At 41.8% G+C, this 57,516-nt stretch carries 37 protein-coding genes, 1 tRNA gene and 2 pseudogenes; 21 read left to right on the forward strand and 19 right to left on the reverse strand.

The genetic code is table 11. The features are described from left to right. The first annotated feature begins 215 nt into the window (after positions 1-215). From AAHJ11_RS21895 to AAHJ11_RS21935, 9 genes and pseudogenes are all read left to right on the forward strand, one after another. The gene (locus AAHJ11_RS21895; RefSeq protein WP_074557503.1) at positions 216-536 is read left to right on the forward strand and encodes a DMT family transporter; all 321 of its coding nucleotides are present in this window, start codon (positions 216-218) and stop codon (positions 534-536) included. 181 nt (positions 537-717) lie between these two features. Beyond that, positions 718-2,267 (forward strand): annotated as a pseudogene (locus AAHJ11_RS21900) (histidine kinase dimerization/phospho-acceptor domain-containing protein). Between the two features lie 166 nt (positions 2,268-2,433). Further along, positions 2,434-3,033, forward strand: coding sequence for an RNA polymerase sigma-70 factor (locus tag AAHJ11_RS21905; RefSeq protein WP_258978445.1), 600 nt, complete (start codon positions 2,434-2,436; stop codon positions 3,031-3,033). Between the two features lie 35 nt (positions 3,034-3,068). After that, complete coding sequence (locus AAHJ11_RS21910; RefSeq protein ID WP_258978444.1) at positions 3,069-4,085, forward strand: FecR family protein; 1,017 nt, start codon at positions 3,069-3,071, stop codon at positions 4,083-4,085. A gap of 230 nt (positions 4,086-4,315) precedes the next feature. Beyond that, on the forward strand, positions 4,316-7,828 hold the full coding sequence (locus AAHJ11_RS21915) for a TonB-dependent receptor (protein WP_320983297.1): 3,513 nt from the start codon (positions 4,316-4,318) through the stop codon (positions 7,826-7,828). 17 nt (positions 7,829-7,845) lie between these two features. After that, positions 7,846-9,642: a RagB/SusD family nutrient uptake outer membrane protein gene (locus tag AAHJ11_RS21920; protein WP_320974315.1), complete on the forward strand. Its 1,797-nt coding sequence runs from the start codon at positions 7,846-7,848 to the stop codon at positions 9,640-9,642. An 18-nt stretch (positions 9,643-9,660) separates the two neighbouring features. Further along, positions 9,661-10,578 carry an endonuclease/exonuclease/phosphatase family protein gene (locus AAHJ11_RS21925; RefSeq protein ID WP_032853503.1) on the forward strand — a complete coding sequence of 306 codons (918 nt, stop codon included), beginning with the start codon at positions 9,661-9,663 and terminating at the stop codon, positions 10,576-10,578. A 31-nt stretch (positions 10,579-10,609) separates the two neighbouring features. Then, entirely contained in the window at positions 10,610-12,463 is a 1,854-nt protein-coding gene (locus tag AAHJ11_RS21930) for a PQQ-binding-like beta-propeller repeat protein (RefSeq protein WP_320974316.1), read from the forward strand. Between the two features lie 122 nt (positions 12,464-12,585). Further along, complete coding sequence (locus AAHJ11_RS21935) at positions 12,586-14,643, forward strand: glycoside hydrolase family 65 protein (RefSeq protein ID WP_298047424.1); 2,058 nt, start codon at positions 12,586-12,588, stop codon at positions 14,641-14,643. 276 nt (positions 14,644-14,919) lie between these two features. On the opposite strand, the gene AAHJ11_RS21940 is transcribed toward AAHJ11_RS21935, so the two are convergent. Both AAHJ11_RS21940 and AAHJ11_RS21945 read right to left on the reverse strand, forming a co-directional pair. Further along, complete coding sequence (locus AAHJ11_RS21940; RefSeq protein WP_320974317.1) at positions 14,920-15,708, reverse strand: DNA-binding protein; 789 nt, start codon at positions 15,706-15,708, stop codon at positions 14,920-14,922. A gap of 70 nt (positions 15,709-15,778) precedes the next feature. After that, complete coding sequence (locus AAHJ11_RS21945; protein WP_258978435.1) at positions 15,779-15,949, reverse strand: hypothetical protein; 171 nt, start codon at positions 15,947-15,949, stop codon at positions 15,779-15,781. Between the two features lie 491 nt (positions 15,950-16,440). Here AAHJ11_RS21945 and AAHJ11_RS21950 point away from each other — a divergent pair, with 491 nt between their 5' ends. Further along, the gene (locus AAHJ11_RS21950; RefSeq protein ID WP_148365382.1) at positions 16,441-17,523 is read left to right on the forward strand and encodes a linear amide C-N hydrolase; all 1,083 of its coding nucleotides are present in this window, start codon (positions 16,441-16,443) and stop codon (positions 17,521-17,523) included. A gap of 212 nt (positions 17,524-17,735) precedes the next feature. Here the strand turns inward: AAHJ11_RS21950 and AAHJ11_RS21955 are convergent, their stop codons facing one another. After that, positions 17,736-18,386 carry an HU family DNA-binding protein gene (locus AAHJ11_RS21955; protein ID WP_148365380.1) on the reverse strand — a complete coding sequence of 217 codons (651 nt, stop codon included), beginning with the start codon at positions 18,384-18,386 and terminating at the stop codon, positions 17,736-17,738. A gap of 347 nt (positions 18,387-18,733) precedes the next feature. On the opposite strand from AAHJ11_RS21955, the gene AAHJ11_RS21960 reads away from it, so the two are divergent. The 3 genes from AAHJ11_RS21960 (at position 18,734) to AAHJ11_RS21970 (ending at position 22,604) form a co-directional block, all read left to right on the forward strand. Then, positions 18,734-20,827 carry a BT4734/BF3469 family protein gene (locus AAHJ11_RS21960; protein ID WP_148365379.1) on the forward strand — a complete coding sequence of 698 codons (2,094 nt, stop codon included), beginning with the start codon at positions 18,734-18,736 and terminating at the stop codon, positions 20,825-20,827. A gap of 383 nt (positions 20,828-21,210) precedes the next feature. Continuing rightward, the gene (locus AAHJ11_RS21965) at positions 21,211-21,756 is read left to right on the forward strand and encodes a methylated-DNA--[protein]-cysteine S-methyltransferase (protein ID WP_148365377.1); all 546 of its coding nucleotides are present in this window, start codon (positions 21,211-21,213) and stop codon (positions 21,754-21,756) included. After that, complete coding sequence (locus tag AAHJ11_RS21970; protein ID WP_115485012.1) at positions 21,753-22,604, forward strand: methylated-DNA--[protein]-cysteine S-methyltransferase; 852 nt, start codon at positions 21,753-21,755, stop codon at positions 22,602-22,604. Before AAHJ11_RS21965 ends, AAHJ11_RS21970 begins: the two co-directional genes overlap by 4 nt. A 115-nt stretch (positions 22,605-22,719) precedes the next feature. Here the strand turns inward: AAHJ11_RS21970 and AAHJ11_RS21975 are convergent, their stop codons facing one another. The 4 genes from AAHJ11_RS21975 to AAHJ11_RS21990 all read right to left on the reverse strand — a co-directional run bounded on the left by AAHJ11_RS21975 (position 22,720) and on the right by AAHJ11_RS21990 (position 33,721). Further along, on the reverse strand, positions 22,720-23,463 hold the full coding sequence (locus tag AAHJ11_RS21975; RefSeq protein ID WP_148365375.1) for a hypothetical protein: 744 nt from the start codon (positions 23,461-23,463) through the stop codon (positions 22,720-22,722). 38 nt (positions 23,464-23,501) lie between these two features. Continuing rightward, positions 23,502-28,400, reverse strand: a complete 4,899-nt coding sequence (locus AAHJ11_RS21980) for a tetratricopeptide repeat protein (protein ID WP_262912931.1) — start codon at positions 28,398-28,400, stop codon at positions 23,502-23,504. Between the two features lie 380 nt (positions 28,401-28,780). Then, positions 28,781-30,619 carry a RagB/SusD family nutrient uptake outer membrane protein gene (locus AAHJ11_RS21985; protein ID WP_217721298.1) on the reverse strand — a complete coding sequence of 613 codons (1,839 nt, stop codon included), beginning with the start codon at positions 30,617-30,619 and terminating at the stop codon, positions 28,781-28,783. A 15-nt stretch (positions 30,620-30,634) separates the two neighbouring features. Further along, entirely contained in the window at positions 30,635-33,721 is a 3,087-nt protein-coding gene (locus AAHJ11_RS21990; protein WP_320974319.1) for a TonB-dependent receptor, read from the reverse strand. A gap of 540 nt (positions 33,722-34,261) precedes the next feature. Here AAHJ11_RS21990 and AAHJ11_RS21995 point away from each other — a divergent pair. After that, on the forward strand, positions 34,262-34,681 hold the full coding sequence (locus tag AAHJ11_RS21995; protein WP_148365369.1) for a helix-turn-helix domain-containing protein: 420 nt from the start codon (positions 34,262-34,264) through the stop codon (positions 34,679-34,681). 15 nt (positions 34,682-34,696) lie between these two features. After that, positions 34,697-35,101, forward strand: a complete 405-nt coding sequence (locus AAHJ11_RS22000; RefSeq protein ID WP_004299170.1) for a helix-turn-helix domain-containing protein — start codon at positions 34,697-34,699, stop codon at positions 35,099-35,101. Positions 35,102-35,589: 488 nt separating this feature from the next. On the opposite strand, the gene AAHJ11_RS22005 is transcribed toward AAHJ11_RS22000, so the two are convergent. Continuing rightward, positions 35,590-36,915, reverse strand: coding sequence for an ATP-binding protein (locus AAHJ11_RS22005; RefSeq protein WP_320974320.1), 1,326 nt, complete (start codon positions 36,913-36,915; stop codon positions 35,590-35,592). 214 nt (positions 36,916-37,129) lie between these two features. Here AAHJ11_RS22005 and AAHJ11_RS22010 point away from each other — a divergent pair. Then, a pseudogene (locus tag AAHJ11_RS22010) lies at positions 37,130-37,321 on the forward strand (transposase); the annotation flags it as partial. A gap of 117 nt (positions 37,322-37,438) precedes the next feature. Here AAHJ11_RS22010 and AAHJ11_RS22015 read toward each other — a convergent pair. From AAHJ11_RS22015 to AAHJ11_RS22025, 3 genes are all read right to left on the reverse strand, one after another. Further along, positions 37,439-37,511, reverse strand: a tRNA-Lys gene (locus AAHJ11_RS22015). A gap of 94 nt (positions 37,512-37,605) precedes the next feature. Next, positions 37,606-38,739 carry an AI-2E family transporter gene (locus AAHJ11_RS22020; protein WP_148365300.1) on the reverse strand — a complete coding sequence of 378 codons (1,134 nt, stop codon included), beginning with the start codon at positions 38,737-38,739 and terminating at the stop codon, positions 37,606-37,608. A gap of 20 nt (positions 38,740-38,759) precedes the next feature. After that, positions 38,760-39,359: a thymidine kinase gene (locus AAHJ11_RS22025; RefSeq protein ID WP_234133628.1), complete on the reverse strand. Its 600-nt coding sequence runs from the start codon at positions 39,357-39,359 to the stop codon at positions 38,760-38,762. Between the two features lie 140 nt (positions 39,360-39,499). Here AAHJ11_RS22025 and AAHJ11_RS22030 point away from each other — a divergent pair, with 140 nt between their 5' ends. The 5 genes from AAHJ11_RS22030 (at position 39,500) to AAHJ11_RS22050 (ending at position 43,241) form a co-directional block, all read left to right on the forward strand. After that, positions 39,500-40,162: a hypothetical protein gene (locus AAHJ11_RS22030; RefSeq protein WP_320978658.1), complete on the forward strand. Its 663-nt coding sequence runs from the start codon at positions 39,500-39,502 to the stop codon at positions 40,160-40,162. Positions 40,163-40,174: 12 nt separating this feature from the next. After that, on the forward strand, positions 40,175-40,849 hold the full coding sequence (gene rsmI, locus AAHJ11_RS22035) for a 16S rRNA (cytidine(1402)-2'-O)-methyltransferase (RefSeq protein WP_004299177.1): 675 nt from the start codon (positions 40,175-40,177) through the stop codon (positions 40,847-40,849). Positions 40,850-40,882: 33 nt separating this feature from the next. Next, positions 40,883-41,740 (forward strand): hypothetical protein, encoded by an 858-nt coding sequence (locus tag AAHJ11_RS22040; RefSeq protein WP_074638712.1) that lies wholly within the window; start codon positions 40,883-40,885, stop codon positions 41,738-41,740. A 96-nt stretch (positions 41,741-41,836) separates the two neighbouring features. Beyond that, complete coding sequence (locus tag AAHJ11_RS22045) at positions 41,837-42,529, forward strand: YjjG family noncanonical pyrimidine nucleotidase (RefSeq protein ID WP_217721293.1); 693 nt, start codon at positions 41,837-41,839, stop codon at positions 42,527-42,529. Positions 42,530-42,590: 61 nt separating this feature from the next. Next, the gene (locus AAHJ11_RS22050; RefSeq protein WP_074638710.1) at positions 42,591-43,241 is read left to right on the forward strand and encodes a MarC family protein; all 651 of its coding nucleotides are present in this window, start codon (positions 42,591-42,593) and stop codon (positions 43,239-43,241) included. A gap of 134 nt (positions 43,242-43,375) precedes the next feature. Here AAHJ11_RS22050 and AAHJ11_RS22055 read toward each other — a convergent pair whose 3' ends face one another. The 8 genes from AAHJ11_RS22055 to AAHJ11_RS22090 form a co-directional block, all read right to left on the reverse strand. Next, positions 43,376-44,953 carry an arylsulfatase gene (locus tag AAHJ11_RS22055; RefSeq protein WP_074638709.1) on the reverse strand — a complete coding sequence of 526 codons (1,578 nt, stop codon included), beginning with the start codon at positions 44,951-44,953 and terminating at the stop codon, positions 43,376-43,378. Between the two features lie 71 nt (positions 44,954-45,024). Continuing rightward, positions 45,025-45,699 carry a DUF3823 domain-containing protein gene (locus tag AAHJ11_RS22060; RefSeq protein WP_320974323.1) on the reverse strand — a complete coding sequence of 225 codons (675 nt, stop codon included), beginning with the start codon at positions 45,697-45,699 and terminating at the stop codon, positions 45,025-45,027. Positions 45,700-45,718: 19 nt separating this feature from the next. Continuing rightward, entirely contained in the window at positions 45,719-47,560 is a 1,842-nt protein-coding gene (locus tag AAHJ11_RS22065; RefSeq protein WP_234133630.1) for a RagB/SusD family nutrient uptake outer membrane protein, read from the reverse strand. 5 nt (positions 47,561-47,565) lie between these two features. Then, a complete protein-coding gene (locus AAHJ11_RS22070; RefSeq protein ID WP_320974324.1) occupies positions 47,566-50,937 on the reverse strand; it encodes a TonB-dependent receptor in 3,372 nt (1,123 codons plus the stop codon). Between the two features lie 237 nt (positions 50,938-51,174). Next, complete coding sequence (locus AAHJ11_RS22075; protein WP_195649176.1) at positions 51,175-52,182, reverse strand: FecR family protein; 1,008 nt, start codon at positions 52,180-52,182, stop codon at positions 51,175-51,177. 74 nt (positions 52,183-52,256) lie between these two features. Further along, the gene (locus tag AAHJ11_RS22080) at positions 52,257-52,844 is read right to left on the reverse strand and encodes an RNA polymerase sigma-70 factor (protein WP_074638704.1); all 588 of its coding nucleotides are present in this window, start codon (positions 52,842-52,844) and stop codon (positions 52,257-52,259) included. A 356-nt stretch (positions 52,845-53,200) separates the two neighbouring features. Then, entirely contained in the window at positions 53,201-54,613 is a 1,413-nt protein-coding gene (locus AAHJ11_RS22085) for a RagB/SusD family nutrient uptake outer membrane protein (protein ID WP_074638703.1), read from the reverse strand. Between the two features lie 20 nt (positions 54,614-54,633). After that, positions 54,634-57,516 (reverse strand): SusC/RagA family TonB-linked outer membrane protein (locus AAHJ11_RS22090; RefSeq protein WP_413580099.1); only part of this gene is annotated, 2,883 nt, incomplete at its 5' end.

The following is a 57,516-nucleotide window of genomic DNA, read 5'->3' on the forward strand; positions in this document are numbered from 1 at the left end:
TCTTTAGGCTACTGTTGACGGAACAACAGGTTCAGACATTATGCTGAACAATTACTTGTACGACTTCTTGTCGCACCATTTTCTGCAAAAATACAAAAAGTTAGATTAGGAAAGAGGAATTGTTCATACTCTTATGCAGTCATTTCTTATCAAATGTAAAGTGAAAGCTCCTGCTGTCTGCCTAATTTTGCAGTCTGATTTTAAAATAGAAAGATATGAATTGGATAATATTGATTATTGCCGGACTCTTTGAAGTCGGCTTCACTTTTTGTCTGGGTAAGATAAAAGGAGCAACGGGTGCTGACTTTTATTTATGGGGAGCGGGGTTTGTAATCTCTGTAACCTTAAGTATGTACCTGTTGGCAAAGGCTGCGCAAACATTACCCATCGGCACTGCATATCCTGTTTGGACGGGAATAGGGGCAGTGGGAACCGTATTGGTCGGTATTCTGTTTTTCCATGAACCGGTCACTTTGGGGCGTTTGTTTTTTATGACGACTTTGATTCTTTCAATCATAGGATTGAAACTGATGTAATTTGAAATGGACCGGTACGAAAGATATTACCACAACTCTACAAATACTAATCCTTTGGAGGAAAGTGCGTTTTAGTAGGAATTATTTTGGTTGATAGAATAAATTCATATATTGGCAGAATATATGGGCGTATCTCGCCGATAACTAAATTATTATTCTATTCACCATTATCGATTAAAAAATGAAATCTACAGATTCCGAACCCCAAGGAGTCGGTATGGAACTGGAACAGTATCGTACCCGGCTCGAGCAAATGATTGAAGAGAAGTCTAAAGACCTGATTGTCATTCAGGAAAATCTGGAAGTAACCAACCGACGGCAGGCATTGTTCATCAAGGTACTGTAAATTCTGCAACTGGAACCGGACATACCTACAGCTATGAATATGGCACTTGCCGAAATTGGACGTTATACTGGTGTCGACCGTTTGGCAACGTGGGAGAATCATCTCGACGGAGTAACGTATGGCTGCACCTACGAATGGTGTAACGAGGGTATCGAGTTTGCTATAGATTATCTGCGGAGTATGACCATTGAAGCGGGAAAATCCTGGTTCGATATGCTTGAAGAAAACCATATCATCTGTACGTCTGATATTTATTCACTTGATCCTTTTATAACTTAAATGCTCAAAGTGCAAGGCGTGAAGGCCATCGCTGTCTTTCCTTTGTCACAGTTGGGGGTGCATTTCAGTTTTCTTTCATTTAACTTCTGCTGGAAGAAACAATGGGATGAAAAAGATGTGGAATTGATGGGGCAGATTTTGCAGATTGTGTCTACCGCTACAAAGCGCTGGCAGGTCGAAACATCCCTGTAACAATCGCAGCGTACGATGCAAAAGGTATTGGACCATATCAATGCTAATATTTTTGTTAGCGATTATGAATCTCTGGAGGTGCTTTTTGCAAATAAACCTTTCAGGGAAGAAGCCGGGCAGGTTCCGGAAAGGGTGACATGCTGGAAAATGCTGAATGCGGGACTGGATGGGGCATGCACACATTGTCCGAAAATTGCCGACCGCAAACTCACAGGTGTTATCTCCATTCGCAAGCACGTGGGACTGGAACTGATTGAAGCGAAAGAGAAAGCCGAAGAATCCGACAGGCTCAAATCGGCATTTTTTGCCAATATGAGTCACGAAATACGTACTCCTCTCAATGCTATCGTAGGCTTCGCGGGTCTGCTTGCTGAAACTGATGAGATAGAACTGCTTTAAGCATATATGTCGCTGGTGCAGGAGAATAACGAGCTGCTGCTCAATCCTATTTCCGACATTCTGGATATTTCCAAGATTGAGGCCGGCACGATAGAACTTACTACCTGGTGGGTGGATGTACCTCAACTTTGTCGGGAAGTGATTACTACTTTCTCACATAAGAAACATGATGGAGCAGTAGAACTGCGTTTTGACGAAAGTTTGTCGCAGATCGTGATTGATGCCGACAAGAACCGGATCATGCAGGTACTCTATAATTTCATGGCCAATGCTCTGAAATTTACCACCAAAGGATCGATCATCCTTTCTTATACGTTGAATGATGACGGCCAGGTGCGTTTTTGTGTAACGGATACGGGTAAGGGTATTCCAGCTGAACAGTGTCATGTTTGGTGAGGGCGCACAACGGCAGTGAGGTCATAGAGCTTTTTAACGCCGAAACTCCCGATCTCATCTTTATGGATATGAAAATGTCGGGTACAAACGGAATAGATACAACTATTCTGTTGAGATGAATCGGAGAGAATTTAAATATGAATATTAGCTTTAAGATGATATTAAAAGAATGAGATACTCCTGTGAAAGAGTGATTTCATTCTTTTTTCATTTTTATTTTTTCCTCTGATTAATTTGCATCTTTCAATATATTATCCGAATATTGCAGAGCAGAAAAAACAGATTATGATTCCAATCGATGAAAAATACATTATAAAAAAGTTGAAGGCTGGGGATAATGAAGCATATAAGTATATATATGATTATCATTATGTTGCTCTCTGTAAACTTAGTTATTATTTTCTGAAAGATAAGGTACAGGCTGAAAGTATAGTGAATGATGCCATTTTTCATCTGTGGGAAATCAGGGATAAATTAGAACTTGTACCTCCCTTACGGAATTACCTGATTGTAGCGGTGCGTAATAAATGCCTGAATTATTTAGCTCTTAAACAACAGGAGATGGAAGTACATTTCTCTACCATTGAACGGGCAGGCATTCAATTACAAAATATCATATCCGACACTCAACAACCTTTAGGTAACCTGTTAAAAGAAGAATTGGAGTCTAAAATTAAAGAATCTGTCAATAAACTACCACCGGTTTGCAGGCAAGTATTCATCATGAGCCGCTTTCAGGAGATGACTTACGAAGAAATATCACAGAAGCTGGGAATTTCCATCAATACCGTCAAGTATCACATTAAGAGTGCGTTAGTAGTACTGAAAAAAGAACTGGGAACTTTTTTATGTATTATTTTTGCTTTTTATCCTACCCTCCTATAATAAAAAACTGTAGTATATATAAAGGCACTATTTTTATGAATGAACAATCGCTACATACGGATACAGTCAATGATTGGATTATCGGCTATCTCACAAATAGTCTGACCCAGGAAGAAATGCAGTTGTTGCAGGATTGGCTGAATATTTCGGAAGAAAACCGAAAGTATTTTTCCGATATGCAAGAAGTCTGGATAGCCGCTTCAGACGAAGCCGATGAGTTGAACTTCAATAAAGAACAAGCTTATCAATTATTTTTAGAACATACCGGGTCCTCTGTAAAACGGCCGGAAAAACGGAAAGCATTTCACATACGCCCGTGGATGTATGCTGCTGCCATGGTTATTATTGTTTTTGTGTGTGCAACAATCGCTTTTCAGAGTGGAAAGAGAGTACTCCAAAACCAGTTGACACGTATTACTGTTGAGGCTCCTTATGGTTCAAAGACTAAGTTGTATCTTCCCGATGGGACGTTAGTTTGGCTGAATGCAGGTTCTAAGATGAGTTATGCACAAGATTTTGGCATCAATGAGCGTGCTTTGGATTTATCGGGAGAAGCCTATTTTGAAGTTACTAAAAATAAAGAAACACCTTTTAAAGTACACACAGAAGAGCTGGATGTAAAGGTATTAGGTACTAAATTTAACTTTCGGAACTATAAAGACGATCTGGAAGCTAAAGTATGCCTTCTGGAAGGAAAAGTAGCCTTGAACACTCTGCAAAAAGAAACGGTACTTCATCCGAACCAACAGGCATTATTGGATAAGAAGACCGGAAAACTATCTGTTTCTGCTACAAAAGCTATCCATAGTGTTGAATGGACAAATGACCGTCTTTATTTTGACGAAGTACTGCTTTCGGATATCATTAAAGAATTGGAAAGAAGTTATGATGTGAAAATAACCGTTGCAGATGACACTTTGAATACAATTCGTTTTTATGGAAACTTCCGTAAAAGAGAGCAAAGCATTCAGGAAATTATGAATGTATTGTCATCTACAGATAAAATGACTTATACCATTAATGGAAAAAATATTGTGATCACACTTCCCTAATGAACAAATGTTGAACCTTTAAAACTTAAAGAAATATGAAAAGCCATTTAGAAAAACATGATTAACCTCTCTTGATAGAAACATAAAAAGGTCAGGTTCCTTTTCCATCCCCTGACCTCTTGCCTTTCTATCTTAAAAGCCACAGTGACTTTAATTGATGAAAGCTTAGGCAAATATAAATAAATTCCTAAACTTCTCATCCTATTTATCAATTATTTATCCATTGACTTATGAAAAATAAGAAGAAAGTCTTTTTCATGGTCCTGCTCTTGCTATGCTTTCATCTGAGCTTATTTGCCCAGCATATCAGCTTGCAATTGAGGAACGTAACGGTAAAACAGGCCATCGAAACAATACAGAAGCAAAACGGATATTCATTTGCATTTGCAGCAAGCGATCTGAATACAAAAAAGATTGTGACAGTGTTAGCCAAAGATTTGCCTATTGAAAAGGTTGTAGAACAAGTCTTGGCGGGGCAGGATGTCAGCTATACGATCCAGGGGAAAGATATTGTCATAAAGAAGAAAGGCAGTCAGCCCGTACAGCAATCCTCCAAAAAGTACACTATTAACGGAATAGTAAAGGATATGTCGGGCGAGCCGGTTATCGGTGCCAATATCAAAGAAAAGAATGGTACAACTGGTACGATCTCCGATATGGACGGCAAGTTTCAGTTGGCGGTCAGCGAGGGGAGCATTGTGCAAGTATCCTATCTGGGGTTTCTGACACAAGAAGTGGGCGTGAAGAATAAGAATTACTTGACGGTCATACTGAAAGATGATACGCAGACACTGGACGAAGTGGTTGTGGTTGGGTTTAGTACGCAGAAAAAGATAAACCTGACAGGTGCGGTAGAGAATGTATCATCAGATGTATTTGAAAATCGTCCGGTGGCTAATGTCACACAGATGTTGCAAGGAGCTGTCCCTAATCTGAATATTTCGCTTGCCGACGGTAAACCTAATCAGTCCGCTTCATATAATATCCGCGGTGTGACATCTATCGGAGCGGGTGGTAGCGCACTGGTCTTGATAGACGGTGTAGAAGGCGATCCGGCCATGCTAAACCCGAATGATATAGAAAGTGTGTCCGTATTGAAAGATGCGGCTTCGGCAGCCATTTACGGTTCACGTGCTCCGTATGGTGTTGTCCTGATTACAACAAAAGATCCGTCGAAGCAAAAAGATAAGTTTACTATCAATTATACGGGAAACTTCTCTTATGAGACTCCGTATGCTATACCGGACGTGGTTGATGATGGTTATGTTTGGGCATATTTGTTCCGTGAGGCAGAATTTAATTATCGCGGGATAGAACCTACCAGTATTAACAAGTCGCAACCTTTCTCAAAAGAATGGTTGGAAACTTTCCGGCAGAGAAAGTTGGCAGGCAACACATTGCAGGCAGCAGTTGGACCTGACGGAAAGTATACTTACTACGGGAATGAAGATTACTATGATGCACTTTATAAAGATCATACATTTGCACAGTCACACAATGTATCTGTCAGCGGTTCGAACGGGAAAATCAGTTACTACACTTCCGCCCGTTTGTACGATTACGATGGTCTGTTCAATTATAACTCGGACACCTACCGTACAATGAATATGCGTACCAAAATCAGTGCACAAGTATTCGACTGGTTGAAAATCTCTAATAACATAGACTATACTCATGATAAATATACGCAACCATTGGGTTATGTAGAGCAGAATGAAGGTCTGGTTTGGAAGGCGATCAATATGGAAGGACACTCGTCCGAACCTATCTTCAATCCGGACGGAACATTGACGCACTCCGGAGCACGTTCTGTCGGCGGGCTGGTGACAGGGGATAACTGGATAAAGCGTACAACAAAAACGTTGAAAAATACGACTACTCTGAATATTACAATGCTGGACAACAAATTACGTTTTACCGGAGACTTTTCTTTCCGTACGAGGGATTTTATAGAAGATAAAAAGACCACTGCCGTTCCATATAGCGATTATGAAGGAGTAATTAAATACCTCGGAGTACCGGAAACTGACGATAAAATGTCCGAAAAAGTGCAACAGACCACTTATATATCCACCAATGTATATGCTGAATATGAGAATACATTTGCAGGAAAACATTATTTGAAGGCTTTAGCAGGATATAACTATGAACAACAGGATCACAAAGCAATCTCTTCGGAGCGAAATGGCCTGTTAATGCCTGATGTGGAAAATATAAACTTTGCTATGGGAGATAATATGTCTATAAAAAGTGATGGTAACCGTTGGCGGTATGCCGGGGCATTCTTCCGGTTGAACTACTCTTATGATAATCGTTATCTATTCGAGGTGAACGGGCGTTATGACGGTTCTTCGAAGTTTCCCGACAATTCGCAGTGGGGATTTTTCCCTTCGGCTTCGGCAGCATGGCGTTTCTCGGAAGAGAAGTTCTGGAAAGTAAATCCTGATATTATCTCCAATGGAAAACTGCGTGTCTCTTATGGTGCATTAGGGAATAGCAATGTGAAGCCTTACTCTTATCTGGAGAAGTTTGCATTGAAGACTTATTCCACTACCGGCTCATCGAGCGAAGGTCGTTATCTTGACGGTAAGGCACAGTTGCGTTACACGCTCAATCCCGCTCAAATTCCTGATAATATCGGTTGGGAAACCTCACGAACCATTGATGCCGGTATCGATCTGGGATTTTGGAATAACAAGATTACGCTGTCTGCCGATTATTATGTACGTAAGACCGCTAATATGTATACGGTGGGTCCCACGCTTCCCGATACGTTCGGGGCATCATCACCCAAAGGAAACTATGCCGACATGAGTACCTATGGCTACGAAATTTCATTGGGGTATAATGATTCGTTTCGTTTGGCAGGCAAACCGTTCAACTTCGGCATTAAAGCAACCCTTGCCGACTATCACTCGGTGATAGACAAATATAATAATCCTAAACGTGATTTGGATGATTATTATGTAGGTCAGCGTATCGGTGAAATTTGGGGATTTGTCTGTAATGGATTATTTCAGTCACAGGAAGAAATTGATGCAGCCTTTGATGGAAAAGGCTACAAAAACAACCTGATGCAGACGTCTGTCAATTACATTACTTATCCGGGTGATATGCGCTTCGAGGACTTGAACAACACTGGTACTATTGATAACGGAGCCAATACGGTAGACTCACCGGGCGACCGGAAAATTATAGGAAACTCCGAACCGCGCTACATCTATACCCTCTCGTTTAGTGCCGACTGGAATAATTTCTTCCTGTCAGCCATGTTCGATGGTGTGGGAAAACAAGACTGGTATCCCAGCGGTGAGAGTTCTTTCTGGGGACAGTATAACCGTCCTTACAACCAAGTCCCGGTGTGGCACTTGAATAACTACTGGACCAAAGACCGCCCTGATGCCTATCTGCCGCGTTATTCGGGTTACTATAACCCCTTATATAAAGGTACGGCTAATACACGCTACTTGCAGGATGTATCTTACTTCCGGCTCAAAAACTTGCAGTTTGGTTACAATTTGCCAAAGAAATGGATAGCAAAAGCCGGTTTCTCTAAAGTGTCCGTCTATTTCTCGGGAGAGAACTTATGGTCATGGTCTCCACTCTACCGTCACACGAAAGATTATGATGTGGCAGTGATAACGAAAGGTTCGGATAATGACCTGACTTCAGGTGACAAAGGAGACGGTTTCAACTATCCGACGATGCGGAATCTCAGTTTAGGAATATCGATCACTTACTAAATAGAAACAAATAAGATATGAAAAGATTAAGTAATATACGTAATATCCTGCTTCTGTGTGCAACGGTGCTGTTAGGTAGTTGCGATTTGACGGAGACGATGCAGGTGGAAGCTGACAAAGCAATGGTTTTCGGTAGTGAGTCCGGATTGCGCCTTTATGCCTATTCCTTCTATCGGGCGTTGCCGACCCTTTCCACTGGTTATCAGCAGGACGAAATGTGTGATATTGCCGCTGTCCGGCAGACCAATGTCTTTATTCAGCAAAACGCGTACAATTCGGAAACAGCTACCAACTGGTCGTGGGGAACCCTGCGGAACATCAACTATTTTATTGATGGTTGTCATTCGAAAGAGTGCACGGTGGATGCGGCTACCCGTGATAATTATCTGGGCATCGCCCGTTGGTTCCGTGCCTGGTTCTATTATGATAAGTTGACCCAATACGGAGAAGTTCCTTGGTTTGCCAATGAAATTCAGTCCTATCAGTATGATGTCATGTATAAAGAACGTGACAGCCGGGATATTATCATCAGAAATATGATTGAGGACCTTGATTTTGCCTACGAACATATTCAGGTAACTTCTTCCGTAAATAGCTCCACGCTAACCAAATGGGCTGCAGCCGCACTCAAATCCCGTGTATGTCTGTTCGAAGCCGCTTATCGCCGTTATCACAAACTTACAGGTTTGGAAATCACTCCCGAAGAACTCTACCGGCACGCTGCCAGTGCAGCCAAGTTGGTAATGGATAACAGCGGACTTTCATTGAATACGGCAACGGGTACAAAAGGAGCTTACCGCGATTTGTTCTATCTGGAAGCACCCATAACATCTGAAGTAATTCTGGCGGTATGTGCCAATAGTGCATCCGGAATCTACGGTACTCAAAATTACTGGTATAATTCACTTTCGTATGGTAAAGGCTGGAGTCTGGTTCGTCCGTTCGTTAATACCTACCTGAAACTGGATGGTACTCCGTTCACTTCCGAAACAGGCTATGAAACCAAGAACTTTGTGGAAGAGATGAAGAGCCGCGACCTGCGTTTGGCACAAACCATCCGCGGACTGGATTTCAAACGTGACGGAAAAGCTGTGGTAGCTGATATGACGGTTTGCCTGACCGGTTATCATGTGATTAAGTATTCTCTCGATGATACGAAATACGATAACAATGAAAAGAACAACAACAGTATTCCGCTGTTGCGCTATGCCGAAGTGCTACTTAACTATGCCGAAGCGCAAGCCGAACTGGGCGGGCTTACTGATGCCGAATGGAATACTACCATCGGAGCTCTGCGTCGACGTGCAGGAATTACAGGTGGAACGGAAAAGCTCCCTGCAACCGCAGATTCTTATTTGCAGCAGATGTTTTATCCGAATATCACAGATCCGGTCTTGCTGGAAATCCGTCGTGAACGTGCCATTGAATTGGTGGCCGAAGGTATGCGGTTCGATGATTTGCGCCGTTGGAAATGCGGTGATCTGATAGAGGAGCTGCCTTGGACAGGAATGCACATCAGCGCATTGAATGTGGATATTGATTTGAATGGCGACGGAACTCCTGATTGTTACTTTACTGACAACGGTACTCAGTCGTCCAATAAAGATTGCAAAACAGTGAATGTAAAGAATGAAACAGGACTTTATGCCACAGTAAATGCGGCAGGTGGATACGATTTAAAGTATAATCCCGGTACGGGAAACCGCGTTTGGTATGATGATGACCGTCAGTATCTTTATCCTGTTCCGGCGCAGGTAATCCGCGACTATGAGAGTGCCGGATATAAACTATCACAGAACCCCAATTGGAATTAAAATATAAAAAGATTTAGTATGATGAAATTTAACCAGATATTGCCTGTAATTGCTATCTATGTTGTAGCGTTAGGCGGATGCAGTAATACTACTCCTGATTATTCGGAATTTTATAAAGATCCTGAAACGGTGAAAGAGGAAGATCCGTCTCTGGATGACAACCAGATTAAAGTTATGTCGTTTAATATCCGGTATTACAATACCAATGATACGGGGGATAAGTCATGGGATGCCCGTACGGCAGCTTTTATTCCGATGATTGAAGAGCAGAAACCAACAGTGATCGGTATGCAGGAAGCACGTCCGCCACAGTTGAAGTGGTTGGAAGAGAACTGGAAGGATTATGGATATATCGGTAAAGGACGCCGTGCCAACAATGCCAACAATGATGAGTTTGTTCCCATCTTTTATAGAAAAAAGGCTGTTGAACTTGTCAAGTGGGATTGTTTCTGGCTTTCCGAAACTCCTGATGTACCGGGGTCTCAAGGTTGGGATAATACAGTTCCGCGTGTGGCAACGTGGGCAATCTTCAAGCACATTGCTTCCGGCAAGAAATTCTTCTTTATCAATACGCACATTGATGTAGGCTCTACCATCGCTCCGGGCAAGTCAATGGAAGTCATTGTGAATAAAATGTCGGAACTCAATCCGGAAGGATTGCCCATGTTGCTCACTGCCGACTTTAACAAACAGATTGACAGTGATATCTTTAACGGAGTTAAAACATTCATGACGAATGTCCGCTTATCGGCTCCGGTCACAGACTCGAAATACTCTTATACCGGATTTGGCACTGCTAATCCTTACATTGTGGATCATATCTTTTGTACAGGCTTTAAGGCGTTGAAATTCGAGACAATAGATAAGGTATATCAGAATATCACTTATATTTCAGATCATTATCCTATCGTCGGTAAGTTGGAATACGTGAAGTAATGAAACGATCATCTAAAATTACAGAAACGCAATGAAAAGAATCATATATTTATTGATAGCTGCTGTCGGCCTGTTAGTGGGGTGTAACCCTGCAGAAGAGGCATGGGTGCAGGCTGGATTCACTACAGATAAAGAATCCTATGAGATTGGTGATTTGATTACCCTAACGAATACGTCGACAGCGGAGAATGCCCAGATTGCAGTCTGCAAATGGGAATTTATGGGTAAGGTGTCCTATGAACTGGCTGCTCCCGAACCATTTAGCGTGGAAGAGGGCGGAGACTATCTTTTTCGTCTGACTGTTACCTCGGATCACGGTTCAATGAAATCAGTATTTGAAAAGACAATTAAAATAATAGACGACGGTATTCGCCCTACGGCAGATTTCAGCTGGCTTCCCGAACAAATTGTAGCGGGTGAGGAAGTGGTATTTACGGATCAGTCGAAAGCGGCGGAAGGATGTGAGATTATTAAGAGAGAATGGACTTTCGGTGCTATCCTTTCAACGGAGGAAAATCCGACAGTGACTTTCGGTTCGCATGGGAAAATAAATGTATCGCTGACGGTAACGGACAATAAAAAACGGAAAGATACTAAGACTGTCACAGTTGATGTAGCCAAGAGTGCCGGTAGCCTTGGGGTATTATGGGCTCACTCTTATGATGAACAGGGAGTGGTAGTTAGCACTTCTCCGGCAACAAGTGCGGATGGTGAGTATGTTTATGTTTCTTCCAGTAATTATAATCTGGTTTGTTTCACCAAACTTGGTGAACGGGTTTGGGGATTTGATTGCGGACAAAACAATGAACCGAATCGTGGCTCCGACTATCAGCATCCGACCCCTACGGTGGATTCCGATGGAGTGGTTTATGTGGCTGTCGGAGATAACACTTCCAAAGCGGATGCGGCTAAGTCTGCCAGTCTTTATGCGGTGAAAGGTGGTGCGGATGGTGGAACGCAGAAATGGTTTACTTCGATTGGTGCCAAATCGAGTATGCGTCCTTTCGGTGCTCCGGTTGTTACGGATCGGTATGTGATGATTCTGACAAATTCAGCTCCGAGCACGGATGGTATGCATTTCCGTATTTATGATAAGACATCCGGTGTGCTGCAATATGCAGAGAAGACATCTTCCGGAAGTTATGGCGGTTGTGTGGGATTAAAAGATGGCAGGGTGCTTGTCAACACAGGTCAGAGTGGAGGCCGTTCGTATGGTACACACATCTTCTTCCCGAAAGGCAATAGCTGGAGCAAGTCGACCAATGAGCAAAATTATGCTCCGAATGACCAGCCTAATGGTAGCCAGATCGCTGTCGGTGCGGATGGAAAAGCATATATCCTTTGCCTTAATTTGGGAGCCCGCATATCTATCAATGAGACCAAAGCATTAGTCTATTGTTATGATACCAAGAAAACGACCGAAGGTAATGTTTCGGCTCCTGAATGGTACACTGCTGTCAAAGGGGAAAATAAACAAACCGGTTATGGCTTGGTTGTTGATGGAAATGGGGTTGTGTATGTAGCTACTGACAAATATATTACTGCTATTTCCTCTACAGGCTCCGTTCTATGGGCAACGGAAGTGGCAGGCACTGCTTATGGTGTTCCGGCTATAGATAATGAAGGTTATATCTACTATAATGATACGGAAAAAGGTTCTTTGGTGAAGCTTGAGCCGGCTACAGGAAAAGCAATTGCTTCGCTCCAACTTGGAACTGGGTTGCAATCTTCTCCTACCATATCTGCTGATGGCATTATCTATGTGACCGGTATGCTGGAAGGAAAACCAACTCTATTTGCTGTTGAAGGCGCAGCGACAGGTTATGCAGCCAATGCGTGGTCGCAGATGGGCGGTAATCCGGGTAAGAGCGGATATATGTATTAGTTTTTTTATCCATACAGACTTTTAGTTAGCATGTTTCTTTTTTCGTCGGAGCGGGTTTTGCCTTGCTCCGATGAGAAAAGACTGGCTATGCATTCATAAGAAGCTTATAAAATACAGATAAAATGAGAAAAAGGAACTTTTTAATATTCCTGCTGTTGGGCGGGTTGTGGCCTGTTATTGGTCTGTTCGCACAAGATGCCTGGAAAATTACTGCAGAACAAATTGACCCCCAATCCTATTATGGAATAACTGTAGCTAATGGTATGTTGGGGTTAGTCTCTTCTCCCGAACCTTTGAAGGTTTCCCGCGTCGTGTTGGGAGGAGTTTATGATATTTATGGTAAGGGGAGAGTAAACAATTTCCTGCATGGCATCAATATGCTTGATACGGAATTGCAGATAAACGGTTCTACGGTGAAGGCTTCCCAGATATCCGGTTACAAACAGACTTTGGATATGCGTCGGGGAGTGTTTTGTGGAGAATTTGATTATAAATCACTGGCCCGTGTTGAATATCAATATACATCATTGCGTCATTTGCCTTATTCATGTTTGTTGCGTGTGCAGATCATTCCGAAAGAAAACATAGAAGTATCCGTAGCGAATATAATGACGGTACATGAGTCACTGCGTAATCCGCAGGAATATTACAACCGGATTTTCAATGGAAAGACAGCGATTGACCTCTGCACGTCAGTAGCAAAATCTCCGGTCCGGGAATTTGAAATCGGGGCTTGTTCATCGTTTGTCTTCGATGCCTCCTTTCCTCATCCGGAAGTCTGTCATCGAAGTGCACGGGGAGTCGGGGTACATACGCAAGAGTTTACGATCCGTTTACAGGCAGGTCAACCCTATACTTTTTCGATTATAGGGACGACGCTTTCCTCTGTCACTCATGCCGATGTCAGGAATGAGGTGGAACGGTTGACGGCATTTGCTGCGGTAGAAGGTGTCGAACGGTTATGGAGTAAGCACGAGGCTGCATGGGACAAGCTTTGGGAAAGCGATATTGTGATTGAGGGCGATCTTCAGTCGCAACAAGACATTCACAGTATGCTTTATCACACGTATGCTTTTGTGCGGGAAGGTTCGGGATTGTCCTGTTCTCCGATGGGGCTTTCGGGTTTCGGCTATAACGGACACGTGTTTTGGGATGCTGATACGTGGATTTTTCCGGCTTTGTTACTACTTCATCCCGAATTGGCGGAATCAATGATAGAGTATCGTTATCAACGTCTGGACGCAGCCAAGCATAATGCTTTTATGCATGGCTACAAAGGAGCAATGTATCCATGGGAAAGTAGTGATAAGGGAAACGAGGATAATACGGTAACCAACATTTATGGTCCTTTCGAAAATCATATTACAGGAGGTGTAGCTATGGCAACCTGGCAATATTATTCAGTGGTGCAGGATTTGGATTGGCTTCGCCAAAAGGGATTTCCCATCATTAGTGCCGCTGCCGATTATTGGGTGAGCCGTTCGGAACCGAATGAAGCAGGAGAGTATGAAATCAGGAATGTGATTGGGGCGGATGAATGGAATCAGAATCCTCAAGGGGGAAAGAACGTGAATAATAATGCTTATACAAACGGTGTCGCAAAATCTACTTTGGAAGCTGCCTGCAGAGCTGCCAAACTATTAAATGTAAAATCAGATCCTATGTGGACGACTGTGGCGGAGAAACTTCGTTTCCGGAAACTTGCCAATGGAGTAACGGCAGAGCATGATACCTATGACGGGGCTATAACGAAACAAGCTGATGTCTGCCTGTTGGCGTTCCCGTTAAAGCTCGTTACAGAAAAAGAGCAGATCCGAAAAGATCTCGAATACTATCTTCAGACTGTTCCGAGAAAGAAAACACCTGCCATGTCGAAGTCCATTTACTCCATTTTGTTTACTCGATTGGGAGATCGTGAACGTGCATGGCATTATTTTAGAGATTCCTATTGTCCCAATCTGAATCCGCCATTCCGGGTGATAGCCGAATTTGACGGTGGTACGAATCCCTATTTCCTGACAGGGGCAGGCGGTGTATTGCAGTCCGTACTAATGGGATTCGGTGGACTGGATATTACGGATAAGGGAATTGTTGCCGGAAAAGGAGCAATCCCTGATGCATGGAAATCTCTGACTTTGAAAGGAATAGGGAAAGAGAAAAAGAATTATATCATTAAATGAATTGACAGGATATACAATATGGTTTTGCAACAACAAACCGATGTGCAAATATGGGGGGCATCTTCTAAGAAAATGATTGTTAACAATGCCTTTTTAGCAATGGATGAGATCGAATCTTCTCTTCATTCTAAGTTGATCGAATCTTTGCTATAAGTATGGAAGGTATCCAAACTCTCGTTTTATTCAAAAGAGTTCGGATACCTTTTATTTAAGTTTGTTTATTTACTGCTTTTTTACTTGTTGCTCTTTGATTATTATTCTACACCATTATGCTTTCTACAATACAAATGCCGCTATTTCAGGTGACAAAGCAATACTCTTGTCTTCGCAAAAGACGATGAAGTTTGCGTTATACAATGCGTTAAGTATCTCATTGTACGTTGTTTTTCCTAGGCCTTCGAGACGTTTCAGTCTACCCCATCCGTATTGGTAGGTGAATTGTAGAAGTTCTCGCACGGTTGCTATTTCCAGTTTGTGCAGAACATTGCATGCGCGTTCGTTGAAAAGTCGTCTTATAGGGATATTCGTAGGATTATCCGTGTTGTATTTACCAAAAAGAGACGCCATTGTCTGGTTGCGGTATGTAGCGATTCTTTCTGTATTTTCACTTAATTTTTTGAGGATATTGCTGTAAGCCTCCATTGTTTCCTGATAAGTCATGTTTTGCCGTACTGCTACGCGTGAGATCGGTTCGCCAGTGGAGATGGCTAGGAATATTTCCCGTTGAGTGTCGTTGGTAATCAGTTGTCCGAGCTCTTGCACGATGATATGAAAAAGCGGTTGGTGAAGGCTTTGGGTTTTTAAAAGGAACAGTTCGTCGTCGAGGTGGGAGAGAATGATCTCGCACTCCATCTTTTTCTCTTTGATTAATTTTTCCAGGGACTCTTTATTCAGTCCTTTGGTTTGATGAGTGTCCAAATAGGAAATCAGACTATCGTCGTCCAGCATTATGACATTGTCGATGGTTGAGGAAGTGATGTAACCTAAGTTTATCCAATTTCGGAGAGTGGATTCTGCAATGTCGCGCTTTTCGGACAGTTGCTTGATTGTTAACCAGTTTGCCATAGAAGTAATAGGGATTAAGTTGATAATTAAATTCTTGTTTTGTTGCTTGGGAGGATTTGCAGGAAGCTAGCTATATGTGTTCACTGGCTTCGCTGATATTTTGTTTGCTGTATGATACAGGGCTGATTTTTACGGGCATGTTGGTAGATGCGGGTAGTTTCTCCGCAAGCTTTTCATGGTCATTCAGTTTGTATATCTTCCGGATGACACGGCGCAATGTTTCTTTGTTCGGTCTGTTCATACTTCTTTTGGATATTGATGACCGTCCGTGTTCTGTTGTATGTTTGGTATATACTTGTGCGATGTATACCTTAATATATAAAAGAAGCCGGACGCTGAGTTCATATTTATCCGCTAAGAGGTACTACCAATACCCACATGGTTTAATAAATATGTTCACACGCCCGACCCTAAGTCGCACGTATGAAACAGATTTATTGAAACCATGTTTTTTGTTTATAATAAAATTGGTAGTTTTCTTAGCGCAAAAAACGTTTCAATATGCCGCATTTCTCTTCGGCTTTCAAAAGACAAAGATAGATGATTTATGGAGGATAACAAAGAAATGACAAAGAATTTCCCGCTTTTGTTTTGTTCGATGAGCATAAAATATGTTTGTCCGTTTTTTCTTTTTTGTAGGCTGATCTATAATAGATATATCTGCAAACTAAAATAACCCATATTTTGTTGTCTTTATACAGTATTGAGTTTTTAGCGATAAATATATAAATAATGATGAAGATGACAAAGAACTTATTGTTAGGGATTGCTGCCGCCGTATGTGGCAGCACTTTTCAGGCTGTAGCTTGTACGGGAATCTCGCTGACATCCCGTGACGGCAGTTATGTGCAAGCCCGTACGATTGAATGGGCGCGCGGTGTGTTGCAAAGCGAATATGTGATTATTCCACGTGGCCAACAGCTCACGTCATTCACTCCTACAGGTGTCAATGGACTGACGTTTACGGCAAAATATGGGGTGGTCGGTCTGGCTGTTGTGCAAAAAGAGTTTATTGCCGAAGGAATCAATGAGGCAGGACTTTCAGCCGGACTATTTTTCTTTCCTCACTATGGTGGTTATGAGACGTATGATGCTGCACAGAACCAGCGGACACTGGCAGACCTTCAAGTGGCGGGGTGGCTGTTGTCGCAGTTTTCCACTATTGACGAGGTGAAGGCAGCCCTTTCTTCTGTACGTGTCGTAGGGCTGGAAAAGACAGCGGTAGTACACTGGCGTATCGGTGAACCGTCGGGACGTCAGGTTGTGTTGGAAATTGTAGGTGGTGTGCCGCATTTTTATGAGAATGAAGTAGGGGTATTGACGAATGCCCCCGGCTTTGAATGGCAACTTACTAATTTGAACAACTACGTCAATCTTCATCCGGGTGACGCTTCCGTGCAAAAATTGAGCGGTATTACGTTGCAGCCGACTGGTGGTAACTCCGGTTTTCTCGGCATTCCGGGCGATGCCACGCCTCCTTCTCGGTTTGTACGTGCTGCCTTTTATCGGGGGACAGCTCCTCAACGTGCTACAGGCTTTGATACCGTGCAGCAATGTTTCCACTTGCTTAACAATTTTGATGTTCCTATCGGTATAGAACATTCGCAGGGGGATATTCCTGATATTCCAAGTGCTACGCAATGGACCTCGGCTATCGACCTGACGAACCGGAAGATTTATTATGAAACGGCCTATAACAATTCGATACGTTGCATCGATTTAAAGGCTATTGATTTCTCAAAGGTAAGATATCAGTCACACCCGTTGGATAAGATACAGGAGCAGCCGGTTGAAATGGTTAAGATTCCCCGGTAAAAGATGGAACTGTATGGAGGTACTCTTGTGCAATAGTTGCTTGCATTAAGAATGTTCTCAAATAAATGTTGGTGACGTTTTTACCCTCACACCCTCACCCTATGCTTAATCCATTTATTCATCGGGGTTACAGGTGTGAGGGTAAAGGTGAGAGTAGGTGAGGGTAACTTTTTACCCTCACCCTGATTCGTCCTGATTTGGGTTGGCTAATCTTATTCCGTTTTTACACTAATTGCTTCATTATTACCATAATATCCATTTCCCGGCACATAAATCGGCTGCATGGCTCCACCCATATTGTTCAATTTACCTTCATCGCGCAGACGCCGGATATGTCGCATAGCTGTACTTCTTGCCATTCCGCAAAGGTATTGAAAATCATATCTTCGCATGAATGGGTGGGTTTGGAAGTACTTTGTCAGTTGCAGGTCAATTTCCTCATTCGTTAGTTGGGTGAAATCCAGTCCTCCTTTGAGGCTTTTCACTTTAAGCACGCCAAATTCGTTTTTCAATGTTTGATCGGCACGAAACTGGATGGCTTTCAGTTTCACTTTAGTTGCTTTCCGTTTAGTGCCTATCGTCACAGGTTCCGTGGTGGTCAGGCAGGGATGGAAATAACCGATGCCGTCCAGATGTACCTGGCGTCCCTCCGCCAATTCCTGTCCCATGATGTGCGAAAGAGCGTCGAGCACGGCAGAGACGTCCGTCTCCGTCAGTGAGCAACGTTCCTGAATACGCCGCCGCAGTACGTCGGTCCCTGTGGAACCGTTGTATTTGATGCGCGGATGCAGGGTCTTTTTGTTTTCTCCCTGCTGTTTGTCTGAAGGTTTCGGGTCTTCATACCAATCGAATAATATTGCCATAGCTTTTGTTTGTTTTTAAAGTAACGGTTCTTGTTATGTATTCTCTTAAGTAGTAATACGTTAGCGCTTAATGTTTCTTTTGTTAAGCTCTAATGTTTTGCAAGGGCTTACTCATGTGAACAAGACTGTTTACGTCTGTGGACGTTTTTATTTACAATTGATAGCCTGTTTGTTCACACGGGTGAGCCCTTGGCAACTACTAAGCAAAGATACATAAATAATAAGGCAAATGCAAATGAAATACGGGTATTTATCAGATGAAATGCTTGTTTTCCGGAAGATAAAAGCGTATCTTTACAGGAATTAAACATTTATATTTGATTGTAGAAAAAATAGACAAAAATAGGATGAAAATTACTTTAATCAGACAAGACAACGGGAGCGGAAAAGAAGCTCTTAGCATTTGCGAGGCAGGCACATTATTCGACAAAATGAAAACGGAAACGAAAGCGGGGCATATCACGGCTTTGCGGGAAATTATACCGTTATTGGAAGGTACATATGCCCGGTACGAACATATAGATAAGTTGCCATACATTTATTCTGCTGTGGAATATACCCGGACCAAAGAGGGTGAACGGAAGATGAAGCAGTATAACGGATTGGTACAGTTGGAAGTGAGCCGGCTGGCCGGTGGGTCGGAAGCGGAATTTGTGAAACGGCAAGCGGCACTTCTGCCACAGACTTTTGCCGCTTTTTGTGGTTCCAGTGGTCGTAGTGTGAAGATATGGGTGCGTTTTGCCTTGCCGGATGATGGAGGGTTGCCATCTGAAGAGGCGGAGGCGGAATTGTTTCATGTCCATGCTTATCGGCTGGCTGTGACATGTTATCAGCCGATGTTACCTTTCGATATCGATCTGAAGGAACCTGTGTTGACCCAGAAATGTCGTATGACGTTGGATGAGGCTCCTTATTATAATCCGGATGCAGTGCCGTTTTGTCTGGAACAGCCGCTTACGATGCCGGGAGAAGAGACTTTCCGCCAGCGGAAGCAGGGCGAGAAGAATCCCTTATTGCGATTGCAACCGGGATATGAGTCGGCGCAAACGTTCACGAAGATTTATGAAGCGGCATTGAACAGGGCACTTCAGGAAATGGAGAACTGGAAACGTGGGGACGACTTGCAACCTTTGCTGGTCCGCCTTGCCGAGCATTGTTTCAAGGCGGGTATCCCCGAAGAGGAAGCGATACGGCAGACGATGATTCATTATTATCGTGAGGAGGAAGAACTGGTGATTCGTTCGATACTCCATAATCTTTACCAGGAATGTAAGGGATTCGGCAAGAAATGCAGCATCAGCAAAGAGCAGGAGACGGCTTTTCTGCTGGAAGAGTTTATGAAACGCCGTTATGAATTCCGTTACAATACGGTGCTGGATGATTTGGAATATCGTCAGCGTGACTCCGTTCATTTTTGCTTTAAGCCGGTGGATAAACGGGTGCGCAACAGCATTGCAATCAATGCATTGAAAGAGGGAATCAGTGCGTGGGATCGTGATGTGGATCGTTTTCTGAATTCGGAATGTGTTCCTTTGTACAATCCTGTCGAAGAATATCTTTATGAGGCAGGGCGTTGGGACGGGAAGGATCGTATTCGTGCATTGGCTGGTTTGGTTCCTTGTGATAATCCGCATTGGCAGGAATTGTTTTACCGTTGGTTTCTTAGTATGGTGGCGCATTGGAGGGGAGTTGACCGGCAGCATGGTAATAGTACTTCGCCTTTGCTAGTCGGTTCGCAAGGGTATCGCAAGTCTACATTTTGTCGCATTATCCTGCCGCCGGAACTTCGTTTCGGCTATACGGACAGTATTGATTTCAAGAGTAAGCAGGAGGCGGAACGTTATTTGGGGCGCTTTTTTCTGATTAATATTGATGAGTTCGATCAGATTAATGTCAGTCAGCAGGGATTCCTGAAGCATTTGTTGCAGAAGCCTGTCGCGAATTTGCGTAAGCCTTACGGTAATACGATTCGGGAAATGAGGCGTTATGCTTCTTTTATCGGAACCAGCAATCAGAAAGATTTGCTTACCGATCCCAGTGGTAGCCGCCGTTTCATTTGTATCGAGGTGACGGCTCCTATTCAAACGAACGTTACCATCAATTATAAACAGTTGTATGCTCAAGCAATGGAGGCGATTTATAAAGGGGAACGTTATTGGCTGAATGATGAAGATGAAAATATATTGAAACAGACCAACCGTGAGTTCGAACAGGCTAGTCCGTTGGAGCAGTTGTTTCATTGTTATCTTAATCCGGTAGAGGAGGAAATGGAAGGCGAATGGCTGACTGCTATGCAGATTTTGAGCTATTTACAGACGAAAACACGGGATAAGTTGGCTATTAGTAAGGTGGGACAGTTCGGGCGCGCACTTCAAAAACTGAATATTCCTTGCCGTAAATCTCGTAAGGGAACGCTTTATCATTTGATGAAGGTGGAGTAGTTGATAAGGGGAATAGTCAATCGGAATCAGAGTGAGGGCAGGGTGAGGGTAAAAGTCACCCTCACTCTGCCCTCACCTTTACCCTCACACCTGTAACTCCCATGAGTAAAGGATTTGGTTCAAAGGGTGAGGGTGTGAGGGTAAATCGTATACAAAAATAAAATCGCGGCTTATTTTGAATTTAGTTGTCCTCTTTTTATAAGAATCGCAATTTTCGGGTCGTTTATCAGATATTTGTGTGCTAATTTTGTGGCATTGGAAACTAAAATGGGGTTGAAAGTCAAAATATGATGGATTGCTTTTTCAGTTGTAAGTACAATAAATGTATTTTTGCAGGTGTGGAAAACAAAAGCAGTGCTATCAATCCCCGAAAATAAGTTAAGATGGAAGATAAAAGGAAAGAAATAGTTGGCAATGTCATTCAGATACAGCGTTATCATTCTCCTTGTGGCGATTTGATGCTTGGCTCGTTTGAAGATCGGCTTTGTCTTTGTGACTGGGCGGTTGAAAGTCATAGAGATATGGTAGACAGGAGGTTGCGGAAAGTGTTGAAAGCCTGTTATGAAGAAAGTACATCCGAGGTTATACAGGAAGCGATTCAGCAGTTGGACGAATATTTCAATGGTGAACGGACTGCGTTTGAAGTGCCTTTGCTTTTTGTAGGTACGGATTTTCAGAAAAGCGTATGGTATAAGTTGCTGGATATTCCGTACGGTTCGACTGTATCGTACGGAGAATTGGCGAAACAGCTGGATATGCCGAAGGCTGTCCGTGCGGTTGCCGCTGCTAATGGTGCGAACGCTATTTCTATTTTTGCTCCGTGTCATCGTGTTATCGGCAGTAACCACACGCTTGTGGGTTATGCCGGCGGTCTTCCTGCTAAAAAACGGTTACTGGATTTGGAATTAAATGGCAAACCTCTGTTATGAATGAGCAAGAAACGCTTGATTATGCACGTATTGCACAGGCAATCGGGTATATAAGGGAGAATTTCAAAAGGCAACCGGGATTGGATGAGATTGCCCGGGAAGTGGCGTTGAGTACGGCACATTTCCAACGTATGTTTACGGAGTGGGCAGGGGTTAGTCCTAAGAAGTTCTTGCAATATACCAGTATTGAATATGCCAAGAAAATCTTGGATGAGACTCATGCGTCTTTGTTTGATACGGCACAGGAAACGGGACTTTCAGGTACAGGCAGATTGTATGATTTGTTTGTAAATATAGAAGGTATGACACCGGGTGAGTATAAAAACGGTGGTGAAAATCTTTCTATCAATTACAGTTTTGCCAAAAGTCCTTTTGGTGAACTATTTATTGCATCTACCAATAAAGGTATCTGTTGTCTGGAGTTTGCAGACGATCACGATGCGGCATTTCATTCCTTGTTGAAGAAGTTTCCTAATGCAACGTTTACTCCGGCTGTGGATGAGATGCAGCAAAATGCTTTATCCATCTTCACGCAGGATTGGAGGAAACTTAAAGATATAAAGCTGCATTTGAAAGGTACTGACTTTCAACTAAAGGTCTGGGAGACTTTACTGAAAATCCCTGTCGCCGGATTGACTACTTATGGAGATATAGCCGCAGGTATTAATAACCCGAAGGCTTGCCGGGCTGTAGGAACGGCTGTCGGTGAGAATCCCGTAGCTTTCCTTATTCCATGTCATCGTGTCATTCGTTCTTCCGGTGAGTTGGGTAATTACCACTGGGGAGAGATTCGAAAGACTGCAATTATTGGTTGGGAGGCTGCGAAAAATGGATATTTGAATAAATAATAAGTACTGGCGGTAAGAAAAGTCAGAAACGAGATATCGGGTTCTTCTTTCATTTATAAATCCCGGCTCAAGGATGAAACCGCAAGGCCGGGATTTATTTGTAGTCGAATGACTATCATTCCTCTTCTTCATTTATTCCTTCATAGCACCTGATATCCGCTTCAATCATGAAATTATAAATCAGTCGGGTTTTAAACATCATTCTCTCCTGCGACAATTCTAAATCAGCAAGCGTTGCTTCGATTCTATTGCAGAATTCATTTATTCTTTCTTCTTCCAGCATCGGATACATTTCGTAAACTCGCCGGACGAAAGGTACCATCGAAGCCTGCACCTGATAAAGTAGTATTTGGGGTTCATACTGGAAATCCACTTCGTCCATCTGTTTATGCAAGTGCTCGTTTTCGTAGGCTATTTGTTGAAACTCTTCGAAACAAGGTAAAAGCTGCTCTGAGTGATGAAGCAGTAATTTTATGGTTGCAATGGCTGCAAAACCTTTTTCCAGTTCATTTCCATATTGAAAATGGTTATACAGGGAACAAAATGATGCTTCCAGACAGAGCCGTTCAAATTCGGTGTCTTTTACCCACGGAAGATAAGTGAGCATAGGCAGGCATTCACCTAGCGTAAGCTGATCTTTACAGTCAAGTATTTTGATAAGATTACCTGGTCGGGTAAGGAATTGATACATAGTGTGCATGGCCAGGTATTTTTCCGCAAGCCGGTCCTCGTCCAATTCACGGGATGCTTCCAATTCGGACAACAGAAAATCGATATTCTCCTCCTTGTTATCTGGTTGTTGCTCTTCGGCACGTGCTATGTCTTCGTCAACCATATTTAAAATTTCCTGAATATTCATATTACATTATTATTTTTATACCTGTTTATTATTCTTTCTTAGTTTGGGGCTTGTCTTATTGCGACAATGCGGGTATTATAGGGTTCTTGCATACTGTCGGGCAATTCCTCCAACAGTCCGTGAAGTTGGTCGATCAATTTTTCTGCCTGTTCGATGTTGCCTGTTTGGAACATATAATCAATCAATTCAATGCCGATGGATATCCTGTACAAAAGGTCGTTGCTCTCATCTTTCAGTAGTTTCATGGCAGAATGTACCAGCTGTGTGGCATCCATTTCGCTACCGGACAAATAGAGTGCGAGAGCTTTGTGGATAGTCATAGGGGAGATTCCTGCATCGGTTTTGTCAGCTTCGTAACGGTTGAAGGCGTCCAGAGCTTCCTTGATATGCCCTGTGTCGAGAAGTATCTTACCGAGAACTTTGTCAATTCCGGGCAATGTGGAAATTGACGGATCTTGCTTCATGGCATTTTCCAGCATCTGAAGAGCCTCTTGCGGGTGGCTTAATGCATTGTAACATTTGGCCAGTGGTATGATGAGATTGGGTTCGTAAGTCAGGTTGGTTTCATAGAGCGGCAGGGCTTTATGATATTGCATGGTGTCGCAGTAGGCATTTGCTATCGTTATCTCTATTTGGCTTTTTATTTCGTCGGAAGGAGGCTGTGATTCAGCCTTCTGTAGCAAGTTGAGTCCCGCCGTGATTACCCTGTGCGGATTATCCAAAACGGCGTCCATTGTTATTCTTCGTAAACTAATCAGGTAATAGCCGTCTACGGTTATTCCACTGTTTGCAGCTATTTCTTCAAGAAAAGAGATGTACAGTTGATGTGCTGTATTGTACATGCCTAAGCCGATTGTGTAATCCATCAGAACAATTACTGCACTTTCGAGATCGATTCGGTAGTTTTGGTCATCAAACGATTCGTCTTCTTGTTTTAGATGTTCAATCGACGTACCGATTCCATTGCTTGCACTTTGGTGTGACTGCTTGTATTCTTCGTTATCGCTGGAGAGGACATAAACAAATTCGAAGCATCGGAGGATGACTTGCCAATATACAGTATCTTGTTTGGTTATGGCCTGCGCTATGTTGTTCAGACATGCTATCGTTTTCTTGTTGTAGAAGCCATACAAACTTAGCAAGCATCGTATTTCATGCCAGTAGCTCATTTCTGCCTGCTCGAAATTACCTCGATTCCAATTGAATTCGGCCATGTCTTTGAATACCCGTTTGGCCACAGCATCATTATCATTTTGGATAGCGATGTCGGCTGCCATACGATAGTATTCTTCTGCTTGGTCTTCTTCCTTTTTCATTTCCATTGAATAAGCCAGATAGCGATAAATCAGGCTTCGGGCTACTGACATTTTTTCAACCCCCTTTTGGTTGCAATGATGAAGGGCGCGATTGAACATATCGGCAGCTCTTTCAAAATAACCCGTCTGAAAGGCGTCTCTCCCTTGTCGGAAGGTATCGGTCAATGCCGGATCATCTATACCGATGTAGGTTGCAAATTCTTCGATTTCGGCATTTGCATTGGCTGTTTGCTTTTCATTGGGTTTGTCATTGGCCGAATCTTCTGTATTTTTATTTGCCTGTTTCAGTTGTTCAACCGTGTCCTTGTACTGCCTTGCCATCTGATCGTCGGGACCGAACAGGGCGGAGCGTATCTCCCAGGCTTTTTCAATGTGTTCGATTGCCTTGTCTATGTGTCCTAGTCTGAAACATATTGCTCCGTAATTATTGTTCGCATAGGCAGCTGCTTCATCCTGACTTTTATCGCATTCTTCCAGCAAAGCAAGTGATTTTTCGAGCGCAACTGCTGCATCTTCGAAACGATTGAAAGTGTTGTATGCTGCGGCCAGATAGGAGTATGAGGCAGCTTCTTTTTCCAGGTTATCCATATTATGCCAGGTTTCGGCTCCTTTCAGATAATAATGTTCTGAAAGCTTTTCATCATTTAGGACGAGATAGACTTTACCCAGATTGTCATACATGGTAGCAGCCAGTTTTGAGTCTGTTTGTTTTAATGTTTCGAGTAGACTGATGCACTCCAATGCTGTGTTGAGAGACAGATCAGGTTGGTTGGCCCGAAGATATATGGAGGCCTGGCTGTTCAGTAGCTCGGCCAGCGTTATGTCACGGTCTCCAATCTTTTGGTAAATATCTATCGCATGTCTCATATATTCGGTCGCTTTGGGATAGTTTCCACTATACATCTCAATTTCTGCAAGCGAGTGATATTCTTCTTGGGTATGCGTATTTTCATCTCCTAATATGTGCTGATATATCGTAAGGGCTTTTTCGGCATACTCTCTGGCTTGGTCAAAATCTTGTTCCATGCGGCATTCGAGTGCATAATTATGATATGCGATGGCTACATCAATGTCATTCTCACCTTTGAGACTGACATATATGTCCTGACTTTTCAGACGATATTCCTTAGCAAGTTCTTCTTCACCAAGCAACCTGTATATACCGGCGAGATTATCGTATGCTACGGCAATATCATCATGCATGTCCGGCAGGATGGATTTGCGCATCTTAAGGACTTTTTCGAGGATCAGCTTCGCTTTTTCCAATGCGTCTTTATCGACCGGATCTTGTGATTCGCCGATACTGTGGTATACATCAGCGATGTTACACAGGTAAGATGTTATTTTCAGGTCGTCTTCTCCGTAAGCATGGACTGCAAGTGATAATCCTTCCCTATATTCCTTTAACGCCTGGATGTATTCTTTTTTGCGAATACAGATCATACCAGCCAGATTGTGGAACGAGCAGCGTTCTTCACTGGTATCGCCGTCGGCCATCTGGTCGCACATACGGATTAGGAATTCTACCAGTTCGTAGGCTGCATCCAAATCATTCAGATAAGAAATACAGATGTTGGTCAGCCGGATAACGTCATTGCGGAACATCTGCCAATAAGCCCATTGTAGCATAACTGCCATTTCAGCCTTTTCAGCCATACTTCCCATAATCTGTTCAATATAGGCTTGTGAAATTTTATATTTTGAAGCATCGGCTTGTTTTAGTGTACGCCAGTAAAGTATGAATTCGTGAATGTTGTTGGTGCTAAACTGTCGGCTCATATAGCCGAGTGTTGAAATACATTCGTGGAGCTCGTCCCATTTTTCGGCGTGATAAAGTTGATAGGGGAGTTCCTCCATCTTGCGGAAGTTATTGTTTTCTTCGCGATTGAAATAGTCTATAATGTTCTGTCTTAATTGTACTTTTCTTTCGCTGTTAAGGTATTTCTGTTCAATAGCCTGTCGTATCATGTCGTGTGCAAAAACTACTCGTCCGTCCCTAATCATTAGGTGGGCCGTGTTTGCACAATAGAATTGAGACCAGTAGAGCGACGGGATGTTGCTAATTGCAATCAGTTCTGTTTCAGATAATCCATCTTTGGATAATGCTATCAGTGACAGCAAGTCTGATGTTAGCGAGGGGTAAAGTGGGGTGTTGTATATTTGCTCTTTGCGCTGTAATAGTCTGTCAAAAAACGAGTTGATGTCTGGCAGGTTAGTCATTTGGCTGATGAAGCTGGTCAGGCTGTCGAAATTTCCGAAACATCTGATTTCCTCAAGTAATGACATCAGTACCATGGTGTTGTCTGTTATGTCACTGCCTTTGAGTATCATGGTCAGTTGTTGTTCGGACAGCCGCTTGCGATAACGATCGAAAAAGTCTACAATCAGTTCCTTGCGTTGGTCGAGCAGTAAGGGGTAGACTGTTATTACAGGGTATTTCCGTTTTTTGAATACCTGCATGGTTTTATCTTCCTCGATAGTTGAAAAGATTATTTTTACATTGTCCGGGAAGTCAGGCAACCAGTTTAATAGTTTTGTTCTATGATTCCGGTCTGAAAGTTGATTGGCGCCGTCCAAAACGATTAGTAAAGGTTTTTGTCCGGCAATTAGTTGGGCCCTCAAGGCTAGTTTCTGGTAATCTATATTATCTGTATCGGTAGCATTGTGTTCGATTTGTCGGTCGTTTTCCTCCATCTGCTCAAGCCCGTATAGAGAGTCTATCTGGGTGGTTATATGCTTCGCAATATCCGTCGTGTCCAAACTCTGCGATGAGTTGGCGCTAAAGTGTGCTACCACATTCCACCGATCATCTTCGATGATATTTTTAAGCCAATAAGCCAAAAGGGCACTCTTACCCATACCGCTTTCTCCGGTAATCACCAGATGCTGGTTGGGTGTATTGTTTAGAAACTTGTCCAGGTAGGAGATATAAGCTTTATTGGGTATATAATTATCCGATTTGTCATCCAGAAAGGCTTGTAGTTTCTGTCTTTCGTGTACGGCGGGATCTTCGACTTTATCTTTGGGGAAAAGGTGGTCGAGTAATGTTTTGAATTCCGATTCCACCTGTTCGCCCAATTGTTCGGGGGAACAGTAATCATAGGTGTTATATCTTTTGTTATTTCTTACTGTTTCTTTTAGCTGCGCCTGCCTTGGATCGGTTTCCATCGTCTTTTCATCTGCTTCGCGTATATAGAACGAAGCATAGACCGGTTCGAGCGACCGAAGCACGCCATATTGAATTTCAATTTCCGTAATGCTCATCCCATGATCGAGGTCAGCGGCAAGCCATTCGTATCTGTCAGGCATGGCCTGGTGTTCAATGAGTGTTTCTTTCGATGGACACCAACCGTATCTTTCTCCTAATAATCCGATGAAAAACGGGTGTGAATTCCGTATCTCGTCCAAACATATTTCCACCACTTTGCTTGACTTTGCTTCTTCTTCGGTGATTCCCCATCGCAGATCGACTTCAGTCAGTGTGACATTGCGTTCGTAGGCAATCTGCCGCAGTCTTGGAAAAACTTTGTTAACCAGCATATCTCTTTCGCTCTGCATATCTTGAAAGGTGGATGAAATAAATATCCTGATGTTCCTTGATTTTTGAAAATTGTTTTTCATGGTGGTATATGTATTAATCTGATTTCTACAAATTGTCGGATGGAACCTGGAACTTATAAAAAATCTCATTTATTGTATAGGCTGATACATCATACTTTTTTGTATTATCATCTAATTCCGAGATTTTAAATCTTGTTGCCCTTTAATACAAACATAGGGAAAAACTTTGATTTATTATAGCAATCTTGTAAAAAAGTTAGATTTTGCACTTCGATTTTTAAAAACACGTCAAAGAACACAGATAAATGGAGCTTGGGAGTTATCGCCTGCCTATGACCTTTTGCCAAGTAGCGGATATTCATTCTCAATGCGAATCTGTAGTCGAAATGTACAGGTGCCAGGATTGACTCCATAGCACCTGTACATATTGAAATATCTATTTAGTATCCCGGATTCTGATATTCACTGCCATTAGTGATTGTTGCGGTAAATGTGGTTGAAATGGGACGTAACGCATAATTCGGATGGAAGAACCGGGCCAAGTCCGGATGAGTATTCTCCAGATACTCTGAGTTCTTAAACATGCCTGTCCGTTTCAAATCGTAGAAGCGGCAATATTCTCCGCAAAGTTCACGGCCTCTTTCGTCTAAGATATCCTGCACCGTAATACTCCCTGTGAGCGGATTTGCTCCGGCACGTTCGCGAACCTTATTGATATAACCGGCTGCATTCGTCCCGCCATTCAGGTAAATATCTGCTTCTGCCGCAATCAAATAAACTTCTGCCATACGCATGATAAACGTTGCATTCAGATTACCGTTTCTCTGTTTGGAAGCATTGGCTACATAATAATTACTGCTGTTATGCTTATTCAGTGACGGATAATAGTAGCGGAACTGGTTCTCGTTTGTGCCGTCATTCTTGTAATTGCCTGTGACGTTTGTATAAGCATAATTCATGTTCACATTATGATTGTCGTCACTATATACATGATGATAATCAATCAGCAAATAATCAGAAATGTGTTCTTTTTGTTTCTCTGTTGCATAATCGATGTCCTGCGGCATGATGAATTTAATAGCTAAGTCACCTTTATTCAGAGCTTTGCCAATGACGGTTTCTTCCTTGTCATACATGTGTACGGCACTTTCGTCCCAAGTGTAATTCTTGTTCGCGTTCCACTCTGTAGTGAACGATTCATGAAATCTGGGGTCTAATGTTCCGTCTTTCTGCACATACAAACTCAATAAATGCTGTGTAGGCATAAAGATACCGGTTATTGAGCCTTCCCAGGTAAGCCGTGTCTCCTGATTGTCTTCACGAGCACCGAATTTATTGATATTACATAAGAAATACTCGTCGTTGCGATTCAACTTATAATTCCCATTGCTTGATCCGTGTCCGTCTGCTCCTGCATACCAGCGATGTTTCCAGAGAGCTTCCTTGTTTTCCCAGTTGTTGCTCTCTTTAAACACCTCGCTATACGATGGATACATATACGTATTGTATTTCCCACCGCCAGTTTCGCAATCGGTAATCAATTTCTTGGCTGCATCCAAAGCTTCCTGCAAATATTCGGTGCTTCCATATTCGTACGTCTGCAAGCAGGCTTTAGCCAGAAAACCGAGAGCGGCTTTCTTTGTCGGAGTGGTAGTTGTTGCATGCGTACCTGTTGGCAACCATTCGGATGCAAATCTTAAATCGGGGATAATAACCTCCTGATAGATGGTCATCGGATCGGTGCGGGTGGGGGAGTAGGTCAACGTTTCCGTCACTACGGGTTCTGTGAGCATCGTCACTGCTCCGAATTGTTCCACCGCGTTGAAATAATACACAGCTCTAAGAAAACGGGCTTCCGCAATCTTTGCATTCCGTTCCTCTTCCGTGGTGTAAGGAGGTTTGTCTCCTAATGCGATGGCTTCGTTACAGGCTCCCACACCGTCGTAAGTCCCGTTCCACCAATTATTGGTGTAAGTCGTATTGGGCGATGTTCCTGCGAAAAACCAGAACCACTGCGTGTAACTGGTTGATTCGTTGGCTTTATACGTCCAAAGATCGGTGTCGCCTTCAGTCAGTGACATCCAGTCGGCAGCACCATAATAAAATCTTTCCATAGCAAAATAGCACTGGTTAATCAGGGTTTCATATCCATCGATGGAAGTAGCTAAAGCCTCTTTGGTAAATGCGCCCGGGTTGTACTCGTCCAAAGTGCAGGAGTGTAGAGAAAGGGCCGAGAGCAGCACGCTGCAAAATATGAATTTTATATATATACTTTTCATGATTATAATCTTTAGTTAAAATGTCAAATTAACGCCAAAAACAAATTGCCGGTAGGTAGGGAATGCATCCGAACCGTTGGTTTCGGGATCAGTATCTTTCAATTGTTTGTCTTTTACAAAGATGAACGGATTGTAGGCTGTGGCATAGATGCGGCATTTTTCCATCAAAACCTTGCGTGATATGTTTACGGGCAGTGTATATCCCAGTGTGATATTCTTAATCTTGATAAAGGAACCGTCGCGTACTCTTAATGAAGGATATACGGTTTTTTGCTCATCTGCCGTTCCGGGACGGGGGAAATAGGCGTCCTGATTATCCTCTGTCCAGTAGTCTACACCTGCCAGCTGATTCTTGGTTACGCTCTGTTCGGCGGTATAATAGCCGAGCAGGTCGCTGTTGATCGTTTGTCCGTAACGTGCCATGGCAAAGACAGATAAATCAAAATTCTTGTAGGTGAAGGAATTGCTGAATCCGATGATCCAGTCCGGATTGGAGTGTCCCAGAATTTGTCGGTCTTCCGTACTGTATTTATGTACGCCTCCGTCACCTTTCTGGTCTAAGGTTTCTATCTTGATGAAGCCGGGTTTTACGCCGTAGGCATCCAATGTCTCCTGTGGAGTATCGGTTCTCCAGATTCCGGCATACTTATATCCGTAAATGGCTTTAATCGGTTCACCGACAAACAGATTTTCAGCAATCAGGTCACCGTCGGGCAGGTCGTCTATTTGTTCCTTGTTCCAGGTGACGGATAAAGTGGTGTTCCAAGTGAAATCCTTGTGCCGTATGTTGTGTGAAGTGATCGTTGCTTCCACACCTTGATTGCTGGTCTGGGCGATGTTTTGCCAGATGGCCAGAGGCGATCCCCATCCGGTCAGACCACTGGTGATGGGCAATGTACGTTTGAATAATAATCCTTTGGTTGTTGTTTTGAACCATTCTACTGAGCCGTCGATGCGACCGTTCAGGATGCCGAAATCCAACCCCACATTCCAGTTGTATGATTTCTCCCATCCGAGATCGGAACTACCGTAACTATCAGCGTATTGCGTGAAAGGAACGATTTTCCCATTAATGGAAATTCCCGAAGCGGTATATACGTATGCTTGTGTTGTGGTGCTGTATGCGGTGGTTCCTCCCGAGTTACCCGTGATACCGTAGCTCACTCTCAACTTCAGGTTGTCCAGCCAACTGCGTGTCTTTTCCATAAATGCCTCGTCGGATATTCTCCACGCCAGTGCGCCTGCGGGGAAGGCATCCCATTTATGTCCGGTAGAAAATTGTGAAACACCGTCCCAACGGGTCGAGAAATTAAACAGGTATTTGCCCTTGTACGAATAGTTCAGACGGAAGGCAAAAGACATTTTCTGTGTCTGTGCGAAGTCGGACTCCACATGTTGGGAAGTGCCCGATGTCAGTCGCCAGAAAGACCATTGATCTACCATCTGACCGCTGGCGGCAGCCATGCTACTTTCCGACTGGTTCTTATTCCAGGAAGTAATCAGTGAACCTCCTAGATTATGGTCTTTTGCGATGGTTGTGTTGTAAGCGAGAATATTTTCCCAAGTGTAATTCCAGGCATTGTTGTTGGTGATGGAAGCATGCGGTGAACCTGCATAAGACGGACGGTTGGCATTACACTTTTCTCCCCAGTATTGCCCGCGGCGTGAGTGATTCAAAGTTCCATTGACACGACTGGTAAAAGTCAGGTCTTTGACGGGAGCTAGTTCGACATAGCCACTCATGTTCAGGTAGGTGGAACGGGTGTTGTCTACATACTGATTCTCTATGAAATCACTCATCGGGGAATATTGTCCCGTGATGAATTCGTGATTGATCTCCCCTTCTTCGGTATAAGCATCACCCAGCGGGATGGTGGAGAGAGATTTGGTGAATGTGTTTTTCACGCCGGAGTTCAAGTCCCGGTAGACTAAATTGGAAGTAAAGCCTACCTTTGCCCATGAAAATATCTGCTGATCCAGATTGAGGCGTAACGAATATCTGTTCAGATTCTCGTTGCTAAGTAAACCTTCCTCCCGGTTGTAGGAAGTCGAAGCAAATAATTTTGTCTTTTCAGTGCCGCTACTGACTGAAAGACTGTATTTCTCTGTGGTAGCTGTATTGCCCGATACTTCATCCACCCAGTCTATCCATTTGCCGTTGTTGTATGCATCTATAAAATCCTGTTTTCCCAGTAGGGCGGACATATCTGTGGGATAGTCACCGTTTTTATATTTATAGGCTTCCCGTTGATAGGTGACCCATTCATCCCGCGTCATCCCATGCCTGTAGTTGGGTGAACCGCTGAATCCGTAATAAGCATCGAAGTTTACGGTAGCTTTCCCCTCTTTTCCTCTTTTGGTGGTGATGATGACAACGCCGTTTGCTCCTGCGGAACCATAAATGGCGGTGGAGGAGGCATCTTTCAATACATCTACACTCTCAATGTCCGACGGGCTGACTTGGCTATAGCTGCCGGGGATTCCATCGATAATAAACAACGGTTCGTTGCTGCCATAGATGGATCGTGAACCACGAAGCAGGATAGTGACATCACCCCCTATCTGTCCTGAAGTTTTGGTGATATCCATTCCGGGTATCTTGCCTTGAAGTGCTTCCATTACATTATTGGTAGGAGCGGCCAGCACTTCCGCGCTCTTGACAGAGGTTACCGCACCCGTCAAATCCCGTTTTTTGACCGATCCGTATCCTACCACCACTACTTCATCAATCAGTCTGGCGTCTTCCGTCAGTATGATTTCCACCTTGTTCTTGTTGCGTGTATTGACTTCCTGTTCCGTGTATCCCATATAAGATACCTTTAATATTGCATTGGGTGCTACGTGCAGTGTGAATTGTCCGTCTACATTCGTAATCGTCCCGTTGCTGGTACCTTTTTCAACGATATTCGCTCCGATAATCGTCTCTCCTTGAGAGTTTTTCACTATACCTGAGATTGTTTTGCTCTGTTGGCAATAAGCCCGTGTTGATCCAAGTATCGATAATGAACCTATTAATAAGAATAATAGGTAAAAATTCATTCTATAAACAGTCTTTAGGGGATTATTCCACCCTATGTTTGTTTTATCAGAAAATGATTTCATGTTTTTTGTTTAATTGTATGTTTACTAATTTGTTTTTGGATAGCTAAATTTCCGGACAATTTAAAGCTATGTCTCGATTGTAACGACTTTACTTATCCCATAGGCTATTAGATTTTATTGGTTAAATAATGATTGTTCAGAATGTCAATGTTAATTAAACATTATTCTATTACTGTTTTGAATGTGGCGCCACGATTCCTGTCAGTAAAAAACTGACAGGACAAAATTATGCATATAGAACTGGGAACTGAAAAAAATAAAGTTGACTTTTATCAGGACAGAGTTGTTTCTTACTACCTGTTGTATATTTGATTTTATAAGGTAATATTGTTGTTGATTAAACCTTTACCCGTTGTAAACTTTACGGTAGTAAAGTTTTAGAAGTAGATAAGAATGATAAAGACTGGGATAAAATAGATCTAATTAGGTTATATTAAAAGAGAAACAGATAGAAAGCTGTCTTTTTCAAAGGGTGATATGTAGTTGCGAATTTTATTTTCATTATCTTTGTCTCAATGTATTTACTAAAGCAATAATGATATGGATATTAAAGTAAAGGACAAGGTGAATCAAAGGCATGTCGGTCGCAATCTACAAAGAATCCGTGTGTATCTAGGTATGAAACAGGAGGCGTTAGCTTCTGATCTGGGTATTAGTCAACAGGAGATTTCGAAGATAGAAAAACAAGATGAAATAGAAGATGGACTGCTAACAAAAATAGCTGAAGTCTTGGGAATATCTACTGATGTCATCAAGGATTTTGATGTTGAAAAAGCCATTTGTAATATTAATAACTATAAAGATGCCACGATTTCTCCGGGAGCAACCGCTACTGTTTATGCAGCTCACACGCAACAGATTAATCCCATTGAAAAGGTGGTTGAACTGTATGAACGCTTGTTGAAAAGTGAACAGGAGAAAATAGAGATTCTAAGAGAGTGCATAAAGCAGGGCAAATAATTAACAGACTGGAATATGGAAACGGAAAAGTACACAAATACGATTCATCTGGGAAGAAAAATTGAACGGGTACGTCGGCTTCGGGGAATGACTCAAGCGGAACTCGGTGATCTGTTAGGTATAACGAAACAGGCTGTTTCAAAAATAGAACAAACAGAGAAGTTTGACGATGAACGATTAGGCGAGATTGCTTCAGCACTAGGCGTTACTGTAGATGGCCTGAAGAACTTTAACGAAGAAACGATTCTGTATAATACGAATAACTTCTACGAGAATTGTGGTGTTAAAAGTGCTGTCAGTAATACGGGCAATAATCAGACCTTTAATAGTTTTCCTGTTGAACAGGTAATTGAGATTTTCGAAAAGCTGTTGGATAAACAAAAGGAGCAATTTGAAACTTTAAAAAAAGAGAAGAAATAAATATCTCCAAGATATTGAATTTTATCAGTAGTAATTATATTCCTGACGCAATGATAGCTGAATTGATTTCCTCAAAAAACAAGGAAATAGATTGGTTGAAAGAAGAAATTAAGTTTTTAAGAGGGGAAAATGAAAAATTGCTGCGAATTGTGGTCGAAAAGATATGAGATGATGTTGTCATAATTATGTGATACACTTCTGTCTGTTTATATGGGTAGTTATCACATTTATGTTGTAAGCATAATTAAGATTTGATTGAAACTTTATAAATAATATTTTTTACTGTAAATATTGAGGTATCCAAACTCTCTTTAGTTCCCGGGGTTTGGATACATTTTTAAGTTTACTGTATTATGGTGTAGTGTTCACAACACTGTAATTCTGATTCACTAATGTCCCAATATTTTGTTTCCAATAATAATTTGAGAACAATCCAAGTCTTTCAATATTAATTTTAGTAATCATGGTGCTTTAAATAGAATTCACATCTACATATCTTCCATTGAAAAAAGCCTGCTTTCTATCTCATACTTAAACAAGACTTTTTTCCGTAATTCCTCTACTTTTAGTGTGAACAAATCCGGTTTGAAATTTTTGGATTGTCTTTTCACCTCTGCTACCAGAGCTTTTTTCTCTTCTGCATATAGTCCGACAATATCTATTTCATCCTGATCTTTATTATTCTTGCCTTGCCACCAAGAACCTATATCTGCAAATTCCTTGCTTTCCATCATCTGTTGGCGGAAATACATTTCCAAAGCTAAGCCGGAAAAAGTTGGATAATCCTTTTTAATAATATCAGCCAAGCGTTCAAAATTCTGTATCTCTATATAATTTTGATACTTGATAAAATACCGGAACCAGAAACGTAAAAACATATCCGATACTTCATAACGGACTGTCTGGGAACCCTCTTTTGAGAGTATAGGCCGTTTTTTCTTTATCAAATCATAGTCTTCTTCCAATCTCTTTAATTGTCCGCCCAGACTCATTCCACCCATAACAGTTTCCATTTCCGGCAAGGTATTCTTACCGTTGGAGATTGCTGATAAGATTGAAAAGTAATTGCCGTATTTTTTTCCGAACTCCTGTATCAGCAAAGCCTGTCCTTCGGTCAGAAAGGACGAATCGGGTTGCAACATGAAATCAACCATGTTTTCCATACTCGTACATCCATTGTCCATAAACTGCTCAATATACTTTGGAACACCACCGGTAAAGGTATAGAGTGCTAACAAATCATCTTTGGTATAGTCTGCTTTATGATCCGACATGATTTCTTTTAATATGGAAGTAGTGAAAGAAGACAATTTCATTATACTGTCAGCACGGCCATACAGCGGTTCTTTGGAATCTCTGAAGATTTTATTCATAAGTGTATAAACCGAACCGCTCACGATAAGATTGACATGGCTCTGCTTCCTCAGCCGATCCCAAGTATCCTGTATCAAACTGTAAATCTCTTGATTTATGTAATAGAATTCCTGAAACTCGTCAATAACCAGATTGTATTCCATCCGTGTTCCCAAATCCATTAAGAAACGAAACATTTCTGCAAAATTGGTAAGTTCTGGTACATAAATATTAAGTGCCTGTCGGATCTCGGAAGTAAATCGTAAACAAAGATCTGTTTCATTGCTTCGGCTGACAAATAGATATACCGTAGGAGTATCTTCACAACTTTTGAATATAAGACTGGTCTTACCGATACGCCGCCGACCGGTAAGTACCGTCATTTGTGAATGTACGGAAAAAGACACTCGGCGGACCTTTTCCAATAATGCTAGCTCTTTTTCTCTATTGTAGAATTTCATATCCTATCTTTTTATATTTGATTTCACCGTCGTAAAGTTTACCATCGTAAACTTTACGACGGTGAAATTTAAAATCAATAACAAAGTTACTAATAATTTCGAAACTATAATATGATTAAGGTTCTGAAAATCAAAAAAGAGTGAATACTTAACATTTCAGTTCATGCAGCATGTCTTGTTACACTAAATTAGTGTTCCGATACGTATTCCAGTTTTCAATGTCATTGCGGCTACATTCTACGAACACTATGATGATATTCTAAACTTCTATAACAAGAGGACATCAAACGCGGCAGCAGAGTCTTTCAACGCCAAGATCAAACTCTTTAGGGCAAACTTACATGGAGTGGCAGACAGAAAGTTTTTTCTGTTTAGAATGGCAAAGATATATGGATATCCCCACTAAATTTCTACTGCCCCGAATTACAACTGATCCCCCTTGATCCTCCTTTTTCAAACTGAGCCGGAGAAAGCCGTAGGGTAATAAAAAAGCCCCTGAAAATCAGAGGCTTTTTTATTTTCGTGATCCGCCTGGGGCTCGAACCCAGGACCCCAACATTAAAAGTGTTGTGCTCTACCTGCTGAGCTAGCGAATCAATCCTTATTTGCGAATCAGTTATTTCCTGATTGCGGGTGCAAAGGTAGTTACTTTTATTTAATTTGCAAGCATTCCGTAGAAAAAAGTTTCAATTATTTTTCCTCGTTATGGCTTGTTTCTTGATTATCAGTAGTTTCTACTTCATCATATTTTATCTTTTCTTTGTTGATAATAAAGCGTTGGTAGTAGGAGAGCATCAAAGTTGTTAGTGGCAAGGCGATAATCATGCCGAGCATTCCCATTAATGAACCCCAGATAGAAAGAGATAAAAGGATGATGGCAGGATTCAGTCCGGTAATCTTTCCCATGATTTTGGGGACAAGGAAGGTGTCCTGTATGATTTGTACGATTGCAAAGACGGCTAATGCACATGCAATGATAATCCAGAAGTTCTGTCCGGTGTCGGCAGCTTTGAGGATCGCCAATAAAATAGTGGGAAGGAAACCGATGATTTGCAAGTAGGGAACCATATTCAATGCTCCGATGAAAAGTCCCAAAGCGATAGCCATGGGGAAATCGATAATCAGGAAACCGATGCTGAAAAGAATACCTACGCAGAAAGCAACCAAAGCCTGTCCACGGAAATATCTGTTCATACCATCCTGTACGTCGTGAACCAGGTTGGAGGCAAACGTACGGTATTTATTGGGTAGCAGATGCAACCATCCTTCAGCTATCGCTTCGTAATCCAATAATATAAAGATTACATATAATAATATAATGAAGGAGGCAAGGATGCTGAATAGAATGTTGAGAGATTCTGCAAGCAAAGTCCACACTCTGGGGACGGTATCTTTGATTGCCGCCAGAATATTCTCTTCACTTAATACACGGTTCAGTGCCTGAAGATCGATGTTCTCGTGGATAAATTCAGAAAGATTCTTAGGCACATTGTTGCCGGCTCCATTGGTGAGGTAAGTCACCAGCAAGTCGTTCATTCTGCCTATTTCCGAAATCATCGGCGGCACTAACAGATAAAATAAAGTGATTCCGATAACTGTAATGAGGAATAAGGAACAGAAGATGGAAATAATGCGACTTTTTAATCGTAGTTTATACTGGAAGAATTTGACTAACGGATAGACCATATAAGCTATCAGCCACGCAATAAAGAAAGGTAATAACACTCCGCTAAGACGTTCCACAAGCATTAATATGCCTACAACTAACACACATCCGATGGAACCGCGTATAAAACTGTCGAATGTTATCTTTTTCCTTTCCATAATCTGTTTTTTTATAGAGTTTATATTTTCTGTTCATCTTCCCCTCGCGCACGGAGATAACATTCCCTGCACAGAGGCTCATATTCGGCTGTTTCGCCTAAAAGAACCTGTTTCTCATTTTTGACTGTACGATGTGAGAAAGAAGCCAGCTGACCACATTTCACACAGATCGCATGAACTTTGGAGACTTCATCGGCAATGGCGCACAATTGTGGCATTGGACCGAACGGATTTCCTTTGAAGTCCATATCCAACCCTGCAATGATAACACGGATTCCATTGTTGGCAAGCTGGTTGCATACATCAATCAAACCACTGTCGAAGAACTGCGCTTCATCAATACCTACTACATCTATCTCGGAAGTAAACAGTAAAATGCTGGCTGACGAATCGATGGGAGTGGAGGCGATAGAATGGCTGTCGTGAGAGACTACGTCTTCTTCTGAATAACGGGTGTCGATAGCAGGTTTGAATATCTCTACACGTTGTTTCGCGAATTTCGCTCTCTTCATTCTGCGAATCAATTCCTCTGTCTTTCCGGAGAACATAGAACCGCAGATTACTTCGATCCGGCCTCTTCTTCTAGTTTCCTGTATGTGGTCTTCTGAAAATAATACCATGAGATTTTGTGTTTTCTTGATTAAATAAATATGTGGACAAAGGTAAGCAATTCAATGTGCAAGAACTGTTAAATTATCCATTATTTTAAGTTATTGCATAAATTATTCCTACATTCGCACCGTATAAACAATGGACTGACATGAAACAGAAGCTATTAACAGATATTGAGTTGGATGTTCATGAGTTGAAGTATCTCATGGATTTATTTACCAAGGAGCCGACTCCGACTTTGTCTGAACTGTTGAAGCGGAGCATTACACGGATGCAGGGACGTTTGGACGAACTGCAACAGGAGGTGGATGCTGTTCAGGTAATTTCTCCGTCAGCTGTGGAAGAGACAGCGGAAGAGGAGGATGAAGTTGCCGGGTCTGAAGAAGATTCCTCCGTTATTATACAATCTCTCGAATCGGTTGACGTGAAAGAAGACGAGGAGGGAGAGACTATTGTTGCGGAAGAGACCCCTTTAGTAATAGCAGAAGAGGAGCCTGCAATAGTGGAGGAACCTGTCGTTGAAACTGTTGTGAAAGAGGAAGAGCCTAAATCGGCTGTGTTGGGAGAAAGTCTCAAACTATCTGCCGGCTTGCGACATTCTATCAGTTTGAATGATTCTTTCCGTTTTTCTCGTGAACTGTTCGGAGGCAACACTGACTTGATGAATCGGGTTATCGAACAGATATCAGTAATGAGTTCCTACAAGACTGCAATCGCGTTTCTGTCCTCGAAAGTCGAATTGAATGAAGAAAAAGAAGCGGTGAACGACTTTCTGGAGCTACTAAAGAAATATTTTAATCAATCAGCATAAAACAAAAACAAGATGGGAAAGCTATATGTGGTACCTACGCCGGTAGGGAATCTGGAGGACATGACTTTTCGGGCTATCAAAGTCCTGAAAGAGGTCGATCTGATTTTGGCGGAGGATACACGTACTTCCGGTATCTTGCTGAAACACTTTGAAATAAAGAATGCAATGCAATCCCACCACAAATTTAATGAACATAAAACGGTGGAAAGTGTTGTTAATAGAATAAAGGCAGGTGAAACGGTGGCACTAATTTCGGATGCCGGAACGCCTGGAATTTCCGATCCCGGATTTCTGGTTGTTCGTGAATGTGTGCGCAACGGTATTGAAGTGCAGTGCTTGCCGGGAGCAACCGCTTTTGTTCCGGCACTCGTTGCATCGGGATTGCCGAACGAGAAGTTCTGCTTCGAGGGATTTCTCCCCCAGAAGAAAGGACGGCAGACACGACTGAAGACATTGGCGGAAGAACACCGCACGATGGTGTTTTATGAATCACCCCACCGTCTGTTGAAGACGTTAACACAGTTTGCCGAATATTTCGGCGCTGAACGTCAGGCAACCGTGTCGCGTGAAATATCCAAACTCCACGAAGAAACAGTTCGGGGCAGTTTGGCTGAATTGATAGAACACTTTACCGCTACCGAACCCCGGGGCGAGATTGTGATTGTATTAGCAGGAATAGATGATTAAATAACTTCATTAAAAAACGTAAAACGTAAACGTATGAAAAAGTTAGCTGTTTTATTTGTATGCGTAGCCATGTTGGCTTCGTGTGATGGCTTTAAAGGTGGAAGTAAAGACCTGAAAGCTGAAAATGATTCTCTTTTGATGGAACTGAACCAGCGTAATGCTGAACTGGATGATATGATGGGTACTTTCAATGAAGTTCAGGAAGGTTTCCGTAAGATCAATGCTGCCGAAAGCCGTGTTGACTTGCAGCGTGGAACCATCACTGAAAACTCTGCCAGTGCCAAGCAACAGATTGCTTCTGACATCGAATTCATCTCCAAGCAAATGGAAGAAAACAAAGCGCAGATTGCAAAGTTACAGGCACAGTTGAAGAACAGCAATTACAATTCTGCACAGATGAAAAAAGCTGTTGCCGCTTTGACTGCTGAATTGAATGCTAAACAACAGCGTATTGAGGAACTGCAAACTGAACTGGCTTCCAAGAATATCCGTATTCAGGAATTGGATGCTGCTGTCAGCGATCTGTCTGTAGCAAAAGAAACTCTGGCTGCAGAAAACGAAGCGAAAGCTAAAACCGTTGCCGAACAGGAAAAGAGCTTGAATGCTGCCTGGTTTGTATTCGGTACTAAATCTGAATTGAAAGCTCAAAAGATTCTTCAGAGCGGAGACGTATTGAAGAGCGCTGATTTCAACAAGGATTATTTCACTCAGATCGATATCCGTACGACCAAAGAAATCAAGTTGTACTCTAAACGTGCTGAGTTACTGACTACTCATCCGACCGGTTCTTATGAATTGGTAAAAGATGACAAAGGTCAGTTGACATTGAAGATTACTAATCCTACTGAATTCTGGAGTGTATCCAGATACTTGGTTATCCAGGTAAAATAAGGTAGATATCCCTTTTGAATTGCCAATGTGCTGATTCCTGGATTCAAGAAATTAGCACATTGGCTTTTTTGTTTCTTATTATACGCATAACTACTGATGAAATATAAAAATCTTTTTTTTGATCTTGATGATACCATCTGGGCTTTTTCTCAAAATGCCCGTGACACTTTTGAGGAAGTATATCAGAAATATTCGTTCGATCGCTATTTTGATTCGTTCAATCATTATTATACTCTTTATCAACAAAGAAATACAGAACTCTGGATTGAGTACGGTGAAGGAAAGATAACGAAGGATGAATTGAACAGCCAGCGTTTCTTTTATCCTTTACAGGCTGTGGGAGTGGAAGATGAAGCCCTCGCCGAACAGTTCTCGAAAGATTTTTTCGCTATTATTCCTACCAAAAGTACTTTGATGCCTTATGCAAAGGAGGTATTGGAATATCTTGCTCCCAAATATAATCTCTATATCCTTTCCAATGGGTTTCGTGAATTGCAATCACGTAAGATGCGTTCGGCAGGAGTGGACGGGTATTTCAGAAAGGTGATTCTCTCGGAAGATCTCGGAGTGCTGAAGCCTTGGCCGGAGATATTCAATTTTGCTCTGTCTGCCACTCAATCCGAGTTGCGCGAATCCCTGATGATTGGTGACAGTTGGGAAGCGGATATAACCGGAGCGCACGGAGTAGGGATGCATCAGGTTTTCTACAATGTGACAGAACGGACTACTTTCCCTTTCCTCCCTACTTATCACATCCATTCCTTGAAAGAATTAATGGATTTATTATAGGTTTTCTGGATTAAGTCGTATTTTTGTTGCGTTTTAGTTTTGCATAAAATACGATATAATCATGGATAGTACGCTTCTGCCTTTCGCCTTGCTCTGTTTCACTTCATTCTTCACGTTGACCAATCCATTGGGAACGATGCCTGTCTTTCTTACCATGACTCATGGTATGACGGATAAAGAACGTCAGTCTATCGTACGTCGTGCTACTATTGTGTCGTTTATTACATTGATGGTATTTGTCTTTGCCGGCCAGTTTCTTTTCAAATTCTTCGGTATCTCTACCAATGGTTTCCGTATTGCCGGTGGGGTGATTATCTTCAAGATAGGTTTTGATATGCTTCAAGCCCGTTATACACCGATGAAGTTGAAGGACGAAGAAATCAAAACGTATGCGGATGATATCTCTATTACGCCTCTCGGTATTCCTATGCTATGCGGTCCCGGAGCAATTGCCAATGCAATCGTTTTGATGCAGGATGCTCATTCTTATGAAATGAAGGGGATACTGATCGGTACTATTGCCCTGATTTATCTGCTGACTTTCTTTATTCTTCGTGCTTCCACGAGATTGGTAAAAGTCTTGGGTGAAACGGGTAATAATGTGATGATGCGTCTTATGGGATTGATTTTGATGGTGATTGCAGTGGAATGTTTCGTTAGCGGATTGAAGCCGATTCTGGTAGATATTGTGAGAGAAGGGATGATTCCCTGATGAATAAGAATATGAGGGACGGAGAGTTCCTATAATGAAACTTGCCCCTGCTACAACTCTTTTTGTAACAGGGGCAAGTGCTTTTAGATACGTTTTTTAGATATTTTGCATGTCTTTATGTTACCTTTCTGTGGCTATTTTCCTTTGGGATATACATAATGTGTATTTGCCCATTTGTTCCATTCATTTACCATTTGTTTTAGAATTTTGGGATTTTCCCTGGACAAATCAACACGTTCTGTACGGTCTTTCTCCAAGTTGAAAAGTTCCCATACTTTAGAATTCTGGTCTTTAACGGCTTTCCAGTTTTTCCACCATACTACACAGTTGTCAAAGTGTTCACCAAAAATATATTCGTGCAATTCGGTGTCCGTATTGGTTAGTATCGGTAGCATGCTTGCGCCTTCCAAAGGAATGATCTCATTTCCTCCGTGATAGGTCTTCGGATAGGTTGTTTCCGCTGCATCGATGAAGGTTGCCATGATGTCGGGCAGGAAAGCTCTGTTGTGTCTTATCTCGCCATTGTATTTTGCATACTTGTCGGGCCAGGAAATAATCAATGGAGTGGAAGTTCCGCCTTCATACGCTCTTACTTTATACTTACGGTACGGTGTATTGCTCACCTGTGCCCATGGCAGACCATAAGACGGGTTGACCCATTCATTTGGATTGTTAATCATATCGATGGTTCCGAAACCTTTCTCACGATGAGGCTCGGCACATGCACCATTATCCGACAAGAAAATAAGTAAGGTGTTATTCAGCTCCCCTTTTTCTTCCAGGTACTTTATTAACCGTCCCACATTATAATCCATGCAATGAACTTGTGCCGCATATACTGACATTCTTCTATCCAGTTCTATTTGTTCATCTTCGGTCAGTTCAGACCATTGGCGACCCTCCCATTGAGCAAGGTCCCAGTTTTTGTCCACCAATCCCATTTTAATCATACGTTTCAAACGGGCTTCACGTACTTTCTGCCAACCTTTCCGGTATTTGCCTACAAACTTGTCTATATCCTCCTGTTTAGCATGTAACGGCCAATGGGGAGCGTTGTATGCCAGGTAAAGGAAGAACGGATTGTCATCCTTGGGGCGTTCATCGACAAATTTAATCGCATAATCAGTAAATGCGTCAGTAGTGTAATAAGGTTGTTCCGGTGGAGGCAACTGTTGATTGTCTAAAGTCAGATTGCGATCTCCATGAGGTTGCAGATAACTGCAAGCTCCCGACAAGATACCATAAAAATGATCGAAGCCACGTTGCAACGGCCATTTCTCTTGCCCGTGCATACCGACATGCCATTTCCCCGACATATAGGTATGATAACCGGCTTCTTTCAGCACTTCTGCTATAGTGACTGAATTACGGTTCAAATATCCCATATATCCGTGCACTCCATGATCTTCGGCAGAGTGAGGATCTTCGGACATCATTCCGATACCTGCCTGTTGGGGATAAAGTCCGGTCAGCAGACTGGCACGGGAAGGACAGGAGCGTCCTGTGTTGCAGAAATGGGTAAAGCGTACTCCTTTCTTTGCCAGATTATCCAAATTGGGCGTAGGAATTTCTCCTCCGTAGCACCCTAGGTCGGAATATCCCATATCGTCCACCATAATTAAGACAATGTTGGGCTTTGGGTCATTCTGGGCTGCTGCATGCAGAGACAGTAAGGATGCAGTTCCCATTAATAACATGTTTTTGTTTGTCATACAATTTTGTTTTATTTTTGGGTTAGTTTATTTGTTTGATAAATATACTTATAAATTATTTCTTAGGTGAATTATTTCAGTCTGAAAATTTCTGAATAGACAGCTTGGTCCGCTCCGTTCGCTTTTATACCGATGCGGGCGAATAGGGCTTTGGCCGACTGTACATTCTGATTACTCGTAATATCCAGCGAAATATTTGTTACTCCGGGATTTATATTGGATAAATTTTGCCGGGCTATATTCGTGTTCTCGTCAACAAAAGTTGTTTTGCTGACGAGCAGCATTGCCTGGTTTATCTTTGCATCCTGTACTATTTGCTGTATATTGCACGTGCCGGATACGATGTTGTTATCCAATGTGATATTTTCGTCTGATATTGTAAAATAAGGGGTGACTTTTACTTCACACTGTGTTTTTCCTTTTACTTCCACATATATGGTATCGCGTTTATTCACCCAGGGACCGTTTTTGTCTTTAGTTACCAGTTTGTACGGACCATCGAAAAGTACTGCAGAGAAAGTTCCGTCCTGTGTGGCATACACGGTGATAGGATCATGGTTGGCATAACCATCCTGATACAGTTGTAGTTGAATACCTCCGTTTGTACCTTTCAAACCGAGTTGTTTTCCCTCATACGTGATTTTCCCTTCCAGAAATGATTCGGGTTCGTCGTAATTGTCTAAACCGCAATTTACGGCAAGCAGGGAAAGTGAAAGCAAAGAAAATATAGTTCCTATTTTTTTCATTGTTTTACAGTTTTATGTTTTACTGATACGGATTTTTCACTAATAGCGGGTTCTTGTTGAGCCAGCTGTTATCGAAGAAGTTATAATAGTTCTTCATCTGGAAATAGCGGGGGTAAGGAACCATGTAGGCTTTCTTTTTGTCGAATACCCACATCTTGTCATTGGCGCTTCCCGGATCATTGACCTGATAAGGGAATAGCTCGTAGAGCTGCGCATCCGGATTTTCCGAATTACCATCCCAGATTTCGTGAGCCAGGCGCCAGCGTTTCAGATCCCAGTAACGATGATCTTCCAATGCAAATTCCACCCGGTATTCGTGAACAATATCTTCAAATGTGATTGATTCCAGTTCGCTGATACCGGCGCGTGTACGAACAGGATTGATGTAGTTCAACGGATCATCTTCTCCGGTTTTATTAAGCTCATAAGCAGCCTCACAAGCTATCATATATGCTTCTGAAATACGGAAACGAGGATACCACATGGTACTCATCTTTGAATTGGTAGAAGCACCGATGGTTTCGTCCAGGAATTTGCGGAAGAAGAAACCTGTTTTGTTTATACGGATTTCATTTGATTCCATTGGTCCGTTGATAGAAGTTATCAGGCGGTTATTGTCATCGTAAGAATCGGCTTTACCTATGATTTCTTTCCAATTTCCGTTTCCGTCGGGCACTTTCTGACCGGCTTGCAACACTACTTCACTACCTCTGAATTTGGCTCCCGGATAAAGTACGGTTCCCCACAACCGGGCATCTTTATTGGCAAAGGCATCTTCCGGCCGACTGTACATGATGTAATTTCCGGATTCATCCTTAACTTTGATTGTGCCGTCGCGGTTGTCTTTGTATTCAAATGCTTCTACCAGATTTAATACTGCGCCGGAATAACAACGTTCCTGATCTTCTGCTAGAGAAGCGGGAATATTCTTTTGTGTGAATCCATGGGTGGCTCCTGGATATGCATAATCTTTGGCCCAGATCACTTCATGATTATTCTCTTTGACACAGACTGCATTATAAAAATTCTGTCCCAGATCATTAGGAACCGTTATGTCCAGGTTGTAATAGGCAGAAGCTTGAGTTATCACCTCTTTGGCTGCTTCCAATGCTGTTTCGTAATATGGGGTAGCCATTTCCGCCGGAATACCGACTTCATTTCCTTCTGTGCGTATAGGGGCAACCATCTTATTATTGTAGTTGGCCAATGATCCTGCATAAACGGCAGCACGTGCTTTTAACATCAGGGCAGCCCAGCGTGTGGCACGGGCGGCATTGGTGGTAGGCTTTGTAGGCAGGTAATTTGCAATAGTCGCACATTCATTGATGATATAATCGTAGACTTCTGATTCTTTGGAACGGGGAACAGCCAAACCTGAAACATCCATTCCTGCCTCATATTCGTATACGTTATCATTCACAATAGGTACACCGCCTAAACCTCTGCACATACTAAAATATGCCCAGGCGCGTAAGAAGCGAATTTCACCTTCATATCGCAATTTCTCTGTAGATTCAAGTACGGTTGTAGCTCTTAATCCCGCCAGGAACTGATTTAAATTGCGAATATATTTATATGGATAAACTCGCCATTGATTGTCACTGTATTCCTGCATGTTATCACGGCCGCCATCGGTCACGCAACCGTCGTCCACTTTAGTAAAGCTGGCGGGAGTAGCAAAACTTTGTCCCCAATTCTCTGTATTTCCATAAAAACCGGCCAATACGGAGTTAATCATTTTAGCATCGCTGAAGATCTGGTCATTTGTCAATATCTGATCGGGATCACGATCTAAAAAATCTGAACAAGATCCTAATATCAAAGTTAAACCCAATAACAGGTATCCTTTTATATATTTCATTGCTTTTAGAATTTAAGTGTTAAACCCAGATTGATAATTCGCATACTTGGATAAGCTGTTCCGTTACCGGCTGAAACTTCCGGATCGATAGGTACATTGGTGAGTGTGAACAGGTTCTGTCCGGCAAGATATAACCTTAGACTGTTAATTCTGCATTTTTGCAGCCACTCTTTAGGGAAAGTGTAACCAAATTCCAGATTACGCAGTTTTAAGTAGCGGACATTGTACTTCCAGAAAGAACTTTCCCAATAATTACTGTGATTATTGGCATTGTTTCCGATTAGTAATGTCGGGTATTTTCCGGGAATCAAGTCACTGTTTGCATCAAAAATGTCGGCTAGTCTCCATGTATCTTCCATATAGTAAGCCGGGTTGTTTCCATTATTGTTAAATGGGATTTTTTGAATTAATGTCGGATTCCAGGTAGACATTCCCGCACCGGAGAAATCCAATGCTAAATCGAAACCTTTCCATGCGAATGCAAGGTTAAATCCAAAGTTCAGAACGGGTGTGGAGTCTTCTTTGTATCCGATGGGGCGTTTGTCCATATCGTTGATTATGCCATCCCCATTTTGATCGACATATTTGATATCACCCGGGCGTAATGTCGTATTTCCTTTCTGGTCATTGTCAATCGGCCACGACGCAATCTCTTCCCAACTTTGGAACTGGCCGTCTGCCTCGTATGCCCAGTTGACATTTCCGAAACGATGCCATGTAGAATTACGATATTCATCCCATGAATTACTGAACTTAGGATTATACTGTTCCCAGTTGTAGAAACGGGAATAGGTGAAATTGGCACTGATAGAATAGTGAAAGTCATTGACCTTATCACTCCAACGTGCAAGCAAATCATATCCGGTATGAACATTGGAATTGAGATTTTCCTTGGGACGCTCAAAGCCCACTTCTTCCGGAAGTAATACATCGTCACGGGAAGCCGGAATACCGGTTTTGATACGTCGGAAGAAATCTACGCTTCCTGATAAACGGTTGTTCAGGAAAGCAACGTCGAGACCAATGTCCAGAATTTTAGCCTTTGCCCATGAGAGCGTGGTAACAGGCAGGTTTCGTGGGGTAGTACCAATGATATAGGAACCGTCGATTACTCCTCCTCCCTGTTTGTAGTCGTAGCCTGTCATATAGTCGAAAGCACTGTAGCCGTCAACGTTGTCATCTCCTACCAATCCATAAGATCCCCGGATCTTTAAATCGCTGAAAATTGAAGCTATTCTTGATTCTTTCCAGAAGTTTTCTTCTGATATTCTCCAGCCTAATGAGGCGGAAGGGAAGAAACCCCAGCGATGATTGGGCGGGAATTTCCATGAACCGTCATAGCGTGCGGAGAAGTCTATCAGGTATTTGTTGGCGTAGTTGTAGTTGAAACGTCCCAGCCAGCCTAAACGTGCTTCCGTATTGTTACCGGTATCTTCGTATTTGTCAATCGTATCATAATAGATCAGATGCAATGAGTTGGAAGCCGGAATGGCATGCAGCCAAGACTTTGGGGTGTCTCTTTTTATTGCTTCAAAGCCGACAACTGCATTGATGGAATGTGCTCCGAATGCTTTTTCATAAGCCAGTTGAATGTTTGAAGTCAACTCTTCCACATAAGCATTCGTTCTTTCCCTCCAGGCACTGGCGCGTCCACCTACATCTACATATTCGTCCGTTGCTTCGTCATATCTATAGACACGATAGGTATATTCTTGATTGTTAAGTAATTCGCTTGCAAAATAATATCCGAACAAGGCTTTAGCTTTGAGTCCTTTGATAATTTCATATTCTGCGTTCAGGTTTAATTGGGCCATTCGCCAAGTGTCTTCAAAGGTTCCGCTTTTCTCAAAATTCAATAATCCGAAGTTTAAGCCATTGTCAGAGCCTACTGATGCCGGATAGTTAGGATTGTCATTGGCAAACGGGCGGACAGTCGGTAGATTGCGGTAGGTGGCCGCTGTCGGGTTTGAATAGTCGTCGGTTCCCGGTACACCCGGATTCTTCAACTGTTTGATACGTCCGTTCATGTTCATGCCGATTTTGAATTTATCAGTGACCTGTGCTTCGACATTCATTTGTACGTTGTATCGTTTCATACCGCCATAATTGCGAATGGCAGATTCCTGATTCATGTGTCCGACACTGAAATAATAATTGATCTTGTCCGAACCTCCGGAAACATTGGCATTGACATAATATTGCGGAGAAGTCACCCAGATGTAATCATACCAGTTAAATGGCACATATCCCTTTTCTGTACCTTGCCGCCATTTCTCCAGATCTTCTTTATTATATAAACGGGACGTCTTTCCCTGAATCGTTTCAGACTGTATGTAATTCTCTACATACGTTACGGCGTCTGCCGGTTCCGGTAAGCGTGATACATGTTGCCAGCCATAATAAGTATTTAGCGTAACTGTACTTTTGCTGTTTTTCTTTCCTTTCTTGGTGGTTACAACAATGACTCCATTAGCGGCACGTACACCATAAATGGAAGCAGAGGCGTCTTTCAGAATGGAAATGGATTCGATGTCATTAAAGTCAATATTATTGAATTGGCCTTCATCAGACTGCACGCCGTCAATTACAAATAAGGGTGTTCCCATGTTACGGATTTGCAAGGTAGTGGCATTTCCCGGGCGACTGTCTGTAGATCTGTAGTTCAATCCGGCTACCTTTCCAACTAATGCTCCGGAAGTGTTTACCGCTGAAGATCTGCCTATATCATCAGCTCCTATGGAGGCGATAGCTCCTGTCAGGGTGGCTTTCTTTTGAGCAAGGCCAAAGCCAGTCACTACGACTTCATTTAATAATTTGGTGTTTTCTGCCATTATGATTTTGACATTTGTCTTTCCGGAAACTACGGCCAGTTCCTTAGTCTCATATCCGATATAAGATACCTGCAGTTGTGATTGTACCGGAACTTTTTCTAAGGAGAAATTACCGTCAATATCAGTGATGGCTCCATTGGTAGTTCCTTTCACTAACACGTTTGCACCGATTATAGGATTGTTCGCTGTGTCTACTACACGCCCTGTTATGCTCTGTAATTTTGTCTGTTGTGAAGGCAATTTGTCAGATAATACAATCTGGAAATTAGGCTTAATCAGATAACTGAATGGAGCCTGCGAAGAAAGCTCTTTTAAAACCTTTTCTATACTGCTATTCTGTGCTTCGAGAGAGACTGCCTTATTGAGATTAGCCAACTCTTCATTATAGAAGAAACGATATTCACTTACTTTTTCTATCTGTTTTATCACTTTCTTCAAAGGTTTGTCTTTCATGGTGAGAGTGATCTGCCCCATGACACTTAGACTACTTGATAAAAATATAATAATATATAATATTCGGGAAAAGAGATGCTTGATGTTACTCATTTTATAGGAAATTAATCATTAAACAATAAAAAAGATGTAACTTTACAAGCTGAAAATCGGGTGTATATACCCTCTGACACTGCCTTCCGCCAGTTGTCAGTATCAGAGTGAGTTTCCAAGTTCCGATTTAAGCTTAAAGGAGATAGTCCTGACCTTGTCAGGCTATCTTTTTTTATTCTATCGGGGCTATTTCATACGCATTGGATTTTAAAGGTTAATAATTAGAAATATATTGGGTTACCTATTGCCTAGTATTATGGTGTCTCCACGAGTTTCATAAGTGATGGGAGAGGTTAGGCTAATTAGTTCGATTACATTATCAAGGCTATTGTTGCAGATCACTCCGGAGAAGCGGTGTTTTTTGATACGTTCGGATTTAAATATTATTTGGACATTATACATCCTGTTAAGTAGCACGGCAATTTCTTCCAGCGTTTCTCCATTAAAGACAAGATCATTGTTTCGCCACATTTTTGCATACGATGAATTATCCAGTTTATGCATTATCAGCTTGCCAGAACTCCGTTCAAATGTAGCGTTTTCGTCAGGAGAAAGAATAACGTTATCTCTATCGGAAGAAACACGGACCGAACCGGAAAAAAGTGTTGCGATGATTTGAGAGTCTTCCCGGTAGGCTTTTACATTAAAAGTAGTTCCTAAAGCTTCTACATTCATTCCCGCCGTTTCTACAATAAATGGTTTCTCCTTATCCTTAGCTACTTCGAAATATGCTTCGCCTGTCAATGACACCACTCGTTGGGTGGCTCCATAATTTGCATTGTAATGCAGTTGGGTATATGAATTTAGCCAGACGACTGTACCATCCGGTAAGGTAATATTTGCCCGTTGGCCTTTTCCTGTCTGGACAAGATAGCTCTTGTCCGTTACTGTGGGTTCTGTGAGAGAAACTGTATATAAATGACCTCCTATTCCTGCTCCTATGATTAAAAGAATGATTGCTGCATACTGGAATAAACGTCTGATTCGCATTGTCCGTTTCTGTTTGAGTCTATTCAACTCTTGTGCAGCATTATGCATTTGACTTTTGACCCGTTCAAACATACGTCCTTGTACTTCGGCAATGAGCTTGTTATTAGAGCCTTTCCAGGTTTCCTGATAATAGTTGGATAACTGTTCTTTTGCTTCCTGACTGTGGAGCCAGTCCGACAGTATTCGTTCTTCATCCGGAGAGGTCTCTCCCCGCATAAAACATTCTAATAATAATATATTCGTATTCTTCTCCATGGGCTTTTATTATGTATATCTCCATGGAGCCAAGAATCCTTACAGGGGGCAAAGATTTTACTCTGTATTTAACACTATTTAAAATTATAAGAAAGAAAAAATAGAGCCAAAGCTACAATTTCATTAGCTAATTTAGAACGTAAGAAATGAAGGGCACGATATAATTGCGTTTCAACTGTTTTTTCAGATAGAGACAATTGGGTTGCTATTTCTTTATTTGTCAGATGTTGTTTCCTGCTCATGAGGTAGATTTTCTTCCGGGAAGAGGGTAACTGTTCTACCAGCTCGTCTATATATTCTTGTAGGGAGTCGGTGTCAACGTCTATTTCAAAGTGCTTGTCGGCATCAGTTTGTTTGATTGAATCCAGAAAACGTTCCGAGAGCAGCCGCTTCTCTGTTTCTTTATATACCATGTTGCGTGCTATCGTGAAAAGATAGGCTTCAAAACCTTCTTCCGGTTTGATATCCTGATGTCTTTCCCAAATCTTCAGAAATACATTTTGAGTGAGGTCTTCTGCTAGTGTTCTATCATATAGAAGTGAATGAATAAAGTGGAATACACGTGAATTGTATTTCCAGAAAATAGTATCAAAGGCTTTCTCATCACCTTTTTGTAAAAGTGATAAAGTATGTGTATCTATTTTCTCTAAAAATTGATCCATATAATTTTGTGTTTTCAGTTTCTTTCAGAGAACATTTAGAGAAGCATAAGTCTCTTAATCGTTGTTTATAAGGGAAAATATATGCTCTTTTAATGTAAAGGTTTTAAATGGATGGCAAATATAAGGAACATTTTTTATTTTAAATTCTTTTTATAAAGAAAATATGTTGGTTGGTCGAATGTACGGAAAAGTGTATTTTATGAGATTGAATGAATAAGCGAGATGGGTGTTTCTATTGTAATAAAGGGTTATCTGATTATAAATAGTGAGGCCTGCAAATTCGATTGACTCAAAATTTGCAGGTCTCATCTTTTACTTAAAACTGATCCTTATATTAAAGACAATTTTAAAAAGTATTATCGAGGTAGATTATTACTCCACCCCTCTGTTTGTATAACTCCAAAACCTGAATTGACTTCAAAAGAAGGTATTGGGTACACAAATTTTGCGATGTTGAAATTAGTGTACGATCCATCTGCTACACTAATAATTTTGCCTAATCTTCTTGCATCAAAGAAGCGATGTCCTTCTTGAACCAGTTCTAATTTTCTTTCTTTATCAATGGCATCAATAACCGTTTGATCCTCTGCAATTTCACTGTCATCCAAGTCCGGGTTTCTTTTTGCAGCTACTTCCAATAGTTTTTCTTTGGCTTTGCCATAATCAGGAGTTGACTGTTTTGCATATGCTTCTGCCTGTATTAAATACATTTCAGGCAGTCTGAAAACCGGCAAATTAGAAATCTGATTATTGGTTGTAATACCACGCATTTTTCCACCAGTCCACGTATCGCCAAGAAGTGCCAGACGAATATCATTAGGTGAATATTCTGCTATTGTTGCGCTGTTAATAGACAAACCGTATTTATTCCATAAAGTATTCAGAGCATTAGCGGACAAATAATCATCTTCGGCTTTTGCTATAAAGAAAATGTCTTCTGTCGAAACAGCTAATGTCGTGTACATATTCTTATAGTCTTCTTTGGTTGATACAATTGTACCGCCACTTAGGGTTATTGCCTCTTGAGCCGCTGTAATAGCCCCTTCGTAATTTTTCATATAGAGTTTTACGCGAGCTTCAAGTGCAGCAACTGCAGCCGTATTCATATACTGTTTACCTACATTTTCAACACCTTCTTTAGCATAATATTCTTTAGCCTTCGTTATATCATCAAGAATCAGGCTATAATTTTGTTCTACACTGACTCTTGACACCTGTGAATAGGCAGGAACGGGTTCAGTAACGTTCACGATACCTAATGTCGTTTTATTGGCTTCCGAATATGGCAAACCGAACATATTAGTCAAATAGAAAGAGCAGAGGGCTTTAATTGCATAGGCTTGAGCGATGCATCCTTCCACTTCTGCCAGATCCCCCTTTGTTACTTCTTTAAATGAAGCACCTTCTTTAATGATACGTGCACAACGGTCGATAGCCCAATATCCGTATGCCCATATTTCTTCTATGTATGAATTAGTATCCAGTATCTGATAGCGGAAGATGTCATAGAAATGAGACGTTGCAACGGAATGTGAAGTGATATCCGTTGGCGCATCTCCAATTGCTAATACATCACGTCCCAGAAAACGATATGAACCTAATGTGTAATATACACCATTTAGAGCATTCTGAAAATCTTGGGTAGTAACCAAGGCTTCTTCTGTCGGAACAGAAGTTGATGGCGTTTCTGTCAAGAAGTCATCGCATGCGGTGAATGAAATTGCCATCCAACCGGTTAATAAAGCAAATAATATTTTCTTCATTGTCATAAATTTCTAAAGTTATTTTTTTAGAAGCTGAGATTAAGACCGAACATGATATTTCTAGCTACAGGATATGCCCAAGACTGCATACCGGTAGATCTAGTTTGTGGATCAAATCCTATAAAATCTTTAGCAGTGATAGTGAACAAATTGTCAGCAGAGATATAAACTCTTAAATTGTCAATAGCCACTTTATTCATAAGGTTCTTTGGAAGAGTATATCCTAAAACCATGGATTTCATTCTTAAATAAGAACCGTTCATTAAGAAACGGCTGGAATTAGTTTCTGCTCCCGAGTTGTCTCCAGCTACGAATTTGGGTACGTCGGTTATATCTCCCGGCTTTTGCCAGCGGTTGTCATAAACATAGTTAGACACCGGGCCTAAGAAATAATGTCCAACCTGCATGTCAAATGCAAATCCGGAGTTATACACTTTATTTCCCAGGGTGAAACTGGTATCAAAAGAGAAGTCAAAACCTTTGTATTTGAAATTCATTCCAAAGCCACCATAAAATTTAGGATCGGCGGAACCTACAATTCGCTGACCGGCCTCATTTACATTTTTTGTTTTCTCATCCCCTTCTTGTCCTTTATACCACATTGCTTCTCCTGTTTCGGGATCCACTCCTGCATATTCCGGCATATAGAATGTATTATATGCTTCGCCAACTTTTCTGATAGTTAGAGTATTCTCAATTGGTTTTTCTGTGGCAAGTTTTATGATTTTATTTTTATTTGCCGTACCAGTGAAACGAACATCCCAACTGAAATCCTTATTTCTAAGTACGTTAGCGTTAATCAAGAATTCTATACCTTTGTTTTCCATCTCACCTACATTTTTCAGAATAGACCCGAATCCAGTTGTGTAAGAAAGTGGTACATCAAATATCATATCTTTTGTCCGTTGGTTATAATAGTCTACTTCGAGTGTCAGTCTTTCGAAGAAAACAGCATGGATACCGATATCGGCTTTCGCAACAGTCTCCCATTTAAGATCCGGATTGGCTATTTGGTAAGGAATAGCTCCAGGTTTGCCATTATAAGAATATCCATAATTATACAATCCCATTGCTGCATAATAACCAATATCCTGATTACCTACAGTTCCATAACTACCTCTGATAGTCAAATCTGTCAACCAGCTTTTGGTGTTTTCCATAAAGCTTTCGTTAGAAATACGGTATTTTGCTCCTATAGACCAGAAAGGAGCCCATTTGTTGTTTATACCAAATCTCGACGAACCGTCATAACGGAAACTGCCTGACAGATAATATTTATCATTCAAATTATATTCTGCATTCATAAAGAATGAAGAAAGAGTGCTTGCTTTGGTTGAAGATCCCGCCCCTGTTGGTTTGGAAGCATTGTCCAGTTCAAAAACAGCATCACTAGGATATCCACTGGCAGCTGCATAAATTGTTCTATAAGATATTTTCTGTGCTTCTTGTCCCAACAATACATTCAAATGATGCATGTCTTTGAAAGTGCGGTTGAAGTTTACGGTATTGGTAATGGTTAAGGTTGTTGCCCTTTCTTGGTTTCTTTGACCAAGCATACCGCTACCGGAATATTGAGGATTATAAATTGAACTGTAAAAGAACTCGTCCAAGTCAATCAGGCTCAATCCTGCATTTGTCTTCCATGTTAAGCCATCAATAATATTATAAGTAAAATATGGATTCACAACCAATGTAATCTGCTTTTGATTACGTTTATCACCTTTTTCTTTATCGTTAATAGCTACAGGATTATAATTAACATTTGTATTATATGTTCCGTCTTCATTGCGCACCTGTTCAAACGGACGGATGTCATATACTGCTACAATAGGATTAGTATATTGGCTTTCAGTCATCGTGTTGTTTATATCGGAGAGTGCTCCATTCACAGAAAGTCCATATCCTATCCGCCCGCTTTTTCCATCTAAACTAATACGTCCGCTATAGCGTTTCATTCCAGTTCCGATGACGATACCTGTATTCTGAAAATATCCTCCACTAATATAATAGCGCAAATTTTCATTCCCACCTTGAGCACTGATATCATATTCTTGTGAAAAACCATTTTGCAGAATCTCCTTCAGCCAATCCACACTCTTGATATTTTGCGTCAAGTCCACATTATACCAATCCATAACATAGGCATTCAGCCATTCAGCAGAAGTCATGCCATCTTCACCGTCATATCCTGCATTTGTTAGTCCTTCAGTCCAGATTTCTTTGTATTTATCCAGATTTGTCGTACGGTAATCATGATTTATCTTACCAATAAAGCTAGTTCCGACTTTTGCGTTCACATTAAAACGCGCTTTTCCCAGACTACCTTTTTTAGTAGTAACTACAATTACTCCATTCGCTGCACGAGCTCCGTAAATAGCCGTTGCTGTAGCATCCTTCAAAACTGTGATGGACTCAATGTCGTTAGGATTGATATTAGCCATCGGACTTGCCGCCATATCCCCTGTTCCGGCTTTGTTATAAGCTCCCATTTTGTCTGTGTAGATGGCAATACCATCAATTACATATAAAGGTTCAGTTCCGGAGTTCATTGAACCGACCCCACGAATAGTAGTAGAAGCATATGCACCAGGTTGTCCAGTCAAGCTGTTTACTTGTAAACCAGCAACTGATCCTTCCAAAGACTTCATAAAGTTTGCATCTGTTTTTTTCATCAAGTCCTTGTTATCCACCGTTTGGGCAGATCCCGTAAATGCCGCTTTTTTAGTTACCCCATATCCGGTTACCACAACCTCATCTATTAGCTGTGCATCAGATTTGAGAATCACTCGCAAATTGGGCTTTATCGCCACTTCCTGAGTCTGCATGCCGATATACGAAATCTGCAAAGTCTTTGCAGAACTTGGTACGTTCGACAAATTAAAATTACCATCTACATCTGTGATTGTACC

The sequence above is a fragment of the Bacteroides sp. 90-K9/2 genome, assembly GCF_047310725.1.
Lineage (GTDB): Bacteria > Bacteroidota > Bacteroidia > Bacteroidales > Bacteroidaceae > Bacteroides > Bacteroides vicugnae.

What these genes read in the sequence shown, in the direction of transcription:
- AAHJ11_RS21990 (WP_320974319.1), bottom strand. Translation starts at nt 33,721, where the DNA reads ATGAAATCATTTTCTGATAAAACAAACATAGGGTGGAATAATCCCCTA.
- AAHJ11_RS21950 (WP_148365382.1), top strand. Translation starts at nt 16,441, where the DNA reads ATGATGAAGATGACAAAGAACTTATTGTTAGGGATTGCTGCCGCCGTA.
- AAHJ11_RS21955 (WP_148365380.1), bottom strand. Translation starts at nt 18,386, where the DNA reads ATGGCAATATTATTCGATTGGTATGAAGACCCGAAACCTTCAGACAAA.
- AAHJ11_RS21910 (WP_258978444.1), top strand. Translation starts at nt 3,069, where the DNA reads ATGAATGAACAATCGCTACATACGGATACAGTCAATGATTGGATTATC.
- AAHJ11_RS22070 (WP_320974324.1), bottom strand. Translation starts at nt 50,937, where the DNA reads ATGAGTAACATCAAGCATCTCTTTTCCCGAATATTATATATTATTATA.
- AAHJ11_RS21925 (WP_032853503.1), top strand. Translation starts at nt 9,661, where the DNA reads ATGATGAAATTTAACCAGATATTGCCTGTAATTGCTATCTATGTTGTA.
- AAHJ11_RS22085 (WP_074638703.1), bottom strand. Translation starts at nt 54,613, where the DNA reads ATGACAATGAAGAAAATATTATTTGCTTTATTAACCGGTTGGATGGCA.
- AAHJ11_RS21905 (WP_258978445.1), top strand. Translation starts at nt 2,434, where the DNA reads ATGATTCCAATCGATGAAAAATACATTATAAAAAAGTTGAAGGCTGGG.
- AAHJ11_RS22065 (WP_234133630.1), bottom strand. Translation starts at nt 47,560, where the DNA reads ATGAAATATATAAAAGGATACCTGTTATTGGGTTTAACTTTGATATTA.
- AAHJ11_RS21915 (WP_320983297.1), top strand. Translation starts at nt 4,316, where the DNA reads ATGAAAAATAAGAAGAAAGTCTTTTTCATGGTCCTGCTCTTGCTATGC.
- AAHJ11_RS21995 (WP_148365369.1), top strand. Translation starts at nt 34,262, where the DNA reads ATGGATATTAAAGTAAAGGACAAGGTGAATCAAAGGCATGTCGGTCGC.
- AAHJ11_RS21975 (WP_148365375.1), bottom strand. Translation starts at nt 23,463, where the DNA reads ATGAATATTCAGGAAATTTTAAATATGGTTGACGAAGACATAGCACGT.
- AAHJ11_RS22005 (WP_320974320.1), bottom strand. Translation starts at nt 36,915, where the DNA reads ATGAAATTCTACAATAGAGAAAAAGAGCTAGCATTATTGGAAAAGGTC.
- AAHJ11_RS22020 (WP_148365300.1), bottom strand. Translation starts at nt 38,739, where the DNA reads ATGGAAAGGAAAAAGATAACATTCGACAGTTTTATACGCGGTTCCATC.
- AAHJ11_RS21960 (WP_148365379.1), top strand. Translation starts at nt 18,734, where the DNA reads ATGAAAATTACTTTAATCAGACAAGACAACGGGAGCGGAAAAGAAGCT.
- AAHJ11_RS21985 (WP_217721298.1), bottom strand. Translation starts at nt 30,619, where the DNA reads ATGAAAAGTATATATATAAAATTCATATTTTGCAGCGTGCTGCTCTCG.
- AAHJ11_RS22040 (WP_074638712.1), top strand. Translation starts at nt 40,883, where the DNA reads ATGAAAAAGTTAGCTGTTTTATTTGTATGCGTAGCCATGTTGGCTTCG.
- rsmI (WP_004299177.1), top strand. Translation starts at nt 40,175, where the DNA reads ATGGGAAAGCTATATGTGGTACCTACGCCGGTAGGGAATCTGGAGGAC.
- AAHJ11_RS21980 (WP_262912931.1), bottom strand. Translation starts at nt 28,400, where the DNA reads ATGAAAAACAATTTTCAAAAATCAAGGAACATCAGGATATTTATTTCA.
- AAHJ11_RS21970 (WP_115485012.1), top strand. Translation starts at nt 21,753, where the DNA reads ATGAATGAGCAAGAAACGCTTGATTATGCACGTATTGCACAGGCAATC.
- AAHJ11_RS22050 (WP_074638710.1), top strand. Translation starts at nt 42,591, where the DNA reads ATGGATAGTACGCTTCTGCCTTTCGCCTTGCTCTGTTTCACTTCATTC.
- AAHJ11_RS21920 (WP_320974315.1), top strand. Translation starts at nt 7,846, where the DNA reads ATGAAAAGATTAAGTAATATACGTAATATCCTGCTTCTGTGTGCAACG.
- AAHJ11_RS21895 (WP_074557503.1), top strand. Translation starts at nt 216, where the DNA reads ATGAATTGGATAATATTGATTATTGCCGGACTCTTTGAAGTCGGCTTC.
- AAHJ11_RS22000 (WP_004299170.1), top strand. Translation starts at nt 34,697, where the DNA reads ATGGAAACGGAAAAGTACACAAATACGATTCATCTGGGAAGAAAAATT.
- AAHJ11_RS22075 (WP_195649176.1), bottom strand. Translation starts at nt 52,182, where the DNA reads ATGGAGAAGAATACGAATATATTATTATTAGAATGTTTTATGCGGGGA.
- AAHJ11_RS21945 (WP_258978435.1), bottom strand. Translation starts at nt 15,949, where the DNA reads ATGAACAGACCGAACAAAGAAACATTGCGCCGTGTCATCCGGAAGATA.
- AAHJ11_RS22080 (WP_074638704.1), bottom strand. Translation starts at nt 52,844, where the DNA reads ATGGATCAATTTTTAGAGAAAATAGATACACATACTTTATCACTTTTA.
- AAHJ11_RS22045 (WP_217721293.1), top strand. Translation starts at nt 41,837, where the DNA reads ATGAAATATAAAAATCTTTTTTTTGATCTTGATGATACCATCTGGGCT.
- AAHJ11_RS22060 (WP_320974323.1), bottom strand. Translation starts at nt 45,699, where the DNA reads ATGAAAAAAATAGGAACTATATTTTCTTTGCTTTCACTTTCCCTGCTT.
- AAHJ11_RS21940 (WP_320974317.1), bottom strand. Translation starts at nt 15,708, where the DNA reads ATGGCAAACTGGTTAACAATCAAGCAACTGTCCGAAAAGCGCGACATT.
- AAHJ11_RS21935 (WP_298047424.1), top strand. Translation starts at nt 12,586, where the DNA reads ATGAGAAAAAGGAACTTTTTAATATTCCTGCTGTTGGGCGGGTTGTGG.
- AAHJ11_RS21965 (WP_148365377.1), top strand. Translation starts at nt 21,211, where the DNA reads ATGGAAGATAAAAGGAAAGAAATAGTTGGCAATGTCATTCAGATACAG.
- AAHJ11_RS22030 (WP_320978658.1), top strand. Translation starts at nt 39,500, where the DNA reads ATGAAACAGAAGCTATTAACAGATATTGAGTTGGATGTTCATGAGTTG.
- AAHJ11_RS21930 (WP_320974316.1), top strand. Translation starts at nt 10,610, where the DNA reads ATGAAAAGAATCATATATTTATTGATAGCTGCTGTCGGCCTGTTAGTG.
- AAHJ11_RS22055 (WP_074638709.1), bottom strand. Translation starts at nt 44,953, where the DNA reads ATGACAAACAAAAACATGTTATTAATGGGAACTGCATCCTTACTGTCT.
- AAHJ11_RS22025 (WP_234133628.1), bottom strand. Translation starts at nt 39,359, where the DNA reads ATGGTATTATTTTCAGAAGACCACATACAGGAAACTAGAAGAAGAGGC.